Here is a 57,671-nt window from a genome sequence, read left to right on the forward strand (position 1 = left end):
GGCCGGACGACCCGGCACCGCCGTCGGCCCGCAGCGCGATGGAGAGACCGATCAGCACCACGGAGGTGATGGCCAGTACCGCGGCGAACCGGAGCGGGCCGTTGCCGTCGGCGAGCAGCAGGATCAGCGCGGCCACCGGCGCGAGCGCCACCCCGACCCAGAACAGCACGGTCAGTAGCTGCGGGCTGCGCTTCTCGGAGACGACCGGGGAGGGCATGGCTGTGCAGCCTACCGAGATGTGCGCTGGCTGGAAACGGTCCCACGGCAGAAATGCCCGATCTCGGCCGGTACGACGCAGCCGGGCCAGCTCGCGGGCGGTTCGGCTGCTCCCCTCGCGACCCGGGACCGGCCCGGTCGCGGTCGGGGGGAGCCGACCGCGACCGGGATCAGGTTCAGCTGGTGGCGAGCGCGCCGTCGGACGAGAAGACCAGGCCGACGCTGGCGGTGCCGGTCTTCAGCGCGTTCTTGGTCTGCGGACCACCGGCGTCCAGCGAGCTGAACGAGCCGGCCTTGAAGTCGTAGACCTCGACCAGACCGGCCTGGCACTTCGGCCGCTGCGGGCACTCCGGCGGGCCGGCCAGCACGGTGTCCTTGCCGGAGCACTTGGCCGCCAGGTCGGAGAGGGTCCTGAGGGCGTACTTGTCGGCGAACGCCTTGGTCACCGCGAAGGCGTTCTGGTCCTGGGCAGCCGACGGGGTGCCGAAGGCCAGACCCGCCTTGTCGCCCTCGGACTTCAACGCGCTGACCGTCTTGTCCAGCTCCGGCGAGGAGACGGGGGTGGCGTCCTTGCCGTTGGCCTTGGTGTTGAGGAACTCGGCCATGGTCGCCGCGTACTCGGGGACGACCTGGATCTCGCCCTTCTCCAGGCTCGGCTCGTACAGCTCACGGTTGCCGATCTGCTGCACCTTGACCTGGTAGCCGGCTGCGGTCAGGGCGATGTTGTAGAGCTCGGCCAGGGTCTGGCTCTCGGAGAAGTTGCCCGCCCCGACGACGATCTGCCCGCCCGGCCCCTTGGCGATGCCGGTGGTCAGCCCGTTGGCCGAGGCGAACTCCTCGGCAGCCGCCTTGGGCGTCTTGCGGTCCACGTCGACCGCCTTGTTGAGGGCGATCAGCTTGGGCGTGTCCAGCGCCGCGGAGACCTTGTCCAACGCGGCGAGGAGCTGCGGGTTCGCCACCTTGGCGTTGACCGCCGGGATGATGTTGTCGGTGTTCTGGAGCTTCTTGTCGTCGTCGAGGACGACCAACTGGTCACCGGCGACCGGGGCGCAGCCCGCACCGCCCGCGCCCTGCTCCGGAGCATCGGTGCCGGACGAGCCGGCGTCCCCGCACCCGGTCAACAGACCCGCCATGGTCAGGGCACCCACCGCGCCCACCGCCAGCCGTGTCCGTACGCGCATCGTGCCCGCCTCCCGTGTCCCGGCGCGGCCCGTGCCGGGCCGGCCGCGTGTCCGACGGGCGACGATCGCCGCCCGCAAGTTCCAGCCAATATCCTCCAGGACCGACCGACAAACTCTGAGGGATTTTCGTCACCTGATCGTCATGCGGCAGATCAATTTCCCGCCGTGGCGTCCGCTGCCCGCCGGTTGGCCGCCCGTCGGGCACGCCGCAGCGGTCGCGGTGTCACCACCCGCTCGACCAGTGCCAACACCCCCTCCGCCGCCAGCGCCAGCCCGGCCACCAGCAGCCCGCCGGCGATGATCTGCCCGCCGCCGGCCGCGATGTCCAGCCCGAAACCGGCCCGGATGATCTGCCCAAGTCCACCGCCGTTGACGAACGAGGCCAACGCCGCCGTCGCCACCACCTGGACGGCAGCCGTCCGGAACCCGGCGGCCAGGTACGGCACCGCCAGCGGCAGCTCCACCCGCCGCAGCACCTGCCAACCGGACAGTCCCATCCCGCGCGCCGCGTCCCGGGCCTCCGGATCCGCCTGCCGCACCCCGGTGTACGCGTTGGCCAGCAGCGGCGGCACCGCGAAGACCGCCAGCGCGACCACCACCGCCGGACGGCCGAAGCCGAGGAAGGTCAACGGCAGGATGGTCAACAGCGCCAGGGTCGGGATGGACAGGGTCAGGTTGGAGATCAGCACGACCGCCCCGCCACCGCGCCCCGAGTGCCCCAGCCAGAGGCCGATCGGCCAGGCCACCAGACAGCCCAGCAGCACCGCCGCGGCGGACATGCTCAGATGCTCGCCGATCCGGTCGAGCACGCCTCCGGGGTTGGTCCAGTTCAACGGGTCGTTCAACCAGACCACCGCCTGCTGCACCGGATTCACCGGATCAACCCTCCGTTCGCGACTGCGGGGCTCCGCTGCGCTGCACTCCTCGCACTCACCGGACCAACCCTCCGTTCGCGACTGCGGGGCTCATCGGGGTCGGCTCCGCAGCCAGGGGGTGAGCAGGCGACCCACGCCGGCCAGGATCAGGTCCAGCACCAGGGCCAGCAGGACGCAGAGCAGCGTGCCCGTCATGATCTGGGCCTTGTAGAAGTTGTTCTGGAACCCGGCGAAGATCAACTGACCGAGACCACCCCGACCGATCACCACCCCGACGGTGACCAACGCGACGGTGGAGACGGTGGCCAGTCGAAGGCCGGTGAGGATGCCGGGCAGGGCCAACGGCAGGTCGATCCGGAACAACCGGGCCCAGCGGCCGTACCCCATGCCCTCGGCGGCGTCGCGGACCTCCGGGGGCACCTGGTTCAGCCCGGCCACCGCGTTGCGGACGATCACCAGCAGCGCGTACAGCACCACCACGGTCAGCACGGTCACCGCGCCGATACCCAGGTACGGGGCGATGAACGCGAACAGGGCCAGGGAGGGGATCGTGTACAACACCCCGGCCAGTGCGAGAATCGGCCCGGCGAGCCGTCGGTACCAGTACGCCAGCACCGCCAGCGGCAGCGCGACCAGGGCGGCGAGCAGCACCGCCCGACCGGTCAACGAGGCGTGCTCGCGCAGCGCGGCGAGAATGGTGTCAGAGTTGTCCCGCACGTACTGCCAGGAGAACCACGGATTACCCGGCTCGGCCCGGTAACTCAGGTGGAAGGACACACGTGGACGTTACCCCCGAGGGCACCGGCGACGCAGACCACAGCGCCGCCTCGATCACGCTAGACGGCATCCGCAAGCAGTACCCGGACGGCACCGAGGCGGTCCGCGAGCTGAGCCTGGAGGTGGCCGCCGGCGAGCTGGTGGTGCTGATCGGCCCGTCCGGCTGCGGCAAGTCGACAGTGCTGCGGATGGTCAACCGGCTGATCGAGCCGACCGCCGGCCGGATCCTGCTCGGCGACGAGGACATCACCCGGGTCGACCCGGTGCGGCTGCGTCGGCGGATCGGCTACGTGATCCAGAACGTGGGGCTGTTCCCGCACCAGACGGTGACCACCAACGTCGGCACCGTACCCCGGTTGCTCGGCTGGTCGAAGGAGCGGATCCGGCAGCGCAGCGGCGAGCTGCTGGAGCTGGTCGGGTTGGACCCGGCCCAGTTCGGCCGCCGCTACCCGCACGAACTCTCAGGTGGGCAGCGGCAGCGGGTCGGGGTGGCCCGGGCGCTGGCCGCCGACCCGGTGGTGCTGCTGATGGACGAGCCGTTCTCCGCCGTCGACCCGATCGTGCGGACCCGGTTGCAGGAGGAGTTCCTCCGCCTCCAGGCCGAGGTCCGCAAGACCATCGTGCTGGTCACCCACGACCTGGACGAGGCGGTCCGGTTGGGCGACCGGATCGCGGTGCTCTCCGAGGGTGGCCGGCTGGAGCAGTACGACACCCCGGCGGCCCTGCTCGGTGCCCCCGCCTCGCCGTTCGTCCGGGAGTTCGTCGGCGCGGACCGGGGCATCCGTCGGCTGGCGGTCACCCCGGTCACCCGGGAGGTGCTCGACGGGGAGACCACCGACGCCACCCTGCCGGAACTACCGCTGGGCCGGTCGGCGTACGACGCGCTGGCCGCGATGCTGACCGCCGGCACGGACGCGGTCGTGGTGACCGCCGACGGCCGCCCGGCCGGCACGCTCAGCCGGACCCGGGTGCTGGAACTCGGACAGACCGGCGGCTAGCCACCCGGCGCCGGAATCAGCCCGGTAGCGGGTCAGGCCCGGCCGCCCAGGCTGGCCAGCCCGATGATCCAACCGGCGAAGAAGCCGTAGCCGGCACCGGTACCGGTGGTCTCGAAGGCGGCCAGCAGCGAGCCGTCCGAGGTGAGCAGCGCGGCCACCAGGGTGGCCGCCGCCCCGGCCAGGGCGTACGCGGCCCAGCCGGAGAAGAACTGGCTGGCCGAGCCCGGCACCCGCGCCACCTGACCGGCCGGCAGCAGGTAGAGCAGCGCGGCGGCGAACACCAGCACCAGGATGGCCCGCAGGTCGGTGGCGAGCACCCCGTGTGCCGAGTCGGCCGAGTCGAGCCGCCAGGCCGGCCAGGCGAGCAGCCGCACGTACCAGCCACCGGCGGAGTTCGGGTCGGTGTGGTCCTCGGCCCAGCCGACGTACCAGGGGCTGCCGCAGACGCCGACGAGGATCAGCGCGGCGAGGGTGCCGGTGCCGGCGGCGGTGCCGTACCCCTGCACGGTGCGGGGACGGTTGGTGAGGGCCATGCGGCGGGAAGTTCCCGACCCACCGCGGCCGGCAAACCTCTCCCGCCACCCGGCGGCGCGACCGGTCAGTGCTTCATCAGGTAGTCGATGAACGCGGCCCGCAGCAGCGGCGCGGACTCCTCGTAGCCGTGCCCGGTCAGCTCCCGCCACAGCGCCGAGGCCTCGTCGATGGTGGGCCCGACCGAGTTGGGCGCCCCGTCGAGCGCGGCGGCCTCGTCGGCGTTCGGCAGGTGTCGCAGCACCGACCAGAAGAACCCGACGTCGCGCCGCTCCCGGGCCCGCGCGAAGGCCCGCTCCCGCAGCTCCTCCGTGGAGAGGGCGTCGAGCTGGTCGAAAGTGTGGCCGGTGCCGGCGGAAGGAGTCTCGGTCATGCCCGCGAGCCTAACCGGCGAGATCCTTCCCGGCCCGTCGTCCGCGCCCGGCCGCACCGCCGCCACCGATCCGGTCACCCTGCGCCGCCCAGCCGGCCGGGCGGACACCACCGGCCGGTGGGTCAGCGCTCGCCGGTGTCCCAGCGGGGTGGGTCACGCTGCCACCGGGGGGCCTCCCAGGGGTCGGGCGGCGTGTCGGCGTCGGTCGTCCGTTCGGGCAGCGCCGGGGTCCAGTTGCGCGCCTCGCCGGCGGGGGGCATCGACCAGCCGGAGCTGATCGCCCCGTCCCGTACCGGCGGCAGCTCGACCGGTTCGCCCCGGGCCGTGCGCGGCCGACCGTACGTCTCGACCAACCGGGTGACCAGCAGGCCGCCGGCCAACGCCGTCCCACCGACGGCCCAGCGGTCGGTGGGGGCACCGGTCTCGGCCGCCCAGGCCAGGTAGGTCACCACCAACGCGACCGCGAGCAGGGCGCCGAAGATTCCGCCGCGTCGGCCGTACGCGCTGGTGCCGCCGAGCATGGACACGCCCACCGCGAGCACCGTCCAGTCCAGCCCCGACGTCGGCGTCACCGGCCCGGTCCCGTTGGCGGCGACGAGCACCCCGGCGAGCATGGCGAGCACGGTGGAGGCGATCAGCGCGGCGGCGGTCACCAGCGCGGCGGCCATCCCGCGTCGCCGGGCCGGATCGGCCACCGGACGGAACCGGCCGACCAGTCGACGCACCGCCCGGATCGCGCCGAACGCCCCGAGGAGCACGGCGACCGCCGCGAACCCGGCGAAGAGGTAGTAGGCGTTGCGCCGGGGGTCGTAGTCGGCCTGCACCGCCACCGGCACCTCCCACCGCTCGATCCAGACGACCACCCCGGCGGCGGCGGCGAGGCTGGCCGCCCAGCCGGGCACGTGCAGCACCACCACCGCCCAGGCCAGGGCCAGCCCGCCCAGCGCGGCGGCGACCAGTGCCGGCACCAGTGCCGTCGACACCCCCCGGTCGCCCTGCTCGGCGAAGTGCAGCGCGGCGGCCAGCGCCACCGGGCCGATCGCCAGGTTCACCGCGGCGGTACGCAGGCTCAGCCCGGCGGCGACCACGAGCAGACCCAGCGCGACCGCGTCGACGAGCAGCCGACGCAGGCCGCCACCACGCAGCGCCTCGGGATTCTCCCGCCAGAGCAGGTAGGCCAGGGCCGCGAGGGCGAGCAGCAGCACCAGTTCCCAGACGACGTGCACGCCCAGCCGGTCCCGGCCCGGCTCGCCCTGCGTCGGGTCGTCGAAGACGTTCTCCAGTACGGTCGCGGGCACCTCCGCCGACGCGGCCCGGCCCGGTTCGTCGTACCCCATGTGGTGCGCCTCCCACGTGACCGGCCACCCCGGTGACGGCTGGCTGTTCTCCGGTCGCCAGGCACCGTACCTGCGCGCAGGGCCAGACGTAACCCCCGGCTCAGCGTCGGTCGGGTCGGCCCCGCAGGTCGTCGCCGCGGTCGTCGGCGTCGTCGTCGGACTCGGGGACCCGGCAGGAGCGTTCGAGCCAGAGCGCGGCGGCGACCAGGGCGAGCGAGGCGAGCGCGCCGGCCCCGGCGGCCGGCCGGTCCTCGATCGCGGCGTTGGTCGGCTCGACGAAGAGCCACCCGGTCAGCCCGGCGTAGAAGCCGAGGAAGATCGCCCCGGCCAGCGCAGACGCCTTGGCCAGCACCACGAACCGGGCGACGAGCAGCGGGTTGACCGGCTCCCGGCCGGGCTTGCGCTCGATCCGGCTCCGGGTGTTGACCGCCGCGTACGCCTCCAGCACGGCGAGGGCGGCCAGGGTGACCACCGGCAGCCAGGGCAACCGGGGGATGCCGCTGTAGTAGAAGCTGCTGATCAGCAGCCAGGCCACCGCCGCGGCGGCGAGCGCGGCGACCAGCAGGGTCGACAACCGGGTGGGGCCCATCTTCGACCCGTCGGGCTCCTGGTCACGGGGCGGTCGGGACTGCGTCATGCCGGCCGGCTCCACTGGTTCATAAGTCCGACTCTAACGTCAGATCGGGGCGTGGGGTCAGTTCGAGGGCGTCGCCGGCGACCGGTTCGTCGTTGAGCAGGTCGGTGAGCCAGCCGTGCCCGGCCAGCCGCCCGTGCGGGTCGATGTCGATCCACGGCCGGAGCACGAAGGCGCGCTGGTGGGCGCGGGGGTGCGGCAGGGTCAGCTCGGGGTCGTCGCTGAGCACCTGTCGACCGGTGTCGTCCCAGACGGCGACGACGTCCACGTCGAGGGTGCGCGGCCCGAACCGGCGGGCCGGGTCACGGACCCGGTCGGCGGCCCGCTCGGCGGCGTGGGCGCGGGCCAACCAGTCGCGCGGGGTCGCCGTCGGGTCGGCGACCATCACCGCCGCGTTCAGGTACGCCGGCTGCCCGGCGTCCCCCCAGGGGGGCGTCTCGTAGACGCCGGAGACGACCAGCACCGCGTCGCCGAGGCCGGTCACCGCGCCGCGCAGGTGGCCGAGCCGGTCGCCCAGGTTGCTGCCGATGGACAGCACCGCCCGGGTCATCGGGTACGCCGCATCGTGACTGCCACGTCGGCGAAGGTGTGCGGGATCGGGGCCTCGGGCTTGTGGACCGTGATCGTCGCCGCGGCGACAAGCGGTTCGGCCAGGCAGACCGCGAGCAGCCGGTCGGCGAGCGTCTCGATCAGGTTGACCGGCTCACCGGTGAGCACCGCCACCAGCCGCTCGGCCAGCTCGCCGTAGTGCACGGTGTCGGTCACCTCGTCGGAGCGGGCGGCCGGGGTGAGATCGAGTTCGAGGACGGCGTCGACCACGAACTCCTGACCCTGGGCGCGCTCGAAGTCGTAGACGCCGTGCCGGCCATGGGCCCGTAGCCCGGTCAGGGCGATCCGGTCGGTCATCGACCTTCCCCTCCTCGACCCGCGTGGGCCGGGTCCTTTCCGATGACTTCCAGGGCGGCGAGCCGGGGACGGCCGGTGGCCGACCAGACGGCGAGCGCGTCGACGGTGCTCCGGACGTCGTGCACGCGTACCCCCCAGGCTCCTGCGGCCACCGCGAGCACGCTGGTGGCGACGGTGGCGGCCGACCGGCCGTCGGTGTCCCGTGGGGTGCCGTCCGGGGCGGCGAGCAGGCGGCCCAGGTAGGACTTGCGGCTGGCGGCGAAGAGCAGGGGGAGGCCGAGGTCGATCAGCTCCGGCAGGCGGGCGCTGATCTCCCAGTTGTGCGCGGCGGTCTTGGCGAAGCCGAGCCCCGGGTCGATCACCAGCCGGTCGGCGGCCACCCCGGCGGCCAGCGCGTCGTCGACCCGCTGGGCCAGTTCGGCCCGGACGTCGGCGACCACGTCGGTGTAGCGGGCCAGCTCGCGCATTCCCCGCGAGTGCCCCCGCCAGTGCATCAGCACCCAGGGACAGCCGGCGTCCCGGACCACCCTTGCCATGTCGGGATCGGCCAGCCCGCCCGAGACGTCGTTGACCACCGCGGCGCCTGCGCCGACGGCCGCCTCGGCCACCGGTGCCCGGGTGGTGTCGATGCTGACCGGCACCCCGGCGGCGGTGAGTTCCCGGATCACCGGCAGGACCCGGGACACCTCGGTCCGTGGGTCGACCCGGTCGGCACCCGGTCGGGTGGACTCACCGCCGACATCCACCAGGTGCGCGCCCTCGTCGTGCAGTCGCACCCCGTGTGCGACTGCGGCATCGAGATCGGTGTACCGGCCACCGTCGGAGAAGGAGTCGGGCGTGACGTTGAGGACGCCCATCACCACCGGGTCCTGCGCCCGTACCAGATCGGTCACGACTAGACGGTACCGGTCGCGCCGCACCGCTCCGAGGACCCCCGCCGGCCGACCCGGCAGCGGGGCTGACGTGCTCATTAGAACAGGTGTACGATCGGTCACCGAGGTCGAATCGGGTCGACTCTTCGCGGCTTGTCGCAAAGGAGGGCGGCCCGTACGCTGTGGAATTGCCCAGCATCAAGAGGTGGCGAGGCGTGGAGGGAGGGCCAAAGCGGGAAAATCCCCCCAAATCTCGCCACTCTCCGTGGTGAGAAAACAGCACGACGTCATTCGCGCTGCGCACAGTGAGCACATTTCCCGCCAGGCTTGCCTATTGCACCACCGCGGCACCGCCGGCCGCGTTATGGGGAGGTTCCAGTGATCGCCTACGAGCTCATGGAGACGACGTCGTCCGGCGTCGCTCAGGTGCTGCACACCCTGGCGACGGCGCCGCTCGCCGAACCGGCCCCCAAGGGCATCGACACCAACAGTGTCGTCACCTTCTTCGCCAGCAAGATCGCGCCCATCCTGCTCGCCGTCCTCGGGGTCATCTTCATCGGCCGGGCCAGCCGGGGCGAGATCTCCAAGGTGCTCACCAGCTCGGCCATCGCGATCGTCGGGCTGGCCTTCATCGCCGGCGCGGCCACACTCTTCTTCATCGGTGACTACCTGATCGACCTGATCTTCGAATAGGCGCGGGCGAGACATGCGGCTGCGCACCGACGACGACATCTACCGGGCACGCCTGGTCTACCTCGGGCCGCCCGGCTACACCCTTCCGGTCCACCTGCCGTACGCCCAGTACGGACTGTTCATGCTGCTAGTACCCCTCTACATGTTCATCCACTGGTTGTTCACGTTGCAGGTCGAGCTCTTCCCCGCCTGGGAGATCGCGCTCGCCATCGTGAGCACCTCGTTCATCTTCCGGTACGTCGACCCGGACCGGCCGGCGCGGATGGTCATCCGCACCGCCCTCACCGACTGGCGACGCACCCGGGAGCCGGCCGCCGAACTGCGGGATCCCCGCCTGGTCGGCAGCCGGATCAGGATCCGGGAGGAACTGGCATGACCGGGCGTACCCGCATCGGGCAGTCGGACCAGATGGGTGAGGCGGTCGAATGAGTCGCTCTTCCACGCCGGGTTTCCCGGCCGGACGACACGGCGCCCCGCACGGTAACCGTGCGCGGTCGTTCGACTACCCCCAGGAGGAGCTGCCGGACGACGAGCCGTACGACCCGGCCCTGCTCACGGGCCCGGGCCAGGGCGGGGTAGGTGTCTTCCAGGCACCCCGACCCTCCCCCGGCCGTGGCACGCCCCCGGTCGAGCCGGTCTCCGCCGCGCCGATGCTGGTCGGTGACGGCACCGACATCGACTCCCCCTTCCTCGACCTCTTCGGCGGCGGTCCACGCCCCGGTGCGTCCCCCTCGCCCGGCACCCCCGTGCGGCGCGGCACCGGCCGGGAGCACCCGGCCATCCCGCACCAGTCGGCCGTACCGACCTCGCCGGCGGCCATCGAGGCGCAGGCGCCCCCGGCGGCCATCGAGGCCGCCCCGCCGACCGAACGGTCCACCCGTACCCGGGTTCCCCACCAGCAGGGCGACCGCCTTGCGGCGGCTCCAGCCGCCGAGCCGCCGCAGCGGGCACCACGCCGCATCGTCCCGGCCGAGTTGTTCCCCCCCGACGTGGGCGAACCGCTCACCGCCCGGGAGGCAGCCGAACGGGCCCGCCGGGAGGCCACCGAGCGGGCCCGGGAAGCAGCCGACCGCAGCCGGCGTGCGGCCGCCGAGCAGGCCCGACGCGAGACCGCCGAAGCAGCCCGGCGTGCGGCGGTCGTGCAGGCCCAGCGCGAAGAAGCCGCCGAACTGAGCCGCCGCGAGGCCGCCGAGCAGGCCCGGCGCGAGGCCGCCGAGCAGGCCCGGCGCGAGGCCGCCGAGGCGGCGCAGCGCGAAGCCGCCGCACGCGCCCGTCGTGACGCGAGCGAAGCGACCCGACGCCAGGCCGCCGAGACGGCGCGACGCGACGCACTCGAAGACACCCGCCGTGTGACGGCCGAAGCAGCCCGGAACGAGGCTGCGGAACGCGGCCGACGCGAGGCTGCCGAGGTCGCGCGGCAGCACAGCGCCGAGCAGGCCCGACGGGAAGGGCTGCCGACGGCCGGGCCGCGGCCGACCCCGGTGGAGTCCGCGCCGGCCTGGCCCGAACGTGTCGAGCCGGCCTGGCCGGAGCCCGTCGAGTCGGCCTGGCCGGAGACGCCCGAGCCGCTCCGGGTGGAGGCCGTGACCGCCCCGATCGGCGCGCTGACCGCCGAGCCGGTCCGGCGCGAACTCGTCGAGCCCGACCGGCCCGAACCCGCCGACCCCGGTTCCCGGGAACTGGCCGCGCCGAGAGAGCGCGCGGCGAGCCGCCGCAACACGCCCACCAAGCCGGTCCGGGTACGCGCACCGAAGATCAAGTTCGGTGACCGGGATCCCTCGATCGAGCTGGCGATCACCGAGATAGCCGGTCACCTGACCTTCACCCCCAACACGGTCACCGCCTGGTACTGGCTCCCCGAGGTCCGGTGGGCGTTCCGCCCGGACGCCGAACGCGAGGCGCTGCTCTCCGCCATCTCCGAGCAGTACGCCGGCCTGGCCGGTTTCCGGCTGCACCTGCGCCGCACCACCCGGCCGTTCCCCGCCGACGAGTGGGCCCGCACCATCGACGCGCACACCGCCGCACCGTTGCCCGACGTCCCCGGCACACCCGGCTGGGCCGACCACCTGGTCGCCGCCCAGCAGCACCTGATGTCGGTCAACCACGCCGAGGGGCAGACCTACCTGGGGGTCACCTTCGCCCGTCGCTCACTCGGTGACTCCCTCACCGAACGGCTGCTGCGGGCCTTCGGCAAGGGCACCGCCGACGGGGAGCGCCGCAAACTGGGTCGCACCGTCGAGCAGTTCGACGAGGTGCTGGGCAGCTTCGGCATGCGTGGCCGGCGGGTCACCGCGCAGGAGTTGGAGTGGCTGCTCTACCGCTCGGTCGCCCTCTGCATGGCCCCACCCGGCACGCTCTCCCCGGTGACCAACGGCCGGTGGGAACGCGGTGACCTGCTCGCCCTCACCGAACAGGTCGAGCGTTACCGCACCCCGTACGGCACCACGGTCAAGCTGGTCAACCGGATGACCGGCGAGGAACGACACGTCGCCGTACTCGCGGTCGGCCGGATGGAACCGTTGGAGATCCCGGAACGGCACGAACCCTGGCTGCACTTCCACGAGCGGCTGCCCTGGCCGATGGAGATCTCCACCCGGGTCGACATCCTCGGCTCCGGTGACTCCTTCCGTAACCTCGAACACCGGTTACGGATGATCCGCTCGCAGCAGCTCGACTACGCCGAGCACGGCATTGACGCCCCACCCGAGCTGGAACGGCTCGCCAAGCGGGCGCTGGTGATCGGCGACGAGATGACCACCGGCCTGCCGGTGGACTCCGCCCGGGCGCACGGCTGGCACCGGATCGCCGTCGGCGGCCGGACCCGCGAGGAGTGCATGGAACGGGCCCGCCGGCTCATCCAGCTCTACTCCCGGGAGCTGCGCATCTCCCTGCAACACCCCAAGAACCAGGACTGGCTGGCCCGGGAGTTCATCCCCGGCGAGCCGATCGCCAACACCGGCTACGTCCGCCGGATGCCGGTCCCGCTGCTGGCCGCCGCGCTCCCCCAGGCGGCCTCCACCGTCGGCGACCGCCGGGGCGACCTGATCGGGCGTACCGCCGGCACCTGCCGCCGGCCGGTCTTCCTCGACCTGCACTTCCCGATGGAGGTACGCGAACGCTCCGGGCTCGCCGTCTTCGTCGCCGAACCCGGTGGTGGCAAGTCGACGCTGCTCGGTGCGCTCGGCTACCTGGCCGCCCGCCGGGGTGTGCAGGTCACCCTGCTCGACCCCTCCGGGCCGCTGGCCCGCCTCTGCGCCATGCCCGAGCTCAAGCCCTACGCCCGGGTGCTCAACCTGACCGGCTCGGAACCGGGGACACTGGCCCCCTACGCGCTCATCCCCACCCCGCTGCGCAGCGAGTTCGCCACCGGCGCGGCGGGCGACCGGGAGTTCGAGATCGCGGTCTCCAACGCCCGGGCCGAGCGACGCATGCTGGTGCAGGACATCTGCATGATGCTGGTGCCGCCGCAGGTGGCCCGGGAGGCGTCCACCGCCACCCTGTTCCGACACGCGGTACGCCAGGTGCCGGCCGAGGAGAAGTCCACCCTGGACGACGTCGTCACCTGCCTGCAGGGGCTCGACGACGACGCAGGCCGGGAGTTGGCCAACCTACTGCTGGACACCGCAGAGATGCCGCTGGCCATGCTCTTCTTCGGCCGCCCGCCGGAAGGGCTGCTCGGCGCGGACGCGGCGCTCACCGTGATCACCATGGCCGGCCTCCGACTGCCCGACCTCAAGATCGAACGCGAGTACTGGTCGGCCGAGGAGGCGTTGGCGCTGCCGATGCTGCACACCGCGCACCGCCTCGCCGTACGCCGCTGCTACGGCGGTTCGATGTCGTCCCGTAAGCTCGTCGGCCTCGACGAGGCGCACTTCATGGAGGGTTGGCGCTCCGGCCGCTCCTTCCTGGTCCGACTCGCCCGCGACTCCCGCAAGTGGAACCTCGCCGCCCTGGTCGCCTCGCAGAACCCGAAGGACATCCTCGGCCTCGACGTCCAGAACCTCGTCTCCACCGTCTTCGTCGGCCGGATCGCCGAGGACACCGAGATCGCCTCCGAGGCCCTCCGGCTGCTCCGGGTCCCGGTCGACGACGGCTACGAGGCCACCCTGGCCTCTCTCTCCGCCGTCGACACCACCTCCGCCACCCGGCTCGGCTTCCGCGAATTCGTCATGCGCGACGTGGACGGCCGGGTGCAGAAGGTCCGGGTGGACGTGTCGTACGTCGAGGGGCTGTTGGACCATCTCGACACCACCCCCGCCGCGGTCGCCCAGGCCGCCGGGATACTGCCGACCGTCCTGGCTGATCTGGAGGCGTGACAATGGCGAGGACCCGGGCACGGATCACGGCGCTCCTCCTCGCACTCGGCGTACTCGCCGGTGCCACGATCGCCTGGCCGGTGGTCGGGGCCACACCGGCGTACGCCGGTCCGCCTGTAACGGCGCAGGCCGCCGCGGACCTCTGCACCACCAAGGAGTGGCAGGTCGACTTCCGCGCCTGCGTCTCCAAGCTGAAGCAGGTCAGCGAGACCGAGGTGGACTGCCGCAAGCCGCCGGTTCCCTCGGCCCCGGACTCCGGACTGGCCGGCTGGTTCGCCTCTCGACCCGATGCGTCGAAACTCCCCGGACCGAAGGGCCTCTACAGCGACTACGGCTACGCCGGATACAGCTTCAATACGTACGACGTGGAGGGAGGCTGTGCCTCCGCCGTCCTGCATCCGGACTACAAGTTCACCACGACAGTCGCCAACGGCGAGCTTATGATGGCCACGGCAGTGGTGGGTGCCTCGAACGCACTGCGGGAGCGCGCCTGGGACCCTCGGTCGATGTGGAACTGGGCCGACCCGCTGGTGGACAAGGCTACCAAGGCCGTCTACCAGAAGGTGTTCAGCGTCTTCGGCATCGTGACGCTCTGCGTGGTGGGCCTCTATCTGCTGTGGCGCTCCCGCCAGTCAGACATGAGCAACGCCATGACCACCGCAGGCTGGGCGCTCCTCGTGATGGTCGCGGTGACCGCGCTCGCGGCCTGGCCGGTGAAGTCCGCCAATATAGCCGACGGCACACTCATCACCTCGCTGGGCGTCGTACACGACGCTATCGGTCCGGCAGCTCGTGACACGCCGGTAGATCAGTGCGATGACCCCAATCCGGATGCATGCAAAGATAGCCGCCCTCCTGCCGTCCGGGCCAGCGACACCGCCACCGAGTCGATGTTGTACCGCAACTGGTTACGTGGCGTCCTGGGCTCGGCGGACAGCGAGACTGCGAAGAAGTACGGGGCAGCCCTCTACGACGCCAAGTCCCTCTCCTGGGAAGAGGCGGAGAAGCTCCGGCAGAATCCGGCAACCCGGGATGCGACAGTCAAAGCCAAGCAGCAGCAGTGGATGACCGTCGCCGAACAGATCAAGTTGGAGGATCCGGAAGCCTACGAGTACCTCCAGGGCAGCCGGGACATGGACCGGATCGGCTCCGGATTCATCGCGGTGCTCGCCTCGTTGCTCTTCGCCATGTTCGACCTCACCGCCTCCCTGCTGGTGCTGCTCGGTTTCATGATCTTCCGTTGGGCGGTCATCGCGGCGCCGATCCTGGGCACGATCGGGCTACTCCGTCCGGCCAGCGCCGGCTTGCGGCGGTTGGCGAACGCCGTGGTCGCCGCTGTCTTCAACATCGCCATCTTCGGCACCGGAGCAGCGATCTACCTGTTCGCCGTCGACCTGATCATGAGTACGCCCACCCTGCCGGGTTGGCTCCAGGTGGTGCTGGTCTGGCTCTGTGGTGTTGTCGGCTGGTTACTTCTTCGGCCATATCGACGGATCACGCAGTTGGGTGGCAAGGACGGCGGTGAGGCGGTCAGCTCCGCCGGGTCGTGGCACCGCCGGTTCTTCCGGGACATGCGGGTCGCCGCCCGACTCGACGTCGCCGAGCCCGGTGGCACGGCCGAACCGAAGAACACTCGACGGCGGGGAACAGCGCTGGAACCGGCGGGTCTGCGGCCCGAGGCCCGGCGGGAAGATCCGAGCCACTCCACGGTCAGCACACCCGCTCCGCGGGAACGGCCGGATGGACAGGAGCGCGCTGAGGACGCCGAGCCGGTCCCGCCGAAGCGCGAGAACGGCCGCCCCACGGCCGCGCCCCGCCCTCGTCAGCGATCGGCGGCGGCTTGGACCGAGCCGGATTCGCCGGAGGAGACTCCCTCGTTCGTTGTCTACCGCCCCGACTCCGCGGCACCAACGCCGAAGCCCACTCCCCGGGTACGCTCCGAGGCCAGGTGATCGTGATGCGACGAGCAGTTGAGTTCCTCTTCAGGCGGCTGGTCCGATCCCGGCTCGGCATCGCACTCGCGATCGCCGTGCTGGTACTCGGTGTGATCAGCGCGGCCCGTCTGGTATCCGGTCCCAGTGACCTCACGGCGGGACTGAGCAGCCGCCCTCGTGAACCCATAACAACTGTCGACCCGGAGGAGGGCGACGACGGTGTCATCACCACCCCGGTTCCGGAGTCGCCCCGTACCCGACCCGGCGAGTTGACCCCCGAGCAGACGGCGACCCGGTTCACCACCGCCTGGCTCGGCGGACCCGCCACCACAGCGGAGCAGTGGCAGTCGGCCCTCCGGCCGCTTTCCACCTCCGCACTCACCGAGAAGCTGACCGACGCCGACCCAACCGGGGTGCCGGACGAGAAGGTCACCGGTTCCCCGACGCTCCGACCTCGAACGGCGATATTCGCCGAGGTGTTGGTTCCGTTGGAGAGCGGAAGGCTGCGGTTGGAGCTGGTTGCGCCCGACGGCCGCTGGTTGGTGGATGCCGTGGACTGGGAGCGGGAATGACTGCCGAGACGCCGGGCACGGGGGAACTGCCTCGCCGCCGGTTCCGAATCGGTGCCGTCGCCGCCGCATTGACAGGCGCCCTCGCACTTCTCTGCTGCGGTGGTGGCAGCGCGGCGTTCTTCCTCACGAATCTCGGCGGGAACCAGGAAAGCCTGGTGTCCAACGAGCAGCAGTGCGAGGACGAGCACCGAGTCAACGTGACCGGAAAGATGCCTCGGATGTCCGCATACGGGGACAGTCAGCTGCGTAACGCGGCGATCATCATCAAGGTTGGCCAGAAGATGAAGGTGCCACCCCGGGGGTGGGTGATCGCGGTTGCCACGGCGATGCAGGAGTCAGCGCTGCGGAATTTGTCCAACAGCACGGTCGCCGGCTCCCGCGGAATCCCGAACGAAGGCGTCGGCTCGGACCACGACTCCGTCGGCCTATTCCAGCAGCGAGCCGGCTGGGGCACCGTCGTGGAACGGATGTCCCCCGACTATGCCGCCCGCAAGTTCTACGAGAAGCTGCTGAAGGTCGACGGCTGGGATCGGATGTCACTCAGCCGGGCAGCACAGAAGGTACAGATCAGCGCCTATCCTGACGCTTACGCGAAGCACGAGGACCTTGCGAGTCAGATCGTCAACGCTCTCGCCGGTGGTGCCGCTCGGACGGTGCAGATCGCCGACCGCACGGTCTGCGACCAGGCTTCCGCGCGGACCATCGCCGCCTCCGGCTGGACCGCACCGATCAGCGGTGGCGTCGGCTCCGGGTTCCGTACCGCGAGCCGGCCGCGCCACAACGGAGTGGACATCGGCGCCCGCAAGCGAACCGAGATCCATGCCGCGGCTACCGGCCGAGTGCTCGTCGCACGCTGCGACCCTGACCACAATGGAGTGCGTAACTGCGATGTCGACGGGTTTCCCGGTAAGGGCGGATGCGGTTGGTTCGTCGATATCCTGCACGCTGGCGGTTACGTGAGCCGCTACTGTCACATGATCGAGAAACCTCGGGTGGTCCCCGGGCAACTCGTGAAAGCGGGTGATGTCATCGGGCTGGTGGGCAGCAGTGGGAATTCGTCGGGCCCACATCTGCACTTCGAGGTACACGTCGACGGTAACCGCAGCTTCACCGGCGGGATCAATCCGGTGCCGTTCATGCGACAGCGGGGAGCACCGCTAAACGGGTCGGCATGAGGCTGCCAGAACGATGAATGGACCGCTGCCGGATCCCTTCGCCGGTCAGCCCGACTGGGCACCGCTACCACCACGACCGATCGAGATCGTTCCCGCCACAGGCAGGGTCGAATTGCGCGGCCGCCGCGTCCTCGTCGGACTTCCCGGCCTCGGGTGGCGGGGGGACCTGCGCGCCGACGAGCGGGTGGTACAGGGCAGTCGCACCTATGTGCCGATCATCCCGGAACACGAGTGGTATCGGGCGGAGGCCGATCAGGTGGAGGTCTTCGCCCCGCTCGTTCCGGTGGAAAGAGTGTGGGTGGAGACCCTGGCCGACCGGCCCGCGCTCACCGCCCCTACGCGTGAGAATGCCATTCAACTGGTTTCCTTGGACGGACCGACGCATCGGTCCCCCACACCGGTCTTCGAGACGGATGCGGTCAGTGGCCGTCGAGTGGTGCACGTCGAGGACTCCGTCGAGCACCGTGACCTACGCGCGGTGACCGAGTCCTATTCGGGCGCCGACGGCGACATCTGCGTCCGGGTCACTCCGGAACTGGATTGGTACCGCTGGGCTTGGCGCGGGCAGCCACCCACCACATTGGAGGTACCGGTCCACCTGCTGTGGGTCGAGTAATCGGTCAGGCTGACTTGCGCGCTCGGCAGACTCGCCAACCGTCCTGGACATCCTGGACATCGAACGTCCAATCTTCGCGGCGACTACTCCGCTGCTGACCATTGGACGAGCCCGCAATGATCAGCGTAGTTGCAACAGACTCACCCTCTTGGGTATTGATCCTAGTCAATGGGCCCCAGCTAACCCTAACTACCACCCTGAAGTTGATTTCCCGCTGCCGCAACTCGTCGCGAAGAGCCTCTACTGCATCAAGTTCCGCATTTCCACACACGAGGAGTTCTGCGCGGGTGTCGTTCTCATTGACCAGGAACTCACGGAGGTAGTTGTCCACCACGACGTCGGGGGCGCTTCGGTCGGGGGTGGCGGCTCGCTCGTACAGCACGTAGCCAGCCACTCCGCCCCCCACGCAGAGCAACGCCAGCACGCCGGCGACGACAGTGAGAGCGGTCCGAAGCCGGCGGGGGGGACGCTGCGGCACTGGCAGCGGCACAGGGGGTGCCGACTGGTCCGGCGGGGTCCGCTGCGCCGGTACACGGGACACCTGGGAACCGGCGGGGGGCTGCACTGATTCCACCCCCTGAGGCTATCGGCTGAGCGCCTCGTACCCAATGCCCCGGAAGCTGCGGATCGTGACAGGATGATCTCGCGAGGTGAGAGTTCGTCGTCATTCACGACAAGCCCGGCGCATCGCCGTCGCGCTTCCCGTGGCAGCGGCCCCGGCTGGGATACGGTCTGCAGTCGGGGAGGTTTCCAACCTCGGAAAGAGGGGTGGACGCGGTGGCCGGTCCGAGGGCTCGTACGAACCGCGCCGCTGCCCTGCACCGCCGTGCCGCGGCCACCGCCACCGCTGCCGCCGGGGTCCTCGACGAGATCCGCCCGGCCCCCGCCGACCAGCGCCGCCAGTACGAGTTGGCGGACCGGTTGCGTTCCGCTGCCGCGTTGCTCGCCCCGGGTTGGGCCGGCGCCGTTCTGGAGGACCTGCCGGCAGATGCCCCGTGTGGCGAGGAGAACCCCTCCTTCGTCCGGATCGGTACGGCCGCACCGCTGGAGGACGCCCGTTTCCCGGCGTTGGTGCCATTGCTCGGTTCGGGGCATCTGACGCTCGACGCGGACGTCCAGGATCCCCGGGTGAACGGCCTGCTTCGGGCCGTACTGCTGCGCTTGCTGGCGGCTGCCCCGGCGGGCTGTCTGCTGGTCCGCGGCGTCGACGGCACCGCCACCGGAGCGGACAGGACCACCACCCGCACCGCCACCGGAGCGGACAGGACCACCACCCGCACCGCCGCCGGAGCGGACAGGGCAGCCACCGGCACCACCACTGGAACGGACGGCACGAGCACCCGCACCATCGCCGGGCCGGAAGCCTGCGGAGCCGGCACCTTCGCACCGTTCGCGGCGCTTGCCGATGCGGGTCTGCTGCCGCCGCCGGTGACCGATGTGGCCGGGCTGCGGACGGTGCTCACCGAGGCCGAGCAGTGGGTCTCCCCGGGGAGCGGACGACCCCGCCGACATGACCGGACGCTGTTGCTGGTGATCGCCGGGTTGCCCGAGTCGACCGCTCCGAGCGACCTGGACCGGATCGTGGCGCTGGCTGAGCGGGGTAGAGGTGCCGGTCTGCACCTGGTGGTCGCCGGCTGGCCGGCCGCTGGCCGGCCGCCGTTGCCGCAGGCGACGCCGGTACGGCTGCGTACCTCGTACGCGCTGGTGGGTGACCCGCCGGGCAGTCCGTTCAGCGGGCCGGGCCCCGATGCCCCCGGTGGGCTGAACTGCCCGGTCCTCGTCGACGAGGATCCTGGCCCGGAGTTGATCGGGGCGGTCTGTCGTCGGCTGGCCGACCAGGTGGAGGCGGGTTCCCGGCTGGGCCTCGCCGAGCTTCTGCCGCCCGAGGACGCGCAGTTGTGGACGGCCACGTCGGCCGACGGCCTGTCCACCCCCGTCGGGGATGCCAGCGGCCGGCCGGTCACCGTGGGTTTCACCGAGCTGACCCCGCACTGGCTGGTCAGCGGCCGGTCGGATGCGAGCCGCTCGGCGTTCCTGACCAACGCCCTGCTCGGCCTGACCGCCCGGTACGGCCCGGACGAGCTGGCCCTGTACCTGGTGGACCTGGGCAACGGCGAGTCGTTCGTGGAGTTCCTCCAGACCGAGCGGGACCGATCGTGGCTGCCGCAGGTCCGCGCGGCGGGAATGGCCGCCGACCCGGAGTACGTCCGGGATCTCTTCGACCAGTTGCTGCTGGAGATCCACCGGCGGCAGGAGGCGGCGGCGCGGGCCGGCGGTCAGCGTTTCGCGGAGCTGCGCGATCATCAGATGCTGCCGCGCATCGTCTGTGTCATCGACAATGTCCCCCTGCTGCTGTCAGACCGGGAGCCGGTGGCGGCCGAGGTGCTGGCCCGGTTGGACGGCCTGGCCCGGTCGGGGCGCGGGTACGGCGTACACCTGGTCTTGGCCGGCGCGGGTGACCTGGGCGTCGGCGCGGGGCCGGCACCCCGGGACTCGGTGCTGGGGCAGTTCCCGGTGCGGGTGGCGCTCGCCGGGGGCAGCGCGGTGTTGATGCCGACCAACGACGCCGCCGCCGGCCTGGCGGTGGGCAGCGCGGTGGTGAACACCGCTGGTGGACTGGGTGGGCCGCGCGGCGCCACGCGCGGGCACGAGCGGTTGGTCCGGTTCCCCGACCCGCACGACGCACCGGAGGTGGTCGAGCGGCTGCGGCATCGACTGTTCACGGCGCGGCCGGAGGGTGCCGCACCGCCTGTGGTGTTCGCCGGTTGGGCCCGGCCGTTACTGCGTAACGATCCACGGTGGCGGGCTGCCGTGGCCGGCCGCTCCGGCGCTCCGGCGGCTCTGCTGGGTCGGGCGGTGGACGTGGCCCGGACGACCGTGGCCGTGCCGTTGGGTCCGGTGGCGGGACGGAACCTGGCCGTCCTGGGCCCGGGCGTGGCGGCGGCGGCCCTGTTGGTGACGGCTGCGCGGAGTACCGCCGCGCACCATCCGCCGGGTACCGCGGAGTTCGTGATCGCCGCGCTGGCCGAGGGGTCCGCCCCGCTGGCTGCCGAGCTCGCCGCCGAGTTGGGCGAGCGCCAGCGGGTGTCGACGGTGAACGGACCGGAGTTCCTCACGGTGGGCAACGGTGCCGGCCCGATCTATCTGGTGGTGTTCGGGGTGGACGCGCCGTCGGTGCGGGAGGTGCCGCCGGACAGGTTGCGCACGCTGCTGCGGGAGGGTCCGCCCGAGGGTCGGCACCTGCTGGGCTGGTGGCGGACGGTGCCGCCGTTCGCCGGTCTGGTGGAGCCGGACGGCGAGGTCGGAAAGTTGGCCGCGGTCGCCGCGGTCGACGTGCCGGGTGCCCAACTGGCCCCGGTCTTCGGGCGGCCGGTGCAGTGGCGTCCCCGACCGGACCGGGTGGTCCTCTGGGACTCCCCCGACGACCATGGCACCGTGCTGGTGCCGTTCGCCTACGAGGCGGATCAGACGTGACCCACGGACGGCGAACCCGAACCCCTCCGGCAGCGGGCCGACCCCGGCCCGGCCGACCGACGGCAGGCCGGCCGTGACCGGTGACGAGGGGAGCCGGCCAGGGCGACGGGAGGCAGGACCGGGCAGGACCGACCGCGAGGAGGACCGGGCGTGAGCATCGACGACGCGGTGACGGTGGTGCCGGTCCAGCAGCGGACCGGTGGTGAACCGGCCCCGTCGGTAGCCGCCGCCTGGACCGACTACCTGGCCGCCGCCCGCCAACTCGACGGGGTACGCCGGGGTGCGGCGACGGCCGCCGCCGCACAGTCCCGCGCCGTGGAGGCGGCCCGCGCGGAGCTGACCGAGGTACGCGCCAGGTTGGTGCCGCAGCAGGCCCGGCTGCGGGAGTTGGGCGTACCGGCGATGTCGCTGGCTCCGACGCCGCCGGAACTCGCCGAGGCCGGCCGGGCGATGGCGGGCGGTCCGGCGGCGGTGCTGACCGGCCTGCGGACCGCGCAGCGCTGGGTGGAGGGTGCCGACGCGGCGCTGGCGGCACCCGGTCCACTGCGTCCGGCGGCCTGGCCACCCCGGTTGCGCAACCTGCTGGTGTACGGGCCGCTGGCGCTTGTCGTGCCGGTGGTACAGCTGGTGTTGTTCCTGGCGACCGGTACCGGACCGGTGAGCGTGGCGGCGCTGCTCGTGGGTCTGCCGATGCCGGCGGCGGCTTTCGCGGCCGGCTGGGTGGGGGTGGGTCGGCTGTTCCCACCGGGGCCGGACGGGCGGTGGGACCGCACCCCTCGCCTGGGGCTCTTGACCTGCCTGGTGCCGGCGGTGCTGACCGCCGCCGGAATCATGCTGGCGCTGCTGGCCGGCTGACCAGACGCGCCGCCCGGTCGACGGCGTTCAGCGGGTCAGCGGGTCAGCGCGGGATGATCAACGACATCGCCTCGGCGCGGGACTTCGCGTCGTGCTGGAGCACCCCGCGCACGGCCGAGGTGATGGTCTTGGCGCCGCTCTTCTGGATGCCGCGCATCGCCATGCACATGTGCTCGCATTCGAGTATCACTATGACACCGCGCGGTTGCAGCTTGCTCATCAGCAGGTCGGCGATCTGCGAAGTGAGTCGCTCCTGCACCTGCGGACGGCGGGCGAAGACCTCGACCAGCCGGGCCAGTTTGGACAGGCCGGTGATCCGACCGTCGGGGCCGGGAATGTAGCCGATGTGCGCGCTGCCCCGGAACGGGAGCAGGTGGTGCTCGCAGAGGCTCATCACGTCGATGTCCCGGACGAGCACCAACTCCTCGTGGTTGGCCTCGAAGGTGGTGCTGAGCACCTGGGCCGGGTCGACCCGGAGGCCGGCGAAGAGTTCGGCGTACGCCCGGGCGACCCGGGCCGGGGTCTGCTGGAGGCCGTCCCGGTCGGGGTCCTCCCCGACCGCGATGAGGATCTCCCGAACCGCCTTCTCGATCCGGCCGAGGTCCATGGTGTCCTCGATCGGACGGCCGTTGAGCTTGCCGCTGATCAGCCTGGCGGCGACGTAGTCGAGCGTCTCGTCACCGGGCTCGGTGGACGAGGCGGCCAGCCCCGAGTTGTCGGGGCTGGCCGCGGCGTCGGTGTTCAGCGTAGACCGTCCGAGTTGTTCGAGGAGCCGCCGACGGAGATGCCGTCGGCCGTCGCCTGCGCCTTGAGCTTCTCCTTCTCGGCCGGGGTGAGCACCGGCGGTTCGGTGGAGGGCAGACGCTTGCCGAAGCCGTTGTACGGGGCCATCGGCGGGCGCTTGACCACCCGGGAGCAGATCCGGGCCATGTCGGCGGTGGAGAGGGTTTCCTTCTCCATCAGCTCCAGGACCATGCTGTCCAGGACGTCCCGGTACTCCACCAGGATCTCCCAGGCCTCGTCGTGGGCCAACTCGATCAGGGCCCGCATCTCGCCGTCGATCTCGGCGGCCACCGAGTCGGAGTAGTCCCGTTCGTGGCCCATGTTGCGGCCGAGGAACGGCTCGTCCCCGCTGGTGCCGTACTTGATCGCGCCGAGCTTCGAGCTCATGCCGTACTGGGTGATCATCGCGCGGGCCAACTGGGTGGCCTTCTCGATGTCGTTGCCGGCGCCGGTGGTGGGCTCGTGGAAGACGAGCTCCTCGGCGGCCCGGCCACCCAGCGCGTACGCCAGGGTGTCGATCATCTCGGCCCGGGTCTGGGTGTACTTGTCCTCCGTCGGCAGGACCAGGGTGTGCCCCAGCGAACGACCCCGGGACAGGATCGTCACCTTGTGCACCGGTGCGGCGTGCGGCAACGCCCAGGCGACCAGCGCGTGCCCACCCTCGTGGTACGCGGTGATCTTCTTCTCCTGGTCGCTCATCACCCGGGTCCGGCGCTGCGGCCCGGCGATCACCCGGTCGATCGACTCCTCGAGCGAGTCGTTGCTGATCGCCCGCTGCTCCTTGCGCGCGGTGAGCAGCGCGGACTCGTTGATCACGTTGGCCAGGTCGGCCCCGGAGAAACCGGGGGTACGCCGGGCGACCGCGTCGAGGTCGACGTCGGGCGTGAACGGCTTGCCCTTGGCGTGCACCCGCAGGATCGCCTTGCGGCCCTCCATGTCGGGTGCGTCGACCGGAATCTGCCTGTCGAAGCGACCCGGACGCAGCAGCGCCGGGTCGAGGATGTCCGGCCGGTTGGTGGCGGCGATCAGGATGACGCCGCCCTTGGTGTCGAAGCCGTCCATCTCGACGAGCAGCTGGTTGAGGGTCTGCTCACGCTCGTCGTGGCCGCCGCCCATGCCGGCGCCACGGTGCCGGCCGACGGCGTCGATCTCGTCGACGAAGACGATCGCCGGGGCGTTCGCCTTGGCCTGCTCGAAGAGATCGCGGACCCGGCTGGCGCCGACACCGACGAACATCTCGACGAAGTCGGAGCCGGAGATCGAGTAGAACGGCACCCCGGCCTCGCCGGCGACGGCGCGGGCCAGCAGCGTCTTACCCGTACCGGGCGGGCCGAAGAGCAGCACGCCCTTCGGGATCTTGGCGCCCAGGGCCTGGTATTTCGCCGGGTTCTGGAGGAAGTCCTTGATCTCGTGGAGTTCCTCGACCGCCTCCTCGGCCCCGGCCACGTCCGCGAAGGTCGTCTTCGGGGTGTCCTTGGTGATCATCTTCGCCTTGGACTTGCCGAAGTTGAGCACCCGGGAGCCGCCGCCCTGCATCTGCGACATGAAGAACAGCAGCAGGAGCACGAGCAGCGCGATGGGCAGCAGGTTGACCAGCAGGCTCACCCAGATGCTGTCGGACGACACCTTGGCGTCCGCCGGGCCGGTGACCCGGTTGGCCGCCTTGGCCTCGAGGACCTCGTTCCAGACCTGCTCGCCGGCCTGGTACGGGAACTGGGCCTCGATCCGGTCGGTCGTGGTGTCGCCGAACTTGGTCTTCTCGGCCAGGTTGAGCTGGAGCGTCTGCTCCTTGTCCTGGAAGACGACCTTGTTGATCTTGGCGGTGTGCAGTTGGTCGAGCGCAACGGAAGTGTCCACGCGGTGGTAGCTGGGACCAGCGGTGAACAGCTGACTGAGCACAACGGCGCCGAGGATGACCAGGATGATCCAGACCACCGGTCGGCGGAAGAAACGCGTACGTTCCATGCTGTTGTCGAGCGCCGAGGCGCCCGCATCCTCCTGATCGACGTCCTGACCGTCTGAATGGTGTCGCCGCCGATGGCGGCGTCGAGCCGCCGTGCGGGCCGGCCTCGACCCCGAGGCGCGCAAACTGCCGCACCGCGGTCATTCGACGGTACACCGTGCACGCGAGGAGCGAGCTTGCGAGCCCCGCAGTCGGGCACATTCGTGACCACCTGCACGCGAGGAGCGAGCTTGCGAGCCCCGCAGTCGGGCACATTCGTGACCACCTGCACGCGAGGAGCGAGCTTGCCCGTTGCCACGCGGACGGCGAACCGGGGTTTCAGCCGGCGTTGCGGAGAGCTACGCACCGGCCCCACGCCCGCCCGGTCACGCGGTCGGGGTGCCGGACGCGGAGATGCCCCACGCCACCGACACCTACCGTAGTCGGGTTGACTGGGAGCCCGCTGAACGTCTGCTCGATGACTACCGATACGAAACGTCGGGACTACCGATACGAAACGTCGGCGGGAATCAGGCGCGGGCGTAGACCTCGGGCTTGAGTACGCCGACGTACGGCAGCTCGCGGTAGCGCTCGCCGAAGTCGAGGCCGTAGCCGACCACGAATTCGGTCGGGATGTCGAAGCCGACGTACTTCACCGGGACCGGGACCTTCACCGCTTCCGGCTTGCGGAACAGGGCCACCACCTCGACGCTGGCCGCCGACCGGGACTCCAGGTACCGCAGCAGCCACGACAGGGTCAGGCCGGAGTCGACGATGTCCTCGACCACCACCACGTGCCGGCCGGCGATGTCCCGGTCCAGGTCCTTGAGGATGCGCACCACGCCGGAGGAGGTGGTGCCCTGGCCGTACGAGGAGATGGCCATGAAGTCCAGCTCGACGGGCGGGCCCTGCCGGCCCAGCGCGCGGGCGAAGTCGGCCATGAACATGACCGCCCCCTTGAGTACGCAGACGAGCAGCAGCCCGTCGGTGACCCCGGCGTAGTCCGCGGAGACCTGCTTGGCCAGCTCCGCGGTCTTCTCGCGGATCTGCGCCTCGGAGATGATCACGTGATCGATGTCGGCGTCGTACCAGGAGCCGTCAGCCATGCTCATAGCCTGCCGTACGCCGGACGACCCGCGTCGGCGGGGCCGCACCTTTCGACGCGGTCCCACCGTGGGTTTTTCCGGCACAACGGGAGCAATCACCTCAGCAGGCGCGGGACCGCCAGCGGCGGCCCTCCTCGGTGGGCTTCCAGTCGGCGGAGTCGCGGGTGTCGGTGGTCAGGCCGAACGCCGAGGCGACAGCCAGCACGACGAGGAAGAGCAGAAGCAACAGGAACTCCATGGCGGCGCTCACTTTCTGATCATCTGAGTGGTTTTCGCCGCCGGTGCGCACCGGACTGACTTCAGTTTCCGCCGTCCGGACGGGCCGGAACAGTGGCAGAGATGCCACTCCCCCTCGATTTTCTGCCACCGCTGCGGTTACCCTCGTCACATGATTCGATCGGTGGCCGTCATCGCGTTGGACCGGGTGGCCGTCTTCGAACTCGGCGTGCTCACCGAGGTGTTCGGGACCGACCGCACCGAGGACGGATTCCCCGGCTACCGGTTCACCGTCTGCACCGCCGACGGGGGTCCGGTCCGCACCGCCTCCGGCTTCGGCCTCACCCCGCACGCCGATCTCGCCCCGGTCGACGACGCCGACCTGGTCGCCGTCCCCGCCTACACCCAGGGTGGCGAGGTGCCGGAGGTGGTGCTGGCCGCACTTCGCCGGGCTGCCGACCGGGGGGCGTACGTGTTCAGCGTCTGCTCCGCAGCCTTCGTGCTCGGCGCGGCCGGCCTACTCGACGGCCGGGAGTGCACCACCCACTGGAAGTACGCCGACGAGCTGCAACGCCGGCACCCGTCGGCCCGGGTCCGGTGCAACAGCCTCTACGTTGCCGACGGACCGGTGCTGACCAGTGCCGGTACCGCCGCCGGCATCGACGCCTGCCTGCACCTGGTCCGCCAGGAACACGGCTCGGTCACCGCCACCCGGCTGGCCCGGCGGATGGTGGTCCCCCCGCACCGCGACGGCGGCCAGTCCCAGTACGTCGAGGCGCCGATCCCGGCCACCCCCGATGCGCCCACCCTGGAACCGGTGCTGAGCTGGCTGGTGGGCCACCTGGACCAGCCGACCACTGTGGACGAGTTGGCCGCCCGCGCCGGCATGTCCCCGCGTACCTTCGCCCGCCGGTTCCGGGCCGAGACCGGCACCACCCCGCACGACTGGCTGACCAACCAACGGGTGCTGCTGGCCCGCCGGCTGCTGGAGGAGACCCGGCTCAGCGTGGAGAGCGTCGCCGACCGCTCCGGTTTCCCCGACGCCGCCGCCCTGCGCCACCACTTCGCCCGCCGGGTCGGCACCACCCCGCAGGGCTACCGCACCACCTTCCGGGACCGCGTTCCCGTCGGCTGAACCCGCCGTCGTGCCCCGATACACCATGATCGATTGCGGAGACTGACACGACACGCCGGCACGGATGCGCGAAACGGCAATCCGATCATGAATACCCGATCCGACCCGCCCCGGCTTCCCGACCCGGCGGGTCGTGGTCGACAAGGAGAAGACCACGGAGGCGCGCTCAGTCGACGGGCAGCAGCCGACCGCCCCGGCGGCCGACCCGCACCCCGCCCGGCAGCGCCGTCGCGCCCTGCCCACGCCAGGCGGTGACCAGTGCGTCCAACGCGTCGACGTGGCGGTGGGAGAGGGCACCGGGCGGGGCCCCCAGCTCCCGCGCCCAGGCGTGCAGCACCCGACTGCGTACCGCGCCGGGCAGCCCGGCCAGCGCCACGACGGACAACCCCCCGCCGTCCCGCACCCCGGGCCTGTCGAACGACGACCCCTCGGACCAGCCTCCGTCGCCCGGGAACCCGTCCGGCGGGGGCTCGTCGGTGCGCGACCCCGCCGGCGGAAGCCCCTCGGACCGCCGCCCCTCGGACCGGGCTCCTGCGGGCCGGTGCTCGTCGCACGGGGGCACGTCGGGCCGGGTCGGTGGGGTGGCGAGGGCGGCGGCGGCCAGGGCGTCCAGCGCAGCGGTGTCGGCGGCGAGCAGCCGGGCCGTCCGGGCCAGGTTGTCCAGCACCCCCGCACCGAGCGCGGCGACCAGTGCCGGCAGCACGTCGGCGCGGACCCGGGCCCGGGCGTACGACGGGTCGGTGTTGTGCGGGTCCTCCCACGGGGTCAGGCCCAGCGCCGCGCACGCGCTGCGGGTCTGCTCCCGGGTCACGTCGAGCAGCGGGCGCAGCAGCGGCACCCCGGCCAGGTCCCGTCGAGCGGGCATCCCGGCCAGCCCGCGCGGGCCGGCACCCCGGGCGAGCGCCAGCAGCACCGTCTCGGCCTGGTCGTCGCGGGTGTGCCCGAGCAGGACGGCCGCAGCCCCGTGCCGTCGGGCGACGTCCGCCAGCGCCTGGTAGCGGGCCTGCCGGGCCGCCGCCTCGGGACCACCCGGACGCCCGGCCACCGTCACCGGCACCGCCTCGACCGGATCGAACCCGACCCGCCCGGCCCACCCGGCCACGGCGGCGGCCCGCTCGGCCGACCCGGCCTGCAACCCGTGGTCGACCGTCACCAGCCCGGCCGGCCGGCCGAGCCGGGACGCCACGAAGGCGGTGGCGACGGCGAGGGCCAGCGAGTCAGCCCCACCCGAGCAGGCCACCAGCACCGGCCCGTCGGCGGACAGGTCGGCCAGCGCACGGCGTACCGCGACCCGGATGGCGGCCACCGATGGGGCGAGAGCCACCCCCCGCGGGGCCCGGGAGGCGCGCCGCCCGACCACGACCGGGTCGACGGGGCTGGGCCGACCGGCCATCGGCTCAGCCGGCGGTCGGGGTGGCGCCGGCCGGCCCGTGCACCCGGGCCACCCAGGCGGCCGGATCACCCAGCTCGTCCAGCCGGGGCAGGGTCAGCGGCGAACCGAAGATCTTGTTGAAGCCGGCCATGCCGACCTGCTCGACCACCCCGTGCACGAACTTGCGACCCTCGGCGTACTGGCGCATCTTGACGTCCACGCCGAGCAGCCGGCGGATCGCCTTCTCCAGCGGGTTGCCCGCCTCTCGGCGCCGGTCGAACCCCGCCCGGATCCGCTCCACACTGGGGATGACCTGCGGGCCGACGCCGTCCATCACGAACTCGGCGTGCCCCTCCAGCAGGGTCATCAGCGCGGTGAGCCGGTCCAGCACGGCACGCTGCGCCGGGGTCTGGACGATGTCCAGCACGCTGGTGCGGCTGTCCGGATCCTTCACCGCGTCGGAGAGGGTGGACACCCCCCGGCGCAACCGCTCGACCAGGTGCTCGGTGCCCTGCGAGGCGTCCACGAATGCCTGCACCTCGCCGAGGAAGTACGCCCGCATCCACGGCACGGCGGTGAACTGGGTGCGGTGGGTGACCTCGTGCAGACAGACCCAGAGCCGGAAGTCGCGCGGATCCGCCCCCAGCTTCCGCTCCACCTCGACGATGTTCGGCGCGACCAGCAGCAGTTGCCCCGGATCGGCCGAGAAGACCTCGTACTGGCCGAGCACCCGGCCGGAGAGGTACGCCAGCACGGTGCCGGCCTGCACCCCGGTGAGCCGGGAGCCGACCGCCTCGGTGAGTACGCCGGGCGGCTTGTCACCGGAGAGCCTGCTGACCAGCGGGGTGATCACCTCACGCAGGCCGGCGATGTTGGTGGCCGCCCAGTCCCGCCGGTCCACCACCCGGACCGGCGGATGAGCCACCTGGGGGCGCAGCCCCGTGTAGTCGGCGACGTGCCCGGCCGCCTCGTCGGTGAGCCGGCGCAGGTCGCCGACCACCTCGGTGGCCTCCGCGTACGACACGCGGGGGCCCGACTTGCTCAGCGCCCCAGCGGTGGCGGCGGCCAGATCCCAGTCCACGAACTGCGCCATGCCACCCACCGTACCCGCGCCGCGACACCCCGGCCGGTTCCGCTCGACGGCAGGCCCGACGAGCACGGCCCGCCCGACAGCAGCCGGGACGACGACAGCAGCGGCAGGCGGACAGGTGGCAGAGCGGACCGGCAGCGGCAGCGGCAGCGGCAGCGCGGACCGGCAGCGGCAGCGGCAGCGCGGACCGGCAGCGGCAGACCGGGCCGGTCAGCGGCAGCCGCAGCCGGCCAGCGCACCGGCGATCCGGTCCAGTGCCGCCCGGGTGACCTCCGGGTCGCCGGCCGGGGCCTGGTCGGTGAGCACGGCGAAGGTGAGCAACCGGCCGTCGCGGGTGGTGACCAGGCCGGCGATGGCGTGCACCCCGGTCAGGGTGCCGGTCTTGGCCCGGACCACGCCGGCACCGGCGGCGGTGGCCGTCGAGGAGTACCGGGTGTCGAGGGTGCCCGACCAGGCGGCCACCGGGAGGCCGCCGAAGATCGCCGTCAGCTCCGGGTGCGCGCCGTTGCCGGCCACCGCGATCAGGTCGGTGAGCAGCGACGGACTGATCCGGTTACTACGGGACAGCCCGCTGCCGTCGGCGAGGCTGATCTCGTCGGCCGGCAGCCCCAGCTCGCCGATCACCTCGTCCATCGCCGTCGCGCCGCCGGCGAAGGAGGCCTGTTGGTTGCGGGCCAGCGCGACCTGTCGGGCCAGCGCCTCGGCGATCACGTTGTCGCTGTCGCTGATCATGATGTCGACCAGCCGGATCATCGGCAACGACTCGACCTTGCCCAGCTCGGTGCCGGGCTCGGGCGCACCGGTCGCCGTCGCACCACCGGCCGCCGGGGCGGTGCCCCGGACCACCCCGTTCTCCGGCAGGCCGAGCAGTCGGGCGAAGGAGCGACCGGCGGCCAGGTCGGGCTCGGCGTACCGCTCGGCCGCACCGTGGCTGTCGTCGAAGTTCTTCCGCGCCCGCACCGGATCCCGCCGGGCACCGTCGGTCATCAGCGCGGTGATCGAGGCGCCGAATCCGCCGGTCGGGATGTCCGCGTCCCAGCCGGGGCCGTGGACCGGGCCGGGGAAGAGCGTGGAGTCGACCACCACCCGGGTCGGGGCGGTGCCACCGAGGGCCTGCCTGACCTGGGTGGCGAGGGCGTCGAGCCGGGCCGCGCCGGGGTAGAAGCCGCTCTTGTCGACCGCCAGGGTCGGGTCGCCACCGCCTACCAGCACCACCTCGCCCGGGTTCGTCCCGGCGAGCGCCCGGGTCGCGATCCGGTGACCGGGGCCACGCGCCTTCAGCACGGTCACCCCGGTCGCGAGTTTGGTGACCGAGGCGGGCACGGTGCCGTCGTCGCCGCCCTTGGCGTACAGCGATTCGCCGGTGACCACGTCGGCCACCGAAACGTTGACCCGGCTACCCAGGGCGGCGGCAGCGGTAAGCGGCTCGACTGCGGCGCGTACCCCGGCGGGGGTCGGCTCCGGCGCGGCGGCGTCGGGGCCGGCGAGCACCGCGGACGGGTCGGGCTCGGGGGCCGGCGCGGAGGCCGACGGGGTGGGGTCCGCGCCCAGCCAGCCGGCGACCGGGCCCGGACGGAGCACCACCGCCGCTCCGGCGAGGCCGACCAGCAGCACGACGACCAGCAGCGCCGGCAGCCACCGTCGACGACGCCGCGGCGACGCGCCGGGCACCGGCGGGCCGCCACCGCCCGGCGGCGCCGGGACCGTCGCAGACCCGGGATGCGCGGGACGCGACACCGACCCCGGGTGAGCGGGCGACCCGGGTGACCCGGGGTGGGCGGGTGACACCGGATGGGTGGAAGGCGACGCCGCAACGCCACTGGGGGATACCGACGAGACCGACGCCGCGCCGCGGTGCGGCGGGACCGACCCGGAGCCGGAGGACGGAACCGACGCCGAACCGGAGCCGGAGGACGGGACCGACGCCGAACCGGAGGACGGGGCGGCCGGGGCGGAGCCGGATGGCGGGAACGGGGGCGACACCGGTGCGGACCCGACGACCGCGCGACCGGCGGTGGCCGACGACGGCGGACGCCAGGCCGGTGGTGGCGGATGCTCGGCGGCCCGACCGGCGGCCGGCGGCGCTGCGGGAGCCGGCGGCGGTTCGGGGGCCGACTCGGGGCGTCGGGGGACGTTCGCGTCGGGCACCGACACCCGGCCGGTGGCCGCACCGGTCACGGGTCGACCCGATCCCCGGCCGTCAACCCCCTCCGGGCGGTAGTGTGAATCTTCCCTCCCCACGACCCCCTCCTCCCGCCGCCGAACCCGCCTGGGTGACACTACTTCGGTCCGAAGACTATGCGGCGTCCGGAGCCGACGGGTGGCCATTCATCCGCACCGGGGGCGTCAGTGGTTCCGTTCAGCCAGCGTGGGCAGACGAGGGAGCGTGGGAGATGGATTTCGACGTAACGGTTGAGATCCCGAAGGGTCACCGCAACAAGTACGAGGTGGACCACGCGACCGGCCGGATCCGGCTGGACCGCACCCTGTTCACGTCGACCCAGTACCCGGCCGACTACGGCTTCATCGAGGGCACCCTCGGCGAGGACGGTGACCCGCTGGACGCGTTGGTGCTGGTCCCCGAGCCGACCTTCCCGGGTTGCCTGATCCGCTGCCGCACCATCGGCATGTTCCGGATGACCGACGAGAAGGGCGGCGACGACAAGGTCCTCTGCGTGCCCTACGAGGACCCCCGCCAGGAGCACCTGCGCGACATCCACCACCTGGGCGAGTTCGACCGGCTGGAGATCCAGCACTTCTTCGAGGTCTACAAGGACCTCGAACCGGGCAAGTCGGTCGAGGGCGCGACCTGGGTCGGCCGGGTCGAGGCCGAAGCCGAGGTCCGGGCGTCGTACCAGCGGGCCCGCGACGCCGAGGCGCAGGGCGGCACCGGACACTGACCCACCAGCTCCGTCGGAGGCCCGGACCCGTCGGTCCGGGCCTCCGCCGTCGCCCACCCGGCCTGGTGCGAGCCAGGTCGGCGGGGCCAGCCCGAGCGGGGGTCCGGGCAGCCGAGGTCAGCCCAGCAGGCCCCGGGCGGCGTCGTAGAGGTCCAGCACCGCGCAGGCCACCGGCACCACCGACACCACCAGCGCGGTGTCGGTCAGGTCGGCCACCCGACCGAGGTACGGCGAGACCGGCCGCCGGGCGTACGTCGTACCGGCGGCGACGGCGAGCAGCGCGACGAGCAGTCCGCCCGCGCTCAACGCCAGCAGCCCGAGGGGCCCGGACCGGCCGGCGAGCACCGCGCCGAGCACCGCGAACCCGGCCAGCCCGGCAGTCACCGGGGGCACCCGGTGCCGGACGGCCACGAACAACCGGGAACGCAGCAGCAGCACCGCCGCGCCGACCGCCACCAGCACCCGCCCGGCGACCCCACCGGTGGCCGCCAGCACCAGCACCGCGGCGACGACCAGCGCGGCGTGCCCGAGCAGCATCCCGGTCAGCATCTCCTCGCTGCGGGCCACCGCCGCGTACACCCGACCCCGGTCCGGTAGGTCCCGCACCCCGTCCGGGCCACCCGTCGGGCCGTCCGGCAGGGTGATCGGGGGCAGCGGCATCTTGCCCAGCCGGATCGCCAGCAGCGGCAGCGCCCCGAGGGCGAAGACCAGCACGCAGAGCAGGACGGCTGCGGCGTCGGCCGGGGAGAGCAGCAGCCCGCCCAGGCCGGCGAGCGCGCCCACCGCACCGGTCGTCGCGCCGGCCACGAAGACCCGTAGCCGGGTGGCGACGCCGAGCAGGCCCAGCACAGCGACCAGGAGCAGCGCCACCGCACCGGCGAGCAGTTCGGGCGCACCGAGCCAGGGCAGCGGCCGGAACGCTCCCACCGGGTCGCCGGAGCTGATCGCGAGGGCGCCCGCCGCCGCGGCGTACGGCAGGGCGTAGCCGCCGAGGGTCGCTCCCGTCGGCCCGTCCCCGTACGCCCGGGAGGCGACCGTGGCAGCGAGGACGAGCAGCAGCGCCACCGTGCCCGCGGCGGGCCAACCGGCGGACTCCCCCGGCCCGGCGGCCAGCACGGCGAGCAGCCCCACGGCGAGCGGCGCCCCGGCGCCGGCCAGCGCGGCGGCCCGGGTGGTCGACGCCGACCAGGCGGCTCCCCGGCGACGGGCGCCGTCGGCGATGGCCTCGACCACGTCGTCGTACTCCAGCTCGGGCCACTGGTCGTGGGCGGGCACCAGGTGCAGCACCTCGCCGTCGCGCACCCCCTGCGGCAGTAACGCCTGCCCGGTCACCAGCACCGCGCCGTCGGTACGCCGCAGCACCCAGCCGCCGTGCCGCTCGCCGTCGTCGGCCAGCCCTTCACCGGCGTGCCGCAGCACCTCGGGCAGCAGTTCGGCAAGCGGAACCTGTTCCGGCAGGGCCACGTCGACGCGTCGCCCGGGGGCGCTGATGGTGACCCTGGCCAGCCCGGTGGTCATCGACTGGACTCCATCTCGATCGGGAGCGGTGGCTGACGGACGACGCGCACTTTACCTACGATGAGCCAGGTTCGGGTTACCGAGCGCCACAGGGAGGTGCCTTTTGTCCACTGTCGTCATCAAGCGGCCACCGCGCCGGCCCGCGCCTGAGATACCGGCCGGGGAGCTGCCCGTGGAGGGCCCGCCGGAGATCCCTCCGGTCACCGGTGGGCGCTGGCAGCAGGCGCTGATGGTGTTGCCGATGCTGGGTGGCACGGTGGCGATGGCGATGATGTTCGGTCGCGGCGGTGGCGCCTACTCGTACGTGGTGGGCGGGATGTTCGGGCTCTCCTCGGTGGCGATGCTGATGACCTCCTGGGGCAGCGCCTCCGGCACCCCGAAGAAGTCGGAGATGATGGCCGCCCGTCGGGAGTACCTGCGGCACCTGACCGCCCTGCGGCGACGGGTCCGGCAGACCGCCGGGCAGCAGCGGGCCGGGCTGTACTACCGGCATCCCGACCCGGGTCGGCTCTGGTCGACGGTGGACAGCCACCGGGTCTGGGAGCGGCGACCAGGTGACCCGGACTTCGGCGTGGTCCGGGTCGCCGTCGGACCGCAGACACTGGCCACCCCGCTGGTTCCGCCGGTCACCCGGCCGCTTGAGGAGTTGGAGCCGATGACCGCCGGGGCGCTGCGGCGCTTCCTCGACGCGTACTCGGTGGTGCCGGACCTGCCGGTGGCGCTGTCGCTGCGCAGCTTCGCCCGGGTCTTCGTCCGGGGCGGCCAGCCGGGCGGCGACGGCCCCGGCTGGCCGGGCGGCGGTACGGCGGGCGGCGGCGGCCCCGGCACCGGGTCACCCGACGCGCAGGCGCTGGCCCGCGCGATGATCACCCAGCTCGCCGTCTTCCACGCCCCCGACGAGTTGCTCGTCGCCGTCTGTGCCGGCCCGGAACGGCGTCGGCACTGGGAGTGGGTGAAGTGGCTGCCGCACGCCCACCACCCGACCCGGGTCGACGCGCTCGGCCCGGTCCGGTTGGTCACCAGCTCCGCCGTCGAACTGGAGCGGCTCCTCGACGAGGTGCTGGCCAGCCGCTCCCGGTTCAGCCCGGCCGGGCCGGCCACCGACGGGCCGCACGTGGTGGTGCTCCTCGACGGCGGCGACCTGACCGACGCCACCGAGCTGACCGGTGACGGCGGCATCGACGCGGTCACCGTGCTCGACCTGGACACCCCGCCGCCGCGCCTGCTGGACCGGTTCGCCCTGCTGCTGGAGGTACGCGCCGGACGGCTGCACTCCTGGTCGGCCGAGGGGCACGCCGAGGTGGGCACCGCCGACGGGCTGGACGTCACCGACGCCGAGGCGGTCGCCCGACGACTCGCCCCGCTGCGGCTCGCCGCCGTCACCCGGGGTGCCGAGGCCGCCCCCGGGGCCGAACTCGGCCTCCCCGAGCTGCTGGGGCTGGGCGACCCGGAGGGGTTCACCGCCGACCAGGGCTGGCTGCCCCGCTCACCCCGGGACCGGCTGCGGGTGCCGATCGGCGTCGGCGTGGACGGCGGCGCGGTCGAACTGGACCTCAAGGAGTCGGCGCAGGACGGGATGGGCCCGCACGGGCTGCTGATCGGCGCGACCGGTTCGGGCAAGTCGGAGCTGCTGCGCACCCTGGTGCTGGCGCTGGCCGCCACGCACGGTTCGGAGCAGCTCAACTTCGTGCTTGTCGACTTCAAGGGCGGGGCCACCTTCGCCTCCTTCGACCGGCTTCCGCACACCGCCGCCGTGATCACCAACCTGGTCGACGCGCTACCGCTTGTCGACCGGATGGTGGACGCCATCAACGGCGAGCTGATGCGCCGCCAGGAGCTGCTGCGCCGGGCCGGCAACTTCGCCGGCCGGCGCGACTACGAACGGGCCAGGGCCGCCGGTGCACCGCTCGCCCCGCTGCCGTCGCTGCTGCTGGTCTGCGACGAGTTCTCCGAGCTGCTGTCGGCCAAGCCCGACTTCATCGACCTGTTCGTGCAGATCGGCCGGTTGGGCAGGTCGCTCGGCGTCCACCTGTTGCTGGCCAGCCAGCGGTTGGAGGAGGGGCGGCTGCGCGGGTTGGACACCCACCTGTCGTACCGGATCGGGTTGCGCACCTTCTCGGCGCTGGAGTCCCGGACGGTGCTCGGGGTGCCGGACGCCCACGAACTGCCCCGCTCCCCCGGGCACGGTTACCTGCGCGCCGGCACCGACCCGCTGGTCCGGTTCCGGGCCGCGTACGTCTCCGGCCCGGTCCGTCGCCGGGGCGGGACGACCGGCGGCGGGGCGGGCGGCACGGCCCGGTTACTCGCCTTCTCCACCCATGTCGTGCCGGAGCCGGAGCCGACCGCCCCGGTGGCCCCGCCGGTCGTCGAGGAGGAGACCGAGAGCCTGCTCGACTCGCTTGTCGGCCGGCTGGCCGGGCAGGGGCCACCGGCCCACCAGGTGTGGCTGCCACCGCTGGACCTGGCACCCACCCTGGACGAGCTGCTCGGTCCACCCGGTGTCGACCCGCAGCGTGGGCTCAGCTTCGCCAACCCGGAGCTGCACGGCGGTCTCCAGGTGCCGGTGGCGATCGTCGACAAACCGTACGAGCAGCGGCGTGACCTGCTGTGGCTGGCACTGGGCGGGGCGGCCGGGCACGTGGCGGTGGTCGGCGCACCGCAGAGCGGCAAGTCGCACGCGTTGCGGACCCTGGTCTGCGCGTTGGCGCTCACCCACACCCCGACCGAGGCACAGGTCTACTGTCTCGACTTCGGCGGCGGCGGGTTGACCGCGCTGCGGGAGCTGCCACACGTCGGCGGGGTCGCCGGCCGGGCCGACCCGACGGTGGTCCGGCGTACGGTCGGGGAGATCGCCGCCCTGCTCACCGAGCGGGAACGCCGCTTCACCGAGCTGGGGGTGGAGTCGATGGCGGCGTGGCGCAAACGGCGTCGGGCGCTCGCCGCCGCAGGTCAGCCCACCGTCGACCCGTTCGGTGACGTGTTCCTCGTGGTCGACGGCTGGGCCACCCTGCGCGGCGAGTACGACGACCTGGAACCCCTGATCACCGACCTGGCCACCCGGGGCCTGTCCTACGGGGTGCACGTGGTGGCGAGCGCGGTGCGCTGGCTGGACTTCCGGCCCGGCATCCGGGACCTGTTCGGTTCCCGGTTGGAGCTGCGCCTGGGTGACCCGTCCGACTCGGTGGTGAAGCGGACCGCGGCGGCCGGGGTGCCGGAGCAGGCCGGTCGGGGCATCACCGCGCAGAGCCTGCACTTCCTCACCGCCCTGCCGCAGCTCACCGGTGGGGAGACGGCGGACCTGGTCAAGGCGGTCGCGGGTGCCTGGTCGGGGCCGGCCGCGCCCCGGGTCCGGTTGCTTCCGCCGGTTTTGCCGTACGCCGAACTCGACCGCACCGCCGGCACCGGCCTGGCGTTCCCGGTCGGGATCGCCGAGGCGGACCTGCGTCCGGTGCTGCTCGACTTCGCCACCGAGCCGCACTTCGTGGTCTTCGGCGACGCCGAGTGCGGCAAGTCGTCGTTCCTCCGGGCGCTGGCCACCTCGATCATCGAACGGTTCACCCCGGAGCAGGCCCGGGTGATCCTGGTCGACTACCGGCGTAGCCTGCTCGGCACCGTCGAGACCGACCACCTGATCGGCTACGGCACGGCGGCGGCGCACACCACGGAGCTGATCGAGTCGGTCGCCGGCTACATGCAGGGTCGGCTGCCCGGAGCGGAGGTCACGCCGGCGCAGTTGCGGGACCGCTCGTGGTGGTCAGGTCCGGAGTTGTTCATCCTGGTCGACGACTACGACCTGGTGGCGAGTGGTCCGGCGAACCCGCTGCGCGGGCTGGAGGAGCACCTGCCCCAGGCCCGCGACGTCGGCCTGCACCTGGTGCTGGCCCGCCGCTGCGGTGGCGCCGGCCGGTCCCAGTACGAGCCGATCGTGCAACGGTTGCGCGAGCTGTCCACCGCCGGGCTGGTGATGAGCGGCAGCCCGGACGAGGGGCAGTTGGTGGGTACGGTCCGGCCGGGGCCCTTGCCGGCGGGGCGTGGTCGGCTGGTCACCCGACGCGAGGGCGTACGCCTCGTGCAGCTGGCGCATCTGCCGCCACCGTGATCCGGGTGTGTCGGAACGTGCCGTGTCGGCAGGGAGAACCGGTAATCTCCGAGCTGCAGGTGTCCCGCGCGATGAATGGCTGACGATGTGACAAGGGTTCGGCAGGGCTCCCCGACGGCGCTGCACCGGTTCGCCGGGCGTGCGCTGGTCGGTGTCGTGGCGATCACCGTCACCGTGTTCGGCGTGTCCCCGCCCCCGGCCGCCGCCATGATCCCGCCGTCGGCCGCTACGGTCACCGCGCTCACCGGGTCGTCGGTCGCCACGGTGGCCGGGCCGCGCGCCGGCACGCCGTTGACCGAGCCGGACTTCGCGCCGGTGGAGGCCCGTACCGACCGGATCCGCGACGACCAGTTCCAGCTCGACGAGTTGAACGCGGCCACCGCCTGGCGTACCTCGACCGGACGCGGCGTGACGGTGGCGGTGATCGACTCCGGGGTGGACGGTGCCCATCCCGACCTGGTCGGCCAGGTACTGCCCGGGATGGACCTGGTCTCCCCCGCCGGCGGCGACGAGCCGGATCCGGTGGGGCACGGCACCACGGTGGCCAGTCTGATCGCCGGGCGCGGCGACGACCGGCGGGGCGTGGTCGGGCTCGCGCCGGACGCCCGGATCCTGCCGGTCCGGGTGCTCGACGACGAGAACCGCTACGACGACGCGATGATCGTCGCCAAGGGGGTGCGCTGGGCGGTCGACAACGGCGCCCGCGTGATCAACCTGTCTCTCGGCGGCAGTGGCGACAGCCCGGCCCTCGCCGCCGCGTTGGACTACGCGTTCGCCCGGGACGTGGTGGTGGTGGCCTGCACCGGCAACGTCGCCACGTCCACCACGTCGAAGGTCTGGTACCCGGCGCGGGAGCCGGGGGTGATCGCGGTGGCCGGGCTGGAACGCGACAGCGAGAACCTCTGGTCCGGTTCGATCACCGGTCACGCCACCACCCTGACCGCCCCGGCGACCGGTCTGGTCGGGGCGCGTCCGCCGGGCAACTACTGGGGCGTGCAGGGCACCAGCTTCGCGGCGCCGCTGGTGACGGCGACCGCCGCCCTGGTCCGCGCCCGCTACCCCGACATGTCCGCCGGGGACGTGGTGAACCGGTTGCTGAGCACCGCCAAGGACATCGGCCCCACCGGCCGCGACGACCGGTTCGGGTACGGCCGGGTCGACCCGGTCGCCGCGCTCACCGCCGACCTGCCGCTGATCTACCGCAACCCGCTTGACGACAACGACTCGCCCGGGGTGGTCGGGTTCGGCCCGGCCCCCGGCTCCGCCGAGGACGCCCGGGCCGGCGGCACCGGCAGCGACCCGCTCGGTTTCACCGCGCCGCGACAGCACACCCGGTGGACGGCCCAACCGGCCGGCGGCGCTGACGACACCGCCCCGCGCCGGCTGTGGACCGGTGTCGCCATCCTCGCCGCCCTGGTCACCGGGGTGGCGTTGATGGTCCGTCGGTTCCGGTTGTGGGGTCGTTGAGCCGCGCCTGAATCCGGGTACGGGTGGGTAGAGCAGGTCGCATGAGTTCCTCCGGTCCGCGTACCTCCGTACCCCCGTCGGACCGGTCCTGGCGGGACCGCCGCCTGGACCGGGACCACTCGCTGGGGTTGCGGTTGACCCTGGCGTCGGCGGCGGCCTTCCTGGTGCTGGTGCCGTTCGCGTTGCTGGCGGTGCTGGTGGTCGGGGCCTGGTCGCCGCTGCACGACCTGGACGCCACGGTCACCGACGCCCTGCACCGCTTCGCCGTCGACCATCCGGCGTGGGTACGGGCGATGGAGGCGTGGACGCACGTCTTCTCACCGGGTCCGCTGCGGGTGGCCGCGCTGGTCGTGGTGGTGTGGTCGTGGTGGCGTCAGGCCCGACGGCTGGCGCTCTGGGTGGTCACCACGATGGCCGTCGGCGGGGCCCTCGGCGCGCTGCTGAAACTGCTTGTCGGCCGGAACCGGCCGGAACTGCTCGACCCGGTGGCCCGGGCCACCGGGTTCTCCTTCCCGTCCGGGCACGCGCTGAACGCGACCCTCGCGGCGGGGGTGCTGCTGCTGGTATTCCTGCCGTTCACCCGGGGTCGTCCGGCGGCCCGGGTGTTGCTCTGGACGGTCGCCGTGCTGCTCGTCGGGGTGACCGGGCTGAGCCGGGTGGCGCTGGGCGTGCACTGGGTCAGCGACGTGCTCGGCGGCTGGCTGTTGGGCGTGGCGGTGGTGGCGGCCACCGCGGCGGCGTTCCGCACCTGGCGGGACCGGGCCGGGTTGCCGACCGGCCGGGCCACAGTCGACGGGGTGGCACCGGAGCTGGCCGACCCGGCGGGGCCGCGCGCACTGCCGGACGACCCGGCGGGGCCACGCGCGTAGCCGGCGGCGGGTCGGGGTACATGGCGGCCCATGTCCCCCATCGCTGTGCAGGTCGCCAGGCGGGTGCTCCTTCCGGTGGCCCTGCTGCTCTCCTTCATGGTCCTGCTCGGGCTGCTGGTGACCCGGGTGCTCGACGACGTCTGGCCGTTCACCGTGGAGGACACGGTCAACCGCGAACTGGCCGCCGACCGCACCGGCGGGTGGAACGACGTCTCGCTGGTGTTCAGTACGCTGGCCAGCACCCAGTTGATCGTCACGGTCACCGTGCTGGTGGCGCTGGTGCTCCGGCTGGTGCTGCACCGCTGGCGGGAGCCGCTGTTCCTGTGCGCGGCGGTGACCGCCCAGGCGCTGGTCTTCCTGCTCACCACGATGGCCATCGACAGGCGTCGGCCGGCGGTGGAGCACATGGACGTCTCCCCACCGACGTCGAGCTTCCCGTCCGGCCACACCTCGGCGGCGGTCGCCCTCTATGTCGGCGTCGCACTGCTGCTGGCCCTGCGGGCGAAGAGCACCGCCGGCAGGGTCACCTGGTGGACCCTGCTGGTGCTGGTGCCGATCGGGGTGGCACTGACCAGGATGTACCGGGGCATGCACCACCCGAGCGACGTGGTGGCGTCGTTCGTCAACGGAGGCACCTGCGTGGCGATCATGGCGCGGGCGGTGCTCGACCGCTCACTGACCTGGGGCCGGGCCAAGCTGCCCGGCCTCACCCCGACCGGCGGAGACGCACCGGCCGTCGCGCCGGCCGGCGGCTGAACCCGGCCCTCCCCCCGCCGGTGGCGGCACCGGGCTCCGCCTCTGCCGTGACGGCACCCCGGCCCCGGTCGGTTGGGCCGCGTCGGTGGGCTCAGGTGCAGTCGCCGGTGCCCACCCCACGGGTACGCTCCGCGCCGGCCAGCGCCACCGGTCGGGCCTCCTCGGCGGTCACCGCGAAACCGGTGTTCGGGTCGTCCGCCGCCGCCGCGAAGATCACCCCGAGCACCAGACCGTTGGAGGAGACCAGCGGGCCGCCGGAGTTGCCGCTGCGGACCAGCGCCCGGATCGTGTAGATCTCCCGGTTCACCTTGCTGGCGTTGTAGATGTCCGGGCCCTCGATCCGGTCCACGTCCCGGATCCGGGCCGGGCGGGCGTCGTACGGGCCGTCGAGTGGGAAGCCCAGCACGATCGCGTCCGCGCCGCTGCCGGCCTGTCCGGCGGCGAACCGCAGGGAGGGGCCGGGCAGTCCCGGCACGTGCAGCACGGCGAGGTCACGGTCCGGGTCGTAGACGACGACGTCACCGTCGAACCGTTCGCCGCGCAGCTCGACCGCGACGGAGCGGGTGCCGGCCACCACATGCGCGTTGGTCATCACCCGGTCGTCGGCGTAGACGAACCCGGAACCCTCGATCCGGCGCGAGCAGCTCGGTGCGGAACCCAGCACCTTCACCACCGCCCGCTGGCTGTTCGCCACCACCTGGGAGCCGGCCAGCGCCGGGTCCGGCGGGGCGACCTGTCGCGCCGAGGTACGACCCAGGCCGTTGAAGACGTCGGGGAAGCCGTTGGTGTCGACGGTGTCCCGCAGCGCGGTGGACAGCTCCTGGGCCTGGTCCGGCAGGACCCGGTCCACCACGGTCAGCAGCGCGCTGTTCTTGACCGAGGCGGCCAGCCAGGGCAGCGACGAGGAGCCCAGCGGCACCGCGACCAGCCAGGCCACAAGCATCACCGCGAGGATCGAGACGAACGCGCCCCCGACGTCGTCGGCCCGCCTGGCGGCGTCGTTGGTGATCGTCCGCCGTAGGTGGGAGCCGAGCCAGCCGGCCAGCGCCTGACCGAGCACGGCGAGCCCGAAGACGGCGACCAGGGAGACCAGCACCCTGGTCCCGCTGTCGATGAACTGGCGGGCCAGCATCGGCCCGAGCTGGAGGCCGATGAGCGCACCCAGGAAGAACCCGGAGAACGACAGCGCCCCGATGACGAAGCCCTGGCGGTATCCGCTGATCGCGAACACGAGCATGAGCAGGAGCAGAACGAGATCCACGGCCGACACCGGTCAAGGGTACGTGCACCGGACACCCGTTCGGCGCAGCGGATGCGGAACGTGACGGTCAGGTCAGCGGACCGGCCAGTTCGTCCGCCTCCTCGGTGCCCGCCGAGGGAGCCGGGGTGGCACCGGTCGGTGGCAGCTCGACCACCCGCGACCAGGGCCACGGCCGGGCCCAACCACCCATCTCCAGCAGGGCGGCGAGCACCCCGGCGGTGAAGCCCCAGACCAGCATTCCCCGGACGGAGAACGCCGGGCCGATCCAGCCGCTGGGGTGGCGGACCCGCATCCGGTTGGCCGGGTCGACCAGCTCGGCGACGGGCAGCCGGGCCACGTGCGCCACCTCGGCCGGCTCCCGGGGGTGCACCGGGTGCGGGCTGTGCCACCAGGCCAGCACCGGGGTGACCACGAAGTCGCTGACCGGGATCCAGAGTTTCGGCAACTCGGCCAGGACGGTCACGCTGGCCGGGTCGAGGTCGACCTCCTCGTTCGCCTCACGCAGCGCGGTGGCCCGCACGTCGGCGTCCTCCGGGTCGGCCGCGCCGCCGGGGAAGGCCGGTTGACCGGCGTGGTTGCGCAGCGTGGCGGCCCGCTGGAGGACCAGCACGTCGGGGCCGGCACCGGGCTCCTCGCCGAGCAGCACCAGCACCGCGCTCTCCCGGCCGCCTTCCTCGGGGGTGGTCAGTCGGGTGAAGTCCTCGGCCCGGGCGGTGCCGAGCCGGCCGAGCAGTGGATCGAACCAGGACGGCGGACGGGAGGTCACGCGGGCACCACCAGGCCGAGGTGGCGGCGGACCAGGTCGGCGAGGCGGGCGTCGTCGAGTGCGCCGGAGGTGTCGATGTGCCGAACCCGCCCCTGCGCGTCGACCAGCAGGGTCAGCGGGACGGCCGTGCGGCGCAGCTCCCGTTGCAGGGCCTCGCCCTGGTCGAAGAGCACCGGGAAACGGATACCGAAGTCCTCACCGATGGCCTGCGCGCCGTCCCGGCTGTCCCGGCTGTTCACCCCGATCACCTGGAGCTGGCCGGCGGCGCGGACGCTGAGCCGTTGGAAGGCCGGCAGCTCCTTGCGGCAGGGCGGGCACCAGGAGGCCCACACGTTGATCACGGCCGGACCGTGGATGTCGCGCAGCGCCACCGGAGCGCCGCCGGTGAAGCAGGAGAGCACCAGTTCGGGCAGCAGACCTCCGCCACCGCCGGCCGGGGCCGGGCTGCCGACCGTACCGCCGCCGTCGCCGGCCCCGACGGACCCGGTCGGCGCGGCCGGGTCGGACGGGGCGACGGACCCGGTCGGCGCGGGGGTGGTGGTGCCGGTGGGGGTGGTGGACGGCCGGCCGGTCAGGGTGGCGCAGTCGGCGAACGGTGACGGGCGGGCGGGCCGTCCCTGGTCGGGGCCGGTGGCGGAGTCCTGCCGCCCGGCGGTGGCGGTGCAGCCGGCGAGCGCCAGCAGCACCGGGACGACCAGCGCGGCGAGCCGACGCTTCACGGTGCCTCCGCGACCACGGCCTGCGCGGGCACCAGCTCCGGGTCGACCCCGGCGGCGACCGCGAGCTCCCGGGCACGGGGGCCCTTGAGCAGCTTCGCGGCGGCGGCCGGTTCGGTCGGCCCGAGCCCGTACGACGGGCAGAGCCGGGTCAGGGTGCACGCCCCGCAGGCGGGCTTGCGGGCGTGGCAGACCCGCCGCCCGTGGAAGATGATCCGGTGGGAGAGCATGGTCCACTCCCGCTTCGGGAAGATCGCCCCGATCTCGTGTTCGATCTTGACCGGATCGGTCTGGATGGTCAGCCCCCAGCGCTGCACCAGCCGTTGGAAGTGGGTGTCGACGGTGATCCCCGGGACGTCGAAGGCGTTGCCCAGGATGACGTTCGCCGTCTTGCGACCGATCCCGGGCAGCGTCACCAGGTCGGCCAGCCGACCGGGAACCCGGCCGTCGTAGCGCTCGATCAGCGCCTGACCCAGCTTGATCAGCGAGTCGGTCTTGTTGCGGTAGAAGCCGGTCGGCCGGATCAGCTCCTCCAACTCGGCCCGGTCCGCCCCGGCGTAGTCGGCCGCCGTCGGGTACCTGGTGAAGAGCTTCGGGGTGACCTCGTTGACCTTCTTGTCGGTGCACTGCGCGGAGAGGATCGTGGCGACGGCCAACTCCAACGCATTGGAGTGGTCGAGTTCGCAGTGGGCGTCGGGGTGCGCCTCGGTCAACGCCCGACCGATCCGCCGGGCACGCCGGGTACGGCCGAGGTCCGTCTCGACCCGGCCGGGAGAGCTGATGGTCACGCCGGCCAGCCTACGTCGCCACCCCGCCGGCCCGTCGCGCCCACGCCAGCCGGCCCCGTCGCGCCCACGCCAGCCGGGTACGGCGACGGGCGGTCAGCCGGCCTCGGGCGGGCTGATCTTCCCCTTGCCGTCGAACCGCGCCCCGGTACGCGGGAAGTCGTTGCCACTGAGCTGCTTGACCAGGCCGAGCCCCTGGTCGGCCGAATCCATCGTCGGCTTGCCCACCGAACTCATCCGGGTGGAGGTGAACGAGCCGCCCGCGAAGCTGCCGTCCGGCTTGAGGGAGACCTTCAGCACCCCGCCCCAGCCGAGCCGGCCGGTCGGGTTGAGCGACCGGGCACCCCCGGCGAAGTTACCCAGGCTGTACGCGATCAGCCGGCCCTGGTAGAACTCCATCCCGCGCAGCACGTGCGGGCCGTGTCCGACGATCAGGTCGGCCCCGGCGTCGATCATGGCGTGGGAGAACTTCACCGGGTCGCCCCGGTTCTCGCCGAGGAACATCTCGGTGCCGGGGCGGACCCGGGTCTTGTCCGACCCCTCGCCGCCCATGTGCACCTGCACCACGACCAGGTCGGCCATGGTGGCGGCCTTCTCGACCACTCCCTTGGCGGCGTCGATGTCGACCAGGCTGTTCGACCAGGGGTACGACGAGAAGCCGGCCACCGCGACCTTCACCCCGCCGACCTCGACCACGGTGATCTGGTCCGGCGCACCGGTGTGCTTCAGGCCGTGCTTCTCCAGCGCCTGCCGGGTGTTCTCGTAGCCCTGCGGCCCGAAGTCGTAACCGTGGTTGTTGGCCTGGTTGAGCAGCTGGAAACCGGCGTCCTTGAGGTGGCCGGCGTACTCCGGCGGAACCCGGAACTGGTAGCAGTTGCTGGAGTCGGCGCCGCACTTGCCGGTGCCGGTGTCGGTGGTGAGCGGCTCCTCCAGGTTGCCCATCACCAGGTCGGCCTTGAGTGCTCCCTCGACCTCGTCGAAGAAGCCCTTGCCGCCGTTGGCGGGCAACCGGGACGGGGCCATCCCCATCACGATGTCGCCGGTGGCCGAGAGGGTGACCGCCGCGCCCTTGTCGGCCGCTGCGCCGCTCGGCACCGGGGAACCGCTGGCACCACCACCGCCGCCCGGACGCCAGACCGGCTCCGGGGAGTCGTCGGGCTGGGAACAGCCTGCGAGGAGCACGGCGAGCAGCGCGCCGGAGGCGAGCACGGCGCGGCGGCGGGGACGGGGCTTCGAGAAGGCGGCAGAGTACATCGCCCGCGACGCTACCGGGTGGGTAATCGACCCACGACGGCCGATCGGACGGAAGTTCAGCCCGTCCGCCGCTCCGACCACGGGACGCAGGAGACCGACCCGCCGGCCCGGACGGCCGCGTGGACGGCCCGGGCGAGCGGGGCGCCCCAGGTCGACCGGGGTCCCCCGTACGGCTCGGTCGGGAGGGCGGGCCCACCGGCGGGGCAGAGCACGGTGACCGAGTCGGTGGGGGTACCGGTGCCCGGCAGGCCCAGTTCCCCGATCGCCTGGCACTTCGCCTCGGTCGCGGTGGCGACGGCGTTCACCAGCGCGGCGTCCCCGAGCGCCGCCGGCACGTAGACGACGATGTTGACCGTCCCGACCCGCTGCACCGGCGCGGTACCCGACACCCCGGCAGGAGCCGGCACCACGGCCTCCGCCGGGACGGCGGCCCAGAGGGGGGTGCCGAGGCCGACGGTGGCCCAGGCCCGTACGCCGGTGTCGGTCCGGGTCACCACCTCGGCGACGTCCACGCCGGTGAGCAGGCCGATCCCGGGCCCGTCGAGGCCGAGCCGGTCGGCGAGCGCGGCCAGGTGGGTCGCCGGGTCGTCCCGGCGGTACGACATCGGCACTGTCGCGTTGACCACCCAGTTGCGTACGCCGACACCGCCACCGAGCGGGCCGGAGCTGACCGCCCGCAGGGGCCGGCGGGCCCGCCACACGAGTAGCGGAATATCCCATCCGTCCTCGGGGCGGTGGGTCAGCACGGGGTCGCTCAGCACCCGGACACCCTACGACCAGCGGCGGCCACCGCCGGTGACCAGGTGGTTCGGGCGGATGATCATAAGGGCCGATCGGGTCGGCGAGGTTACGCCCAACGATCAAGTTTCCAGGGGTGCAGCTCTGATTCGTCCTCACATGCGCCTAGACTTGGCGGCGCGCGAGGGATCAGCGGACGGCGGACCCGGCCGAGGGACGGCAGCGCGCAACCGGAGGTGCGCGATGGACGAGGTACTGGCTCGCAGCGGGATCTTCCAGGGTGTCGACCCGGAGGCTGCCGAGGCGCTCGCCAAAGAGATGGAGACGATCGACGTCCGCAAAGGCGAGATCGTCTTCAACGAGGGCGAGCCCGGCGACAGTCTCTACATCCTCCTGTCCGGCAAGATCAAGGTGGGGCGTCGGGCAGCCGACGGCCGGCAGAACCTGATCGCCGTGATGGGCCCGTCGGACATGGTCGGTGAGCTCTCGCTCTTCGACCCCGGCCCGCGTACGGCCACGGCCACGGCGGTCACCGACACCCGGCTGGTACGGCTGCGCAAGCAGGCCCTGCGCCCCTGGCTGAACAACCGGCCCGAGATCGCCGAGCAGTTGCTGCGGGTGCTCGCCCGTAGGCTGCGCCGGACGAACGACTCGCTGGCCGACCTGATCTTCACCGACGTGCCGGGCCGGGTCGCCAAGAACCTGCTCCAGATGGCCGGCCGGTTCGGCACCCGCGACGGCGGCGTGCTGCGGGTGACCCACGACCTGACCCAGGAGGAGATCGCCCAGCTCGTCGGCGCCTCCCGGGAGACGGTCAACAAGGCGCTCGCCGACTTCGCCTCCCGTGGCTGGCTGCGACTGGACGGCAAGAGCATCATCATCCTCGACCCGGAGCGTCTCGCCCGCCGCGCGCGGGTCTGACCCGGCACCACGTACACACCGAGCCAGGGCCGCCCCGACCGGCGGCCCTGGCTCGTTCGCGACCGGTCCCGGTCCGGTTCCGGCAGGGGCGGTGCCGGCTGGCGGCCCGCGGTTCTCCCCGGTGACCCGCTCGGTCGCCTCGGCCCGATCGCGGGTGCGGGGAGCGGGAGCGGCGACAACTCTCCCCGATCCCTGCCGCACTCCCCTGGGGCCCGACCGGAACGATCAGCCGATGCCACAGAAAAAGTCAAGCTTGACTGTTTGTTTCGGCGGCGGCACGCTGTCCCCGTGTCCGCCGCATCGACCCGCGTCCCCCAACAGGAGCGCAGCCGCGCCACCCGGGCCCGGCTGCTCGAAGCGACTGTCGACTGCCTGGTCCGGTACGGCTGGTCGGGCACCACCACCACGGTGGTCGCCAGCCACGCCGGGGTCTCCCGTGGTGCCCAGCTGCACCACTACCCCACCAAGGCGGCCCTGGTCACCGCCGCCGTCGCCCACCTCGCCGAGCGACGCGCCGAAGAGCTGCGCGTCGAGGCCGAGGCACTGCCGGTCGGGCCGCAGCGACTCGACCGGGTGATCGACCTGCTCGGCGTCGCCTTCACCGGGCCGCTCTTCGTCGCCGCGCTGGAGCTGTGGGTGGCCGCCCGCACCGACCCGGAGCTACGCGGCGCGTTGGTACCACTGGAGGCAAGGGTGGGTCGGGAGATGCACCGGCTCACCGTCGCGCTGCTCGACGTGGACGAGCGCCGCCCCGGGGTCCGCGAGGCGGTGCAGGCCACCCTCGACCTGCTCCGCGGGCTCGGCGTGGCCAACCTGCTCCACGACGACTCGGCCCGCCGCACCGCCCTGTTGCACACCTGGAAACGCCAGCTCGCCACCCTGCTCACCCCCGGACCACACCCGCCCCTCGACCAACCCTGACCGACCCGACCCCACCGGCCCGACCGGCCCTGACCCGCGCTCATCGACCCACCCGCCCGGGAGGCACCATGGTCGACCCGACCGCACTGCTCGCCGACCTGGCCGAGGAGTCCGACCAGCTCGACGCGCTCGTCGCCGCGCTGCCCAACGAGGCGTGGAAGCGGCCCACACCCGCGCCCCGCTGGACGGTCGCCCACCAGATCGCCCACCTGGCCTGGACCGACCACGTCGCCCGGTTGGCAGCCACCGATCCGACGGCCTTCCACGCCTCGGTCACCTCGGCCGCCGACCCGAGCCGGCTGGTCGAGGACGGGGCGGCGGAGTTCCTGGCACCGCCGGCCACCCTGCTCACCCGTTGGCGCACCGGCCGGGCCGGTCTCACCGCCGCCCTGGCCGCCGTGCCGGCCGGGGAGAAACTGCCCTGGTACGGCACCCGGATGTCGGCCGCCTCGATGGTCACCGCCCGGCTCATGGAAACCTGGGCACACGGCGAGGACGTCGCCGAGGCGCTCGGCGTGACCCGCACCCCGACGGCGCGGTTGCGGCACGTCGCGTACCTCGGATTCCGTACCCTCGGGCATGGTTTCGCCGCCCACGGCCGGTCGGTGCCGACGGTGCCGGTGCGGGTCGAACTCGCCGCGCCGGACGGGTCACGCTGGACCTTCGGGCCGGCCGACGCGGCGGACCGGGTCGTCGGCCCGGCGCTCGACTTCTGCCTGCTGGTCACCCAGCGCCGACACCGCGCCGACACCGCCCTGGCCGCCACCGGCCCGACCGCCGACGCCTGGCTCGACGTGGCCCAGGCCTTCGCCGGCCCACCGGGCGCCGGGCGCGACCCACGCACCACCGACCGCGAACGGGCCACGCCGGAAGCCGGCCGACCGACGGTGCGCGACAGCGCGTCCGGGGCCGGCGACGCGGCGGCCCCGGACGGCCGGGACGAGCGCACCGGGGCGACGGCGTGAGCGGCGTGCTCCGGGTGGGCAACGCCTCCGGCTTCTACGGTGACCGGTCCACCGCCTGGCGGGAGATGCTCGACGACGGTGAGCTCGACGTGCTGACCGGCGACTACCTGGCCGAGCTGACCATGCTGATCCTCGGTCGGGACCGGCTGCGCGACCCGGACCTCGGCTATGCGAAGACCTTCCTGCGCCAGCTCGAAGGCTGTCTCGGCACCGCCCTGGACCGGGGCGTACGGATCGTCACCAACGCGGGCGGGTTGCACCCGGCCGGGTTGGCCGCCGCGATCGGCGCGCTCGCCGACCGGCTCGGCCTCGCCGTCCGGGTCGGCCACGTCGAGGGCGACGCACTGCCCCGACCGGACGCGCTCACCGCCAACGCCTACCTCGGCGCGTTCGGCATCGCGGCCTGCCTGGACGCCGGGGCGGACGTGGTGGTCACCGGGCGGGTCACCGACGCCTCGCTGACGGTCGGGCCGGCCATCACCCGGTTCGGCTGGCGACCCGACGACCTGGACGCGCTGGCCGGTGCCACAGTCGCCGGGCACCTGATCGAGTGCGGGGCCCAGGTCACCGGCGGCAACTTCAGCTTCTTCACCGAACTGCCCGACGGTGGACGCCGACCCGGCTTCCCGATCGCCGAGATCCACCCGGACGGCTCGTCGGTGCTCACCAAGCACCCCGGCACCGGCGGCGCGGTCACCGTCGAGACCGTCACCGCCCAACTGTTGTACGAGGTGGGCGGCCCCGACTACCTCGGCCCGGACGTGGTGACCCGACTGGACACGGTACGGCTGCACCAGGACGGGCCGGACCGGGTGCGGGTGGGCGGGGTCCGGGGCACCCCACCGCCGGCCACCCTCAAGGTGGGCGTCAACAACCTGGGCGGCTTCCGCAACGCGATGACGTTCGTGCTCTGCGGGCTGGACATCCCCGCCAAGGCCGCCCTGGTCCGGGGGCAGGTCGAGGCGGCGGTCGGCGCGGACGGGCTGGAGTTCACGCTGGCCCGTACCGACCACGTCGACGCGGTCGACACCGAGACGGCGAGCGCGCTGCTGCACGTACACCTGCGTGACGGTGACCGGGTGCGGGCCGGGCGGGCCTTCTCGGCGGCGGCGGTGGAGCTGGCCCTCGCCTCCTACCCGGGATGCACGCTGACCACCCTGCCCGGCGACGCCACCCCGTACGGGGTCTTCACCGCCGACGCCGTGCCGCAGGTCGACGTGCCCCACGTCGCCGTGCTACCGGACGGCACCCGGCTGCCGATCCCCCCGCCGCCGCAGACCGCACCACAGACCACGCCGGACGCCACGCCACAGGCCGAGACCCGGCCGGTGCCCGCTCCGGCGGGGTCCGCCGCACCGGTGGACCCGGCACCGGCGACCGGGCCGACCCGGCGGGGGCCGTTGGGTGAGCTGGTCGGGGCCCGGTCGGGTGACAAGGGTGGCGACGCCAACCTCGGCGTCTGGGCGCGCACCGACGCGACCTGGGGCTGGCTGCGGGAATGGCTGACCGTCGCGCGGCTGGCCGAGCTGCTGCCGGAGACCGCCGCGTTGACCGTCGAACGGTACGAGCTGCCGCACCTGCGGGCGGTCAACTTCGTGATCCGGGGCCTGCTCGGGCCGGGGGTGGCCGCCTCCAACCGGTTCGACCCGCAGGCCAAGGCGCTCGGTGAGCTGCTCCGCTCGCGCATCGTCGACCTGCCCGCCGCCCTCACCCCCGGCCCGCCCGCCGCAGACCGGCCGGGAGCGGCAGCCGGGGAGGGGGACGGATGACGATCGTGGACACGCCGGAGCGGCGGCAGTTGCGGGAGTTGACCCGGGCCTTCGTGACCCGGGAGGTGCTGCCGCACCTCGACGACTGGGAGCGGGCCGGCGAGGTCCCCCGCACGCTGCACGCCACCGCCGCGAAGATCGGCCTGCTCGGCATCGGCTTCCCCGAGTCGGTCGGCGGCAGCGGCGGTGACCTGCTCGACTCGATAGTGGTCACCGAGGAGATCATCCGCTCCGGTGGCTCCTCCGGGCTGGTCGCCGCCCTCTTCACCCATGGCATCGCGCTGCCGCACATCGTCGCGGCGGCCGGAGCGCGCACCGGCGGCACGCTCGGTGGTCGACTCCCCACCCACCGGTCCGCCGCCGACGATCCCCTGGTCACCCGGTACGTCCGGCCGACGCTGGCGGGTGAGCTGATCGGCGCGCTGGCGATCACCGAACCGGACGGCGGCTCCGACGTCGCCTCGATCCGCACCACCGCCCGCCGCGACGGCGACCACTACCTGGTGAACGGGTCGAAGTCGTACGTCACGAGCGGGGTACGCGCCGACTTCGTCACCACGGCGGTCTGCGGCGACTTCCCCGGCAGCGGGTCGCTGCACCTGCTGGTGATCGACAGGGGCACGCCCGGGTTCACCGTCGGCCGGAAGCTGAAGAAGCTCGGCTGGCACTGCTCGGACACCGCCGAGCTGTCCTTCGTCGACGTCCGGGTCCCGGTGGCCAACCGGATCGGCGAGGAGGACACCGGCTTCCTGGCGATCATGCAGAACTTCGCCACCGAGCGCCTGTCCCTGGCCACCCAGGCGTACGCGACCGCGCAGCGCTGCGTGGAGCTGGCGACCCGCTGGTGCCGGGACCGGTCCACCTTCGGTCGTCCACTGGCCAGCCGGCAACTGGTCCGGCACCGGCTGGCCGAGATGCACACCCGTACCGAGGCGGCCCGCGCGTACGTGCACCAGGTGGCCGCCCGGGTGGCGGCGGGCGAGCCGGTGGTGACCGAGGTGGCGATGGCGAAGAACGTCGCGGTGGCCGCCTGCGACCAGGTGGTCGACGCCGCGCTGCAACTGCACGGCGGGTTCGGCTACCTGCGCGACGCCGAGGTCGAGCGGCACTACCGGGACGCCCGCATCCTCGGCATCGGCGGCGGCACCACCGAGATCATGAACGAGATCATCGCGAAAGGCCTGGGCCTGTGAGCGCGAGGAGTGAGCCGGTCTTGCGAGCCCCGCAGTCGCGAACGAAGACGAACCTGTGAGCGCGAGGAGTGAGCCGGTCTTGCGAGCCCCGCAGTCGCGAACGAAAGACGGGAACCTGTGACCACACTGGAGAGTGCGATCGACCCGGCCGCGCCGGCGTTCGTGGCCAACCGGGACGCGTTGCGGGAGCGGCTGGCCGAGTTGGACGCCGCCCTCGACCAGGCGCGGGCCGGCGGTGGCGAGAAGTACGTGGCCCGGCACCACGGGCGCGGCAAGCTGCTGCCCCGGGAGCGGATCGAGTTGCTGCTCGACCGGGACAGCCCGTTCCTGGAGTTGTCGCCGGTCGCCGGGTACGGCACCGACTTCCCGGTCGGGGCGAGCGTGGTCACCGGCATCGGCGTGGTCGAGGGCGTGGAGTGCCTGATCGTCGCCAACGACCCGACGGTACGCGGCGGCGCGGTCAACCCGTGGTCGCTGGCGAAGACCCGGCGGGCCGGCGAGATCGCCCTGGCGAACCGGCTGCCGATGGTCAACCTGGTGGAGAGCGCCGGGGCGGACCTGCCCACCCAGGCGGAGATCTTCATCCCGGGCGGCCGGGTGTTCCGCGACCTGACCCGGCTCTCCGCCGCGAAGATCCCCACGGTCAGCGTGGTCTTCGGCAACGCCACCGCCGGTGGGGCGTACGTGCCGGGGATGTCCGACCACGTGATCATGATCCGGGACCGGTCCCAGGTCTACCTGGCCGGGCCGCCGCTGGTGAAGATGGCCACCGGCGAGATCACCGACGACGAGTCGCTGGGCGGCGCGGCGATGCACGCCGGCACGTCCGGTCTCGCCGACCACCTCGCCGAGGACGAACGGGACGGTATCCGGCTGGCCCGCCGGTGCATCCGCCGGTGCAACTGGCGCAAGCAGGGTCCGCCGCCGCGCGACCCGGCCCCCCGACCACCGAGATACGACCCGGAGGAGCTGCTCGGCATCGCCAGCGCCGACCTGAAGGTGCCGTTCGACCCACGGGAGGTGCTGGCCCGGGTGCTCGACGGCAGCGAGTTCGACGAGTTCAAGCCGGCGTACGGCACCGCCCTGGTGACCGGCTGGGGCGAGCTGCACGGCTACCCGGTCGGCGTGCTGGCGAACGCCCGGGGGGTGCTGTTCAGCGCGGAGGCGCAGAAGGCGGCCCAGTTCATCCAGCTCGCCAACGCCACCGACACCCCGCTGGTCTTCCTCCAGAACACCACCGGCTACATGGTCGGCACCGAGTACGAGCAGCGCGGCATCATCAAGCACGGCGCACTGATGGTCAACGCGGTCTCGAACTCGACGGTGCCGCACCTGACTGTCAACCTGGGCGCCTCCTACGGTGCCGGCAACTACGGGATGTGCGGCCGGGCGTACGAGCCGAGGTTCCTGTTCACCTGGCCGAACGCGAAGTCGGCGGTGATGGGACCGGCGCAGTTGGCCGGGGTGCTGTCGATCGTCGCCCGGCAGGCCGCCGCCGCCCGGGGCCGGGACTACGACGAGGACTCCGACGCGGCGATGCGGATGATGGTCGAGCAGCAGATCGAGTCGCAGTCCGGGGCGCTGTTCCTGTCCGGCCGGCTCTACGACGACGGGGTGATCGACCCCCGGGACACCCGTACCGTCCTGGGGCTCTGCCTGTCGGCGATCCACAACGCACCGGTGAAGGGCGCCGACACCTTCGGCGTCTTCCGGCTGTAGTGCCCGTGAGCGCGAGGAACGCAGCGCAGCGGAGTCCCGCAGCCGCGAACGAAAGGCGGATCCCGTGAGGGTGATCGGGAAGCTGTTGGTGGCCAATCGGGGGGAGATCGCCCGGCGGGTCTTCGCCACCTGCCGGGCGCTCGGCGTGGCGACGGTCGCCGTGCACTCCGACGCCGACGCCGACGCGCCGTACGTCGCCGAGGCCGACGAGGCGGTCCGACTGCCGGGGAACACGCCAGTCGAGACGTACCTGCGGATCGACCTGATCGTGGACGCGGCCCGGCGCACCGGTGCGGACGCGGTACACCCGGGTTACGGCTTCCTCGCCGAGCACGCCGGGTTCGCGGCGGCGGTGACCGACGCCGGCCTGACCTGGGTCGGCCCGCCGGCCGGGGCGATCGCGGCGATGGGTGACAAGATCGCGGCGAAGGCGCTGCTCGCCGGTGCGGGCGTGCCGATGCTGCCGACCTGGACCGACGGCGACGCGATCACCGACTTCCCGGTGCTGGTCAAGGCGTCCGCCGGGGGCGGCGGCCGGGGGATGCGCGTCGTCCGCGACCCCGCCGACCTGCCGGCGGCCGTCGACTCCGCGCGCCGCGAGGCCGCCGCCGCGTTCGGCGACGGCACTGTCTTCGTCGAGCGGTACGTCGAACGCGGCCGGCACGTCGAGGTGCAGATCTTCGGCGACACCGCCGGTACGGTGGTGGCCCTCGGTGAGCGGGACTGCTCGATCCAGCGCCGGCACCAGAAGATCGTCGAGGAGGCCCCGGCGGTGCTGCCCGACGGGGTCCGGGAGCGGCTGCACGCGGCGGCGGTCGCGGCCGGGCGGGCGGTCGACTACGTCGGGGCGGGGACGGTGGAGTTCCTGCTCGCCCCGACGGGTGAGTTCTTCTTCCTGGAGATGAACACCCGGCTCCAGGTGGAGCATCCGGTCACCGAGGCGGTCACCGGGCTGGACCTGGTCCGGCTGCAACTGCTCGTCGCCGAGGGCGGTGCGCTGCCGGTGCCGGAGACCCCGTCGGTTGACGGCCACGCCATCGAGGTACGGCTCTGTGCGGAGGACCCGACGCAGGGGTTCCGCCCGGCCACCGGCACCCTGCACCGGTTCGCGGTCCCCGGGGTGGTCGGCGAGTTCGCCCCGACCCGGGGCGTGCGGCTCGACTCGGGGGTACGCACCGGTTCGGCGGTGGGCGTGCACTACGACTCGATGCTCGCCAAGCTGGTCGCCTGGGCACCGACCCGGGCCGGGGCGGCCCGGGTGCTCGCCGGGGCGCTGGCCCGCGCCGAGTTGCACGGGGTGGCCACCAACCGGGACCTGCTGGTCCGCGTGCTGCGCAGCCGCGAGTTCGGATCGGCGCAGGTGGACACCGGTTTCCTGGACGCACACGACGAGGTCTTCGCACCACTGCTGCCGCCCGACCAGCTCCCGATCGCGGCGCTGGCCGCCGCGCTCGCCTGCGCCGCCGCGCGGCGTGCCGACGCCCCGGTGCTCGCCGGCCTCCCGTCGGGCTGGCGCAACGTGCCGGCCTTTCCCCAGTTCGCCCGGTACGCCTGCCGCACCGGCGACGAGATCGAGGTGCGCTACCGGCTGGACCGGTCCGGCGGTCTCGCCGACTGGTCCACCGATCCGCCAGCCTCACCCACCGGCACGACCGTCGCCGCACCCGGCACGACCACCGCCGGCACGGACACCACCGGTCCCACGACGGCCGCCCAGACGGCCGTCGAGCCCGGGCCGGTGGTCACGCTGGTGACGGCGGCGGCGGACCGGGTGCTGCTCGACGTGGCGGGGGTGCGGCGGGTGTTCCGTGTACACCGGGCGGGGTCGGTGGTCTTCGTGGACGGCCCGGACGGGGCGGCGGAGCTGACCGAGCTGCCCCGTTTCCCGCTGCCCCGGGTGGCGCCGGCCGCCGGGTCGCTGCTCGCGCCGTTGCCCGGCACGGTGACCCGGGTGCACGTCGAACCAGGTCAGCGGGTCGCCGCCGGGGACCTGCTGCTGACCCTGGAGGCGATGAAGCTGGAACATCCCGTGCTCGCCCCGACCGACGGCGTGGTCGCCGACCTGCCGGTGTCCGCCGGTGGGCAGGTCGAGACGGGTGCGGTGCTGGCCGTGGTCGACCCCGAGGAGGCACCCCGATGAACTTCGACCTCACCCCCGAGCAGGACCAGCTCCGCGACGCCGTCCGCGCGCTGGGCCGCCGGTACGGCCACGCCTACTTCGTCGAGAAGGCGAGGTCGGGCGGGCACACCACCGAGCTGTGGGACGAGGCCGGTCGGCTCGGCTACCTGGGCGTCAACGTCCCCACCGAGTACGGCGGCGGCGGTGGCGGCCTCACCGAGCTGGCCATCGTCTGCGAGGAGTTGGCCGCCGCCGGCTGCCCGCTGCTGCTGCTGGTGGTCTCGCCGGCCATCGCCGCCACGGTGATCAACCGGCACGGCACCGAGGAGCAGCGCAAGCGCTTCCTGCCCGGCTTCGCCGACGGCTCGCTGAAGGTGGTCTTCGCGATCACCGAGCCGGAGGCCGGGTCGAACTTCCACCGGCTCGGCACGGTGGCCCGCCGCGACGGCGACGACTGGTTGCTCTCCGGCCGCAAGTGCTACATCTCCGGCGTGGACGAGGCGCAGTACGTGCTGGTGGTGGCCCGGACCGAGGACGCGACCACCGGGAAGCTCAAGCCGGCGCTGTTCGTGGTGCCGACCGACGCGGCCGGGCTGACCCGGTCCCGGCTGGACATGGAGATCGTCTCCCCGGAGAACCAGTTCCTGCTCTACCTGGACGACGTCCGACTGCCCGCCGACGCGCTTGTCGGCGGGTCGTTGGACGCCGGCCTGCCGGCGCTGTTCGCCGGGCTGAATCCGGAGCGGATCACGGTCGCCGCGATGGGCGTCGGCACCGGTCGGTACGCCATCGAGCGGGCGAGTGAGTACACCGCCACCCGCAAGGTCTGGGGCGGCCGGACCATCGGCGCACACCAGGGCGTGTCCCACCCGCTGGCGCACGCGGCGGTGCAGGTGGAGCTGGCCCGCCTCATGATCGGAAAGGCGGCCACCCTGTACGACGCGGGCCGCGACCTG

Annotated in this window: 49 protein-coding genes and 1 pseudogene (2 of these 50 only partly in view); 24 read left to right on the forward strand and 26 right to left on the reverse strand. The window is 72.9% G+C overall.

Annotation, left to right across the window (positions count from 1 at the left end; all coding sequences use genetic code 11):
- The 4 genes from AC0AIB_RS04005 to AC0AIB_RS04020 all read right to left on the reverse strand — a co-directional run.
- Nucleotides 1-217, reverse strand: partial view of a hypothetical protein gene (locus AC0AIB_RS04005; protein ID WP_465096030.1) — the 5' end (the start) only. Its footprint begins 1,787 nt before the window's first position; only the first 217 of its 2,004 coding nucleotides appear in the window; the start codon lies at nucleotides 215-217; the stop codon falls past the left edge of the window.
- A gap of 175 nt (nucleotides 218-392) precedes the next feature.
- Entirely contained in the window at nucleotides 393-1,397 is a 1,005-nt protein-coding gene (locus AC0AIB_RS04010; RefSeq protein WP_328342312.1) for a glycine betaine ABC transporter substrate-binding protein, read from the reverse strand.
- Nucleotides 1,398-1,549: 152 nt separating this feature from the next.
- Entirely contained in the window at nucleotides 1,550-2,272 is a 723-nt protein-coding gene (locus tag AC0AIB_RS04015) for an ABC transporter permease (protein ID WP_328342310.1), read from the reverse strand.
- A gap of 90 nt (nucleotides 2,273-2,362) precedes the next feature.
- Nucleotides 2,363-3,049, reverse strand: a complete 687-nt coding sequence (locus tag AC0AIB_RS04020) for an ABC transporter permease (RefSeq protein WP_328342308.1) — start codon at nucleotides 3,047-3,049, stop codon at nucleotides 2,363-2,365.
- Between the two features lie 2 nt (nucleotides 3,050-3,051).
- Between AC0AIB_RS04020 and AC0AIB_RS04025 the strand changes: the two genes are divergently transcribed.
- Nucleotides 3,052-4,047: an ABC transporter ATP-binding protein gene (locus tag AC0AIB_RS04025; RefSeq protein WP_328342306.1), complete on the forward strand. Its 996-nt coding sequence runs from the start codon at nucleotides 3,052-3,054 to the stop codon at nucleotides 4,045-4,047.
- Nucleotides 4,048-4,079: 32 nt separating this feature from the next.
- On the opposite strand, the gene AC0AIB_RS04030 is transcribed toward AC0AIB_RS04025, so the two are convergent.
- The 7 genes from AC0AIB_RS04030 to folP all read right to left on the reverse strand — a co-directional run bounded on the left by AC0AIB_RS04030 (nucleotide 4,080) and on the right by folP (nucleotide 8,721).
- Complete coding sequence (locus AC0AIB_RS04030; protein ID WP_465096031.1) at nucleotides 4,080-4,580, reverse strand: hypothetical protein; 501 nt, start codon at nucleotides 4,578-4,580, stop codon at nucleotides 4,080-4,082.
- Nucleotides 4,581-4,645: 65 nt separating this feature from the next.
- The gene (locus AC0AIB_RS04035; protein ID WP_328342302.1) at nucleotides 4,646-4,951 is read right to left on the reverse strand and encodes a hypothetical protein; all 306 of its coding nucleotides are present in this window, start codon (nucleotides 4,949-4,951) and stop codon (nucleotides 4,646-4,648) included.
- A gap of 122 nt (nucleotides 4,952-5,073) precedes the next feature.
- Complete coding sequence (locus tag AC0AIB_RS04040; RefSeq protein ID WP_328342300.1) at nucleotides 5,074-6,288, reverse strand: ABC transporter permease; 1,215 nt, start codon at nucleotides 6,286-6,288, stop codon at nucleotides 5,074-5,076.
- 100 nt (nucleotides 6,289-6,388) lie between these two features.
- Nucleotides 6,389-6,877: a DUF3180 domain-containing protein gene (locus AC0AIB_RS04045; protein WP_442930860.1), complete on the reverse strand. Its 489-nt coding sequence runs from the start codon at nucleotides 6,875-6,877 to the stop codon at nucleotides 6,389-6,391.
- A gap of 67 nt (nucleotides 6,878-6,944) precedes the next feature.
- Nucleotides 6,945-7,472, reverse strand: coding sequence for a 2-amino-4-hydroxy-6-hydroxymethyldihydropteridine diphosphokinase (gene folK, locus AC0AIB_RS04050; RefSeq protein ID WP_328342296.1), 528 nt, complete (start codon nucleotides 7,470-7,472; stop codon nucleotides 6,945-6,947).
- On the reverse strand, nucleotides 7,469-7,828 hold the full coding sequence (folB, locus tag AC0AIB_RS04055; protein WP_328342294.1) for a dihydroneopterin aldolase: 360 nt from the start codon (nucleotides 7,826-7,828) through the stop codon (nucleotides 7,469-7,471). Before folB ends, folK begins: the two co-directional genes overlap by 4 nt.
- Entirely contained in the window at nucleotides 7,825-8,721 is an 897-nt protein-coding gene (folP, locus tag AC0AIB_RS04060; protein ID WP_328342292.1) for a dihydropteroate synthase, read from the reverse strand. The genes folB and folP overlap by 4 nt, the downstream gene beginning before the upstream one ends.
- A gap of 357 nt (nucleotides 8,722-9,078) precedes the next feature.
- On the opposite strand from folP, the gene AC0AIB_RS04065 reads away from it, so the two are divergent.
- Genes AC0AIB_RS04065 through AC0AIB_RS04095 form a run of 7 tightly spaced genes read left to right on the forward strand, consistent with a single transcriptional unit; the run spans nucleotide 9,079 to nucleotide 18,006 of the window.
- On the forward strand, nucleotides 9,079-9,393 hold the full coding sequence (locus AC0AIB_RS04065) for a hypothetical protein (protein WP_328342290.1): 315 nt from the start codon (nucleotides 9,079-9,081) through the stop codon (nucleotides 9,391-9,393).
- A 13-nt stretch (nucleotides 9,394-9,406) separates the two neighbouring features.
- Entirely contained in the window at nucleotides 9,407-9,769 is a 363-nt protein-coding gene (locus AC0AIB_RS04070) for a hypothetical protein (protein WP_067302246.1), read from the forward strand.
- A gap of 49 nt (nucleotides 9,770-9,818) precedes the next feature.
- A complete protein-coding gene (locus tag AC0AIB_RS04075; RefSeq protein WP_465096032.1) occupies nucleotides 9,819-13,709 on the forward strand; it encodes an ATP-binding protein in 3,891 nt (1,296 codons plus the stop codon).
- 2 nt (nucleotides 13,710-13,711) lie between these two features.
- A complete protein-coding gene (locus AC0AIB_RS04080) occupies nucleotides 13,712-15,661 on the forward strand; it encodes an MFS transporter (protein ID WP_465096033.1) in 1,950 nt (649 codons plus the stop codon).
- A complete protein-coding gene (locus tag AC0AIB_RS04085; protein ID WP_465096034.1) occupies nucleotides 15,658-16,215 on the forward strand; it encodes a hypothetical protein in 558 nt (185 codons plus the stop codon). The genes AC0AIB_RS04080 and AC0AIB_RS04085 overlap by 4 nt, the downstream gene beginning before the upstream one ends.
- The gene (locus AC0AIB_RS04090; RefSeq protein WP_328342281.1) at nucleotides 16,212-17,390 is read left to right on the forward strand and encodes a M23 family metallopeptidase; all 1,179 of its coding nucleotides are present in this window, start codon (nucleotides 16,212-16,214) and stop codon (nucleotides 17,388-17,390) included. Before AC0AIB_RS04085 ends, AC0AIB_RS04090 begins: the two co-directional genes overlap by 4 nt.
- 13 nt (nucleotides 17,391-17,403) lie before the next feature.
- The gene (locus tag AC0AIB_RS04095; RefSeq protein ID WP_465096035.1) at nucleotides 17,404-18,006 is read left to right on the forward strand and encodes a hypothetical protein; all 603 of its coding nucleotides are present in this window, start codon (nucleotides 17,404-17,406) and stop codon (nucleotides 18,004-18,006) included.
- 4 nt (nucleotides 18,007-18,010) lie between these two features.
- Here AC0AIB_RS04095 and AC0AIB_RS04100 read toward each other — a convergent pair whose 3' ends face one another.
- Complete coding sequence (locus tag AC0AIB_RS04100) at nucleotides 18,011-18,571, reverse strand: hypothetical protein (protein WP_465096060.1); 561 nt, start codon at nucleotides 18,569-18,571, stop codon at nucleotides 18,011-18,013.
- 203 nt (nucleotides 18,572-18,774) lie between these two features.
- Here AC0AIB_RS04100 and AC0AIB_RS04105 point away from each other — a divergent pair, with 203 nt between their 5' ends.
- Nucleotides 18,775-21,480 (forward strand): FtsK/SpoIIIE domain-containing protein, encoded by a 2,706-nt coding sequence (locus tag AC0AIB_RS04105; RefSeq protein WP_465096036.1) that lies wholly within the window; start codon nucleotides 18,775-18,777, stop codon nucleotides 21,478-21,480.
- Nucleotides 21,481-21,630: 150 nt separating this feature from the next.
- Nucleotides 21,631-22,335: a hypothetical protein gene (locus tag AC0AIB_RS04110; protein ID WP_465096037.1), complete on the forward strand. Its 705-nt coding sequence runs from the start codon at nucleotides 21,631-21,633 to the stop codon at nucleotides 22,333-22,335.
- A gap of 43 nt (nucleotides 22,336-22,378) precedes the next feature.
- Here the strand turns inward: AC0AIB_RS04110 and folE are convergent, their stop codons facing one another.
- From folE to AC0AIB_RS04130, 4 genes are all read right to left on the reverse strand, one after another.
- Nucleotides 22,379-23,041: a GTP cyclohydrolase I FolE gene (folE, locus tag AC0AIB_RS04115; RefSeq protein ID WP_328349010.1), complete on the reverse strand. Its 663-nt coding sequence runs from the start codon at nucleotides 23,039-23,041 to the stop codon at nucleotides 22,379-22,381.
- Between the two features lie 35 nt (nucleotides 23,042-23,076).
- Nucleotides 23,077-25,083, reverse strand: a complete 2,007-nt coding sequence (ftsH, locus tag AC0AIB_RS04120; protein WP_328342276.1) for an ATP-dependent zinc metalloprotease FtsH — start codon at nucleotides 25,081-25,083, stop codon at nucleotides 23,077-23,079.
- Between the two features lie 507 nt (nucleotides 25,084-25,590).
- Nucleotides 25,591-26,166, reverse strand: coding sequence for a hypoxanthine phosphoribosyltransferase (gene hpt, locus AC0AIB_RS04125; RefSeq protein WP_091247681.1), 576 nt, complete (start codon nucleotides 26,164-26,166; stop codon nucleotides 25,591-25,593).
- A 100-nt stretch (nucleotides 26,167-26,266) separates the two neighbouring features.
- A complete protein-coding gene (locus AC0AIB_RS04130) occupies nucleotides 26,267-26,416 on the reverse strand; it encodes a hypothetical protein (RefSeq protein ID WP_328349122.1) in 150 nt (49 codons plus the stop codon).
- A 138-nt stretch (nucleotides 26,417-26,554) separates the two neighbouring features.
- Here AC0AIB_RS04130 and AC0AIB_RS04135 point away from each other — a divergent pair, with 138 nt between their 5' ends.
- Complete coding sequence (locus AC0AIB_RS04135) at nucleotides 26,555-27,517, forward strand: GlxA family transcriptional regulator (protein ID WP_328342270.1); 963 nt, start codon at nucleotides 26,555-26,557, stop codon at nucleotides 27,515-27,517.
- A 166-nt stretch (nucleotides 27,518-27,683) separates the two neighbouring features.
- Here the strand turns inward: AC0AIB_RS04135 and tilS are convergent, their stop codons facing one another.
- The 3 genes from tilS to dacB all read right to left on the reverse strand — a co-directional run bounded on the left by tilS (nucleotide 27,684) and on the right by dacB (nucleotide 31,650).
- Complete coding sequence (gene tilS, locus AC0AIB_RS04140; RefSeq protein ID WP_465096038.1) at nucleotides 27,684-28,910, reverse strand: tRNA lysidine(34) synthetase TilS; 1,227 nt, start codon at nucleotides 28,908-28,910, stop codon at nucleotides 27,684-27,686.
- A gap of 4 nt (nucleotides 28,911-28,914) precedes the next feature.
- Entirely contained in the window at nucleotides 28,915-29,982 is a 1,068-nt protein-coding gene (locus AC0AIB_RS04145; protein ID WP_328342266.1) for a zinc-dependent metalloprotease, read from the reverse strand.
- 207 nt (nucleotides 29,983-30,189) lie between these two features.
- Entirely contained in the window at nucleotides 30,190-31,650 is a 1,461-nt protein-coding gene (dacB, locus tag AC0AIB_RS04150; RefSeq protein WP_328342263.1) for a D-alanyl-D-alanine carboxypeptidase/D-alanyl-D-alanine endopeptidase, read from the reverse strand.
- Between the two features lie 722 nt (nucleotides 31,651-32,372).
- Here dacB and AC0AIB_RS04155 point away from each other — a divergent pair.
- Nucleotides 32,373-32,879, forward strand: a complete 507-nt coding sequence (locus AC0AIB_RS04155) for an inorganic diphosphatase (protein WP_067306541.1) — start codon at nucleotides 32,373-32,375, stop codon at nucleotides 32,877-32,879.
- Nucleotides 32,880-32,996: 117 nt separating this feature from the next.
- On the opposite strand, the gene eccD is transcribed toward AC0AIB_RS04155, so the two are convergent.
- Complete coding sequence (gene eccD, locus AC0AIB_RS04160; protein ID WP_465096039.1) at nucleotides 32,997-34,397, reverse strand: type VII secretion integral membrane protein EccD; 1,401 nt, start codon at nucleotides 34,395-34,397, stop codon at nucleotides 32,997-32,999.
- Between the two features lie 103 nt (nucleotides 34,398-34,500).
- On the opposite strand from eccD, the gene eccCa reads away from it, so the two are divergent.
- The 4 genes from eccCa to AC0AIB_RS04180 all read left to right on the forward strand — a co-directional run bounded on the left by eccCa (nucleotide 34,501) and on the right by AC0AIB_RS04180 (nucleotide 41,588).
- Nucleotides 34,501-38,496, forward strand: a complete 3,996-nt coding sequence (gene eccCa / locus AC0AIB_RS04165) for a type VII secretion protein EccCa (RefSeq protein WP_465096040.1) — start codon at nucleotides 34,501-34,503, stop codon at nucleotides 38,494-38,496.
- 75 nt (nucleotides 38,497-38,571) lie between these two features.
- On the forward strand, nucleotides 38,572-39,963 hold the full coding sequence (gene mycP, locus AC0AIB_RS04170) for a type VII secretion-associated serine protease mycosin (protein ID WP_328342256.1): 1,392 nt from the start codon (nucleotides 38,572-38,574) through the stop codon (nucleotides 39,961-39,963).
- Nucleotides 39,964-40,004: 41 nt separating this feature from the next.
- Nucleotides 40,005-40,832 carry a phosphatase PAP2 family protein gene (locus tag AC0AIB_RS04175; RefSeq protein WP_465096041.1) on the forward strand — a complete coding sequence of 276 codons (828 nt, stop codon included), beginning with the start codon at nucleotides 40,005-40,007 and terminating at the stop codon, nucleotides 40,830-40,832.
- A gap of 30 nt (nucleotides 40,833-40,862) precedes the next feature.
- Nucleotides 40,863-41,588, forward strand: coding sequence for a phosphatase PAP2 family protein (locus tag AC0AIB_RS04180; protein WP_465096042.1), 726 nt, complete (start codon nucleotides 40,863-40,865; stop codon nucleotides 41,586-41,588).
- A gap of 91 nt (nucleotides 41,589-41,679) precedes the next feature.
- Here the strand turns inward: AC0AIB_RS04180 and AC0AIB_RS04185 are convergent, their stop codons facing one another.
- The 6 genes from AC0AIB_RS04185 to AC0AIB_RS04210 all read right to left on the reverse strand — a co-directional run bounded on the left by AC0AIB_RS04185 (nucleotide 41,680) and on the right by AC0AIB_RS04210 (nucleotide 47,131).
- Complete coding sequence (locus AC0AIB_RS04185) at nucleotides 41,680-42,858, reverse strand: MarP family serine protease (protein WP_328342250.1); 1,179 nt, start codon at nucleotides 42,856-42,858, stop codon at nucleotides 41,680-41,682.
- A 58-nt stretch (nucleotides 42,859-42,916) separates the two neighbouring features.
- Nucleotides 42,917-43,615, reverse strand: a complete 699-nt coding sequence (locus AC0AIB_RS04190) for an NUDIX hydrolase (protein WP_328342248.1) — start codon at nucleotides 43,613-43,615, stop codon at nucleotides 42,917-42,919.
- The gene (locus tag AC0AIB_RS04195; RefSeq protein ID WP_328342246.1) at nucleotides 43,612-44,334 is read right to left on the reverse strand and encodes a TlpA family protein disulfide reductase; all 723 of its coding nucleotides are present in this window, start codon (nucleotides 44,332-44,334) and stop codon (nucleotides 43,612-43,614) included. The genes AC0AIB_RS04190 and AC0AIB_RS04195 overlap by 4 nt, the downstream gene beginning before the upstream one ends.
- Complete coding sequence (gene nth, locus AC0AIB_RS04200; RefSeq protein WP_328342244.1) at nucleotides 44,331-45,119, reverse strand: endonuclease III; 789 nt, start codon at nucleotides 45,117-45,119, stop codon at nucleotides 44,331-44,333. The genes AC0AIB_RS04195 and nth overlap by 4 nt, the downstream gene beginning before the upstream one ends.
- A gap of 93 nt (nucleotides 45,120-45,212) precedes the next feature.
- A complete protein-coding gene (locus AC0AIB_RS04205) occupies nucleotides 45,213-46,370 on the reverse strand; it encodes a CapA family protein (RefSeq protein WP_328342242.1) in 1,158 nt (385 codons plus the stop codon).
- A 56-nt stretch (nucleotides 46,371-46,426) separates the two neighbouring features.
- On the reverse strand, nucleotides 46,427-47,131 hold the full coding sequence (locus AC0AIB_RS04210) for an adenosylcobinamide amidohydrolase (RefSeq protein WP_328342240.1): 705 nt from the start codon (nucleotides 47,129-47,131) through the stop codon (nucleotides 46,427-46,429).
- A 220-nt stretch (nucleotides 47,132-47,351) separates the two neighbouring features.
- Between AC0AIB_RS04210 and AC0AIB_RS04215 the strand changes: the two genes are divergently transcribed.
- The 8 genes and pseudogenes from AC0AIB_RS04215 to AC0AIB_RS04250 all read left to right on the forward strand — a co-directional run.
- Nucleotides 47,352-48,029, forward strand: coding sequence for a Crp/Fnr family transcriptional regulator (locus AC0AIB_RS04215; RefSeq protein ID WP_067306583.1), 678 nt, complete (start codon nucleotides 47,352-47,354; stop codon nucleotides 48,027-48,029).
- Between the two features lie 288 nt (nucleotides 48,030-48,317).
- Nucleotides 48,318-48,950, forward strand: a complete 633-nt coding sequence (locus tag AC0AIB_RS04220) for a TetR/AcrR family transcriptional regulator (protein ID WP_328342235.1) — start codon at nucleotides 48,318-48,320, stop codon at nucleotides 48,948-48,950.
- Between the two features lie 68 nt (nucleotides 48,951-49,018).
- Nucleotides 49,019-49,789: pseudogene (locus AC0AIB_RS04225) on the forward strand (TIGR03084 family metal-binding protein); the annotation flags it as partial.
- 191 nt (nucleotides 49,790-49,980) lie between these two features.
- Entirely contained in the window at nucleotides 49,981-51,684 is a 1,704-nt protein-coding gene (locus AC0AIB_RS04230; protein WP_465096061.1) for an acyclic terpene utilization AtuA family protein, read from the forward strand.
- Entirely contained in the window at nucleotides 51,681-52,877 is a 1,197-nt protein-coding gene (locus AC0AIB_RS04235; protein WP_465096043.1) for an acyl-CoA dehydrogenase family protein, read from the forward strand. Before AC0AIB_RS04230 ends, AC0AIB_RS04235 begins: the two co-directional genes overlap by 4 nt.
- A gap of 117 nt (nucleotides 52,878-52,994) precedes the next feature.
- A complete protein-coding gene (locus tag AC0AIB_RS04240; RefSeq protein WP_328342227.1) occupies nucleotides 52,995-54,596 on the forward strand; it encodes an acyl-CoA carboxylase subunit beta in 1,602 nt (533 codons plus the stop codon).
- Nucleotides 54,597-54,666: 70 nt separating this feature from the next.
- Complete coding sequence (locus AC0AIB_RS04245; RefSeq protein WP_465096062.1) at nucleotides 54,667-56,736, forward strand: acetyl/propionyl/methylcrotonyl-CoA carboxylase subunit alpha; 2,070 nt, start codon at nucleotides 54,667-54,669, stop codon at nucleotides 56,734-56,736.
- Nucleotides 56,733-57,671 carry the 5' portion of an acyl-CoA dehydrogenase family protein gene (locus tag AC0AIB_RS04250; protein WP_465096044.1) on the forward strand. The gene runs 225 nt beyond the window's last position, so only the first 939 of its 1,164 coding nucleotides appear in the window; the start codon lies at nucleotides 56,733-56,735; the stop codon falls past the right edge of the window. Before AC0AIB_RS04245 ends, AC0AIB_RS04250 begins: the two co-directional genes overlap by 4 nt.

The organism is Micromonospora sp. DSM 43699 (assembly GCF_055517075.1).

What these genes read in the sequence shown, in the direction of transcription:
- AC0AIB_RS04215 (WP_067306583.1), top strand. Translation starts at nt 47,352, where the DNA reads ATGGACGAGGTACTGGCTCGCAGCGGGATCTTCCAGGGTGTCGACCCG.
- AC0AIB_RS04235 (WP_465096043.1), top strand. Translation starts at nt 51,681, where the DNA reads ATGACGATCGTGGACACGCCGGAGCGGCGGCAGTTGCGGGAGTTGACC.
- mycP (WP_328342256.1), top strand. Translation starts at nt 38,572, where the DNA reads ATGGCTGACGATGTGACAAGGGTTCGGCAGGGCTCCCCGACGGCGCTG.
- AC0AIB_RS04180 (WP_465096042.1), top strand. Translation starts at nt 40,863, where the DNA reads ATGTCCCCCATCGCTGTGCAGGTCGCCAGGCGGGTGCTCCTTCCGGTG.
- AC0AIB_RS04090 (WP_328342281.1), top strand. Translation starts at nt 16,212, where the DNA reads ATGACTGCCGAGACGCCGGGCACGGGGGAACTGCCTCGCCGCCGGTTC.
- AC0AIB_RS04045 (WP_442930860.1), bottom strand. Translation starts at nt 6,877, where the DNA reads ATGGGCCCCACCCGGTTGTCGACCCTGCTGGTCGCCGCGCTCGCCGCC.
- AC0AIB_RS04145 (WP_328342266.1), bottom strand. Translation starts at nt 29,982, where the DNA reads ATGGCGCAGTTCGTGGACTGGGATCTGGCCGCCGCCACCGCTGGGGCG.
- ftsH (WP_328342276.1), bottom strand. Translation starts at nt 25,083, where the DNA reads ATGGAACGTACGCGTTTCTTCCGCCGACCGGTGGTCTGGATCATCCTG.
- eccD (WP_465096039.1), bottom strand. Translation starts at nt 34,397, where the DNA reads ATGACCACCGGGCTGGCCAGGGTCACCATCAGCGCCCCCGGGCGACGC.
- AC0AIB_RS04010 (WP_328342312.1), bottom strand. Translation starts at nt 1,397, where the DNA reads ATGCGCGTACGGACACGGCTGGCGGTGGGCGCGGTGGGTGCCCTGACC.
- AC0AIB_RS04230 (WP_465096061.1), top strand. Translation starts at nt 49,981, where the DNA reads ATGCTCGACGACGGTGAGCTCGACGTGCTGACCGGCGACTACCTGGCC.
- AC0AIB_RS04135 (WP_328342270.1), top strand. Translation starts at nt 26,555, where the DNA reads ATGATTCGATCGGTGGCCGTCATCGCGTTGGACCGGGTGGCCGTCTTC.
- AC0AIB_RS04070 (WP_067302246.1), top strand. Translation starts at nt 9,407, where the DNA reads ATGCGGCTGCGCACCGACGACGACATCTACCGGGCACGCCTGGTCTAC.
- AC0AIB_RS04175 (WP_465096041.1), top strand. Translation starts at nt 40,005, where the DNA reads ATGAGTTCCTCCGGTCCGCGTACCTCCGTACCCCCGTCGGACCGGTCC.
- tilS (WP_465096038.1), bottom strand. Translation starts at nt 28,910, where the DNA reads ATGGCCGGTCGGCCCAGCCCCGTCGACCCGGTCGTGGTCGGGCGGCGC.
- hpt (WP_091247681.1), bottom strand. Translation starts at nt 26,166, where the DNA reads ATGGCTGACGGCTCCTGGTACGACGCCGACATCGATCACGTGATCATC.
- AC0AIB_RS04035 (WP_328342302.1), bottom strand. Translation starts at nt 4,951, where the DNA reads ATGACCGAGACTCCTTCCGCCGGCACCGGCCACACTTTCGACCAGCTC.
- AC0AIB_RS04095 (WP_465096035.1), top strand. Translation starts at nt 17,404, where the DNA reads ATGAATGGACCGCTGCCGGATCCCTTCGCCGGTCAGCCCGACTGGGCA.
- AC0AIB_RS04155 (WP_067306541.1), top strand. Translation starts at nt 32,373, where the DNA reads ATGGATTTCGACGTAACGGTTGAGATCCCGAAGGGTCACCGCAACAAG.
- AC0AIB_RS04040 (WP_328342300.1), bottom strand. Translation starts at nt 6,288, where the DNA reads ATGGGGTACGACGAACCGGGCCGGGCCGCGTCGGCGGAGGTGCCCGCG.
- AC0AIB_RS04080 (WP_465096033.1), top strand. Translation starts at nt 13,712, where the DNA reads ATGGCGAGGACCCGGGCACGGATCACGGCGCTCCTCCTCGCACTCGGC.
- AC0AIB_RS04205 (WP_328342242.1), bottom strand. Translation starts at nt 46,370, where the DNA reads ATGTACTCTGCCGCCTTCTCGAAGCCCCGTCCCCGCCGCCGCGCCGTG.
- AC0AIB_RS04030 (WP_465096031.1), bottom strand. Translation starts at nt 4,580, where the DNA reads ATGGCCCTCACCAACCGTCCCCGCACCGTGCAGGGGTACGGCACCGCC.
- folK (WP_328342296.1), bottom strand. Translation starts at nt 7,472, where the DNA reads ATGACCCGGGCGGTGCTGTCCATCGGCAGCAACCTGGGCGACCGGCTC.
- AC0AIB_RS04075 (WP_465096032.1), top strand. Translation starts at nt 9,819, where the DNA reads ATGAGTCGCTCTTCCACGCCGGGTTTCCCGGCCGGACGACACGGCGCC.
- folB (WP_328342294.1), bottom strand. Translation starts at nt 7,828, where the DNA reads ATGACCGACCGGATCGCCCTGACCGGGCTACGGGCCCATGGCCGGCAC.